Raw genomic sequence first — 57,489 nt, 5'->3', positions numbered from 1 at the left:
CGAGCTCCTTGGGATCACCGAGGGTGCGCAGGTGCGGGAAGATCCCGTCCTCCCAGCCGGTCAGGAAGACCACCGGGAACTCCAGGCCCTTCGCCGTGTGCAGGGTCATCATCGTGACCACGCCGGAGTCGTCGTCGGGAATGGAGTCCGCGTCCGCGACGAGCGCGACCCGCTCCAGGAACGCGGCCAGCGAGCCGGGCTCCGGGACACCGTCGGGGGTGTCGTCGTAGGTGTCCGTCTCACCCTCGGGTGCCGCACCGTCGGGTGCCGCGCCCTCGGGTGCCGTGCCGGACCCGATCGCGGCCCCTCCGTCCGACGCGAGGTCGGCGACCGCGGCGTCCCCCGCGAACTCCCGCGCCACCGTGACGAGCTCGGCGAGGTTGTCCATCCGGGTGCCGTCCTGGGGGTCCTCCGAGGCCTGCAGCTCCTCCAGGTAACCGGTCCGCGCATAGACCGCCTCGAGCACCTCGGCGGTGTCGTCGCCGCGGTCGACGAGCTCGCGCAGCTCGTCGAGCATGCGCACGAACCCGGCGATGTTCTTCTGCGAGCGGGTCGCCAGCGCGGGGAGCCGCTGCGGCTCCTCGGCGGCGGTGCGCAGCGCGCGGGCGAACGAGGTGCGCTCGCGCTCGGCGTACTCGGCGACGACCGCCTCGGCCCGGTCCCCGATGCCGCGCTTGGGCACGTTGAGGATCCGGCGCAGGCTGACCGTGTCCTCCGGGTTGGACAGCACCCGCAGGTAGGCCAGCGCGTCGCGGATCTCGCGGCGCTCGTAGAACCGCACCCCGCCGACGACCTTGTAGGGCAGCCCGACCCGCAGGAACACGTCCTCGAAGACACGGGACTGGTTGTTGGTCCGGTAGAAGACCGCGATGTCGGAGTTGCGGTACTCGCCGGTGTCGACGAGGCGGTCGATCTCGCGGGCGACGAACGACGCCTCGTCGTGCTCGTTGTCCGCGACGTAGCCGACGACACGCTCGCCGTCGCCCGAGTCCGACCACAGCCGCTTGTCCCGGCGCTCGGGGTTGCGGGCGATCACCGCGTTCGCCGCGGACAGGATCGTCTGGGTCGAGCGGTAGTTCTGCTCCAGCAGGATGGTCCGCGCGTCCGGGAAGTCCTGCTCGAACTCGATGATGTTGCGGATGTTCGCGCCGCGGAAGGCGTAGATCGACTGGTCCGAGTCGCCGACGACGCACAGCTCGCCCGGGCGCCCGTTCGCGGTGGCCGGTGCGACGAGCTGGCGGACCAGCTCGTACTGCGCGTGGTTGGTGTCCTGGTACTCGTCGACCATCACGTGCCGGAACCGGCGCCGGTAGTACTCGGCGACGGCGGGCAGCCGGTCCAGCAGCGAGACCGTCTCCATGATCAGGTCGTCGAAGTCGAAGGCGTTCGCCTGGCGCAGCCGGGACTGGTAGACGCCGTAGACCTCGGCGATGCGCCGCTCGTGGTCGGTGGCGGCCCGGTCGGCGGCCTCGTCCGGCGAGACCAGCTCGTTCTTCAGGTTGGAGATCTGGGCGGCCAGCGCCCGCGGCGCGAACTTCTTCGGGTCCAGCTCCAGATCGCGCCCGACGATGCCGACCAGGCGACGTGTGTCGTCGGCGTCGTAGACGGAGAAGGCACTGCGCACACCCAGGTGCTTGGCCTCACGCCGCAGGATCCGCACGCACATGGAGTGGAAGGTGGACACCCACATCGGCCCGGAGCGGCGCCCGACGAGGGCGTCGACGCGCTCCTTCATCTCGGCCGCGGCCTTGTTGGTGAAGGTGATCGCCATGACCTCGCCCGGGTGCACCCCGCGCTCGGCGAGCAGCCAGCCGACCCGGTGGGTGAGCACCCGGGTCTTGCCCGACCCCGCGCCGGCGACGATGAGCAGCGGCGAACCCGCATGGGTCACGGCCTCCCGCTGGCGGTCGTTGAGGCCTTCCAGCAGGCGGCGGCCCTGGGCCGTCGTCGGCTCGGCAGCGGCGGCGGGGCCCGTCCCGGGGAGTTCGAACAGCGCACTCATCGTGTCGAACACGGTACGCCGGGGGTCCGACACGGCCCGCTCCGGCGTCGCCGGTCCCCAGGAAGCACGGCGCCCCGGTGCGCCGGGTGGTCTACACTCGCCACGTGGCACACGACGGGCGATTTCGCTACGGGTACCGGACCCCGGTTCCCGCTGCGCCGCCCGTCTGAGCCCAGACGCCACCCGCACGCCCCGGAGTCCGACGGACCCGGGGCGTTCGTACGTCCTCGGTCCCGACGGCCCGTGACCGAGACGAGGAGACCATGACCGTGACCGACCCCGCAGCCCCGCAGCCCCGCAGCCCCGCAGCCCCGCAGCCCCGCAGCCCCGCTCCGGCACGAGCACCGAGGTGCGCACCGGAGCCGACCCCGAGATCGAGCAGCTGCGCCGGGAGATCGACCGGCTCGACGCCGAGATCCTCGACGCGATCCTGCGCCGCACCGAGGTCTCGAAGCGCATCGGCGCCGCCCGCATGGCCGCGGGCGGACCGCGGATCGTCTACAGCCGCGAGATGGCGGTGCTCGACCGGTTCGCCGACCTCGGACCCGAGGGGCGCGAGCTGGCGATGATGCTCCTGCGGCTGGGCCGTGGACGCCTCGGCGGCCGCTGACCTCCTGGTGCGACACCCGGTCGCGTCCCGCGACCGGGTAGAGGTGACGACCGTTCGGCGATTCACGCACAGTGCACAGCGCGACACCCCGGCGAGCGCCCCACCTGGGGTTCAGGTCAGGTCACCCTTGCGCAGGGGTTGCCTTGCGCGGCAACGAGCAAGCCGAGCGGTCGGATACGGCCGATGAACGGGAACCACCCGAAAGGGTTACCTGCGACGAGCGGAGGGTGATCACTTGGGGATCAAGGGCTCTTTCCGGTACATCTTCCCAGGTCGAAATGACCCGAAGGAGGACGTGCGGCCGTGACCGACACACCTGCCGGAGCCCCGCTCCCCGGCGCCACCGGGCCCCGCGACGTGGTGAGCGTCGCCGAGCTACTGGCGCGCCACTCGCGCGCTTCCCACGCCTCTTCCGACGGAGCGGGCCCGCTCACCGGGCCCGTCCTGTCCGTCGGCGACCTGCTGCGCCGCGAAGGGCGTCCCCCGGTGGCCGAGGATGCCTCCGCCGACGCCGCCTCGGCCGGTGACATCGCCGCCGCGGGCGCCCCGGGCGGCTGGCCGGACATCGACCTCCCGCAGCCCCGCTCCGCGGCCGTCGCCGACGGCTGGACCGGCCGTCAGGTGTCCGGGCGCCGGCGCGCCGGTGTGGTCGCCGGAGCGCTGCTCGCCGCGGGCTCCGTGCTCGGGGCCGCCCTCTACAACGGCGTCGGCACCGAGAACTCCGACGCACGCGCCGCCGCCGACGGCCTGTTCCCCGGCTTCGGCCTGCCCACCGCGGGCACCCCGGACACGCTGCCCGCCCAGTACCTCCCGGCGAACGTGGCGCTGAGCTCGCCGCTGCCGGACGCGCCCGCCCCCGGTGCCACCGACTGGATGGCCGTCGCCTTCGGCCCGCAGCGGCCGGTGCAGGCGGTCGCGGCAGGCCGTACCCCGGGCACCGCCGCCGGGCCCGCCGCCGCGGTCCCCGCCCCCCGCACACCCTCGACCGGCAACCCGGGCACCGGGTCCCCGTCGTCGCCGACGGTCCCGGGGCCGCGCGGTGCCGGCGGCACGGGCTCGCCGCTCGCGCCGATCGTCGCGCCGATCAACAACCCCGACCGGGCAACCGCGGGCAACCTGCTCGAGCCCGTGACGGGCACCCCGCCGTCGCGCGGCGGGACCAGCACCGGCCCGCTCCAGGACGTCACCGAGAACGTCCGCCCGGTCGGCAACGCCGTCGGCGGCGTCGTCGCCCCGGTGGCGCAGGCCGCGGCACCGGTCGGCAGGGCCGTCGGCGGTGCCGTGTCCCCGGTCACCGAGGCCGTCCGCCCGGTGACGGACGCGGTCAAGCCGGTCACCCGGCCCCTCACCGACACCCTCGAACCGGTGACGACGCCGGTGCTCGGCGCGCTGTCGCCGATCACCGAACCCGTGCTCGACAGCACCAAGCCGCTCACCGGGCCGGTCCTGAAGGCCGCCGAGCCGGTCACCGGGCTCCTCGACACCTCGGCCAAGAAGCCCGACACCGGTTCCTCGTCCGACGAGGCCACCCAGCCGCTGCAGGCCGTCACGAAGCCCGTGGGGCAGGTGGTCAGCACGGTGACCGAGCCGGTCGGCGGGGTGCTCGGCGGTGTCACGAAGGGCGCCGGCGGGCTGCTGGGCGGCTGACGCGCTCCCACCACGACGACGGCCCCGGCCCCCGCACACGCGGAGGCCGGGGCTCTTTCCGGCTCGCTCCGGTCGCTGCGCGACCTACACGAGCCTCCTGTCGGTGCCGATGCTCCTTCCGGCTCGCTCCGGTCGCTGCGCGACCTACACGAGCCTCCTGTCGGAAGCCCAGCGGGACAGCTCGTGCCGGTTCGACGTCTGGGTCTTGCGCAGCACGCTCGACACGTGGGTCTCCACCGTCTTCACCGAGATGAACAGCTCCTTCGCGATCTCCTTGTAGGCGTAGCCGCGGGCCAGCAGCCGCAGCACGTCCCGCTCCCGCTTGGTCAGCTGGTCGACCTCCGGGTCCACCGGCGGTGCCGCGCCCGGCCGGTCGGAGAACGCGTCCAGCACGAACCCGGCCAGACGTGGCGAGAACACCGCGTCGCCGGCCCGCACGCGCCGCACCGCGTCGGCGAGGTCCCGGCCCGAGATCGTCTTGGTGACGTAGCCACGGGCGCCGGACCGGATCACCGAGATCACGTCCTCGGCGGCGTCGGACACCGACAGCGCCAGGAACACCGACCCGGTGCCCGCCGCACGCGCCCGACGCAGGATCTCCGCGCCCCCGCCGCCGGGCATGTGCACGTCGAGCAGCACCACGTCCGGCGCGAGGTGCCCGACGCCGGCCACCGCCTCGTCGACGGAGCCCGCCTCGCCGACCACCTCCAGCACCGGACTGCGCCCGTCGCCGCGGTCCAGCTCGGCGCGCACGCCGGAGCGGAACAACGCGTGGTCGTCGACCAGGTAGACCCGGATACCGGTGTCGTCCGGACCGGCCGGGGTGTCCTGCACGTCGTCGGCGGTGGTCATGCCGTCTCCTTCTCCCTCAGCGGCATCGACAGCCGCACCTCCGTGCCCTCGCCGGCCCCGGTGCGGATCCGGACCGTACCGCCGTGGCGGCGCATCCGGGCGTGCACCGAGTCCGCGAGGCCGTGCCGGTCGTCGGGGACCGCGTCCGGATCGAAACCGGTGCCGCGGTCGCGCACGAACACCTCCGCGGCGCCCGGGCCCTCGGCCGAGGCGGGCTCGACCTCCACGTAGACGTCGACCTCGGACGTCCCCGAGTGCTTCGCCGCGTTCACCATCGCCTCACGCGCCGCCAGCACCAGGGCACGCAGGTCGTCGTCGAGCTCGGCGTCGCCGACCAGCACCGGGCCGACGGTCACCGCGTAGGTGTCCTCGACCTCACCCGCGACGCGCGTGATCGCCACCGACAGCAGCGTCTCCGCAGCGTCCGGGCTGCCGCTGCCGCCGCGGGCACGCCCACCGGGCCCGTAGAGCCAGGCGCGCAGCTCCCGTTCCTGGCCACGGGCCAGCCGCTGCACCTCGCGCGGGTCGCCGGACTGCCGCTGGATCAGCGCCAGGGTCTGCAGCACCGAGTCGTGCAGGTGCGCGGCGATCTCGGCGCGCTCGGCGGCGACCGCGCGAGCCCGCCGCTCCTCACCGAGGTCGCGCACCAGCCGCACCCACCAGGGGACGGTGAGGACCGCGACGCCCAGCAGTGTCGCCAGCGCCGCGAGGATCCCGAACCGCACCTGGCCCAGGTCCAGGTTGCCGAGCAGGAACACCGCCAGCCCGGTCAGGACCAGCGCGGCGCCGAGCAGGGTGCGGGCCAGCGCCGCACGGCCGGCTCCGACACGGCTGCGGGCGTCGCGCGCCCACTGCCGTCGCTGTGCCTCGTCGGCCTCCCGCCACACGACGGCCGCGCCGACCGTCGCCAGTCCCAGCGGGCCGGCGATCCAGCCGAGCACCGCCGAGCCCGAGGTCACCGCGACCAGCGACAACCCCAGACTCAGAGTCAGCAACCCGGCGGCCTGCAGCCGTTCGGACCGGGTCAGGGTCCGCTCGACGACGTCGGTCTCCTGCCGCAGGAACACCCACAGCAGGCCGTAGGCCAGCACGCCCGCCCAGCCCAGCAGGCTCAGGGCGACGAAGGCCGCCCGGATCCACCGGACGTCGACGCCGAGGTGGTCGGCCACCCCGCCCGCGACGCCGCCGACCATCCGCCCGGAGCGGCGCCGGGCCAGTGGGACGCGCGCTCCGGGGCTCGGCGGCACCGGGCCGCCCGGCCGCGGGGACGCGGGCTGCGCGGGCGCCGCGCCATCGGAGACCGGCACCGTGGCCGCATTCGCCGAGGACCGTGCATCCGCAGAGGGCTCCACAGAGGGCCGTGCGTCCGCCGACGACGCTGCGGCGCCGGTCGAGGGATCCGAGCTGTTCACGACACCATCGTCACACGACCCCCGCCGGATCCCCTCCGGATCTCAGACCGGGGTCGTCTCGGGGTTCTCCCCGAGACGCCGGGGCCCGCCCGGACGGCAGACTCGACGCCATGAACGAGACGCAGCTGCCCTGGAGCGGCCGACCACCGTCGGCGGCAACGACGGCCCGGAACACCCTGCGCGACATGTGGGACTCCCGCCCCCTGCGTCCGCGCGACGACCGCAAGCTCGCCGGGGTCTCCGCCGCGATCGCGCGCCGCTACGAGATCGACCCGACGCTGGTCCGGGTGGGGTTCGTCGTCGCGGCGATCGTCGGCCCCGGAATCCCGCTCTACCTGGCGGGCTGCGCGGTCCTGCCGGACGCCGGGCCGCCCGGCAGCCCCGTCCCGCCGCGCAACGGACCGTCCTCCGCGCTGTCGGTGACGCTGCTGGTCATGGCCGCGCTGCTGGCCGTCCCGCTGGTGCTGTCCAGCGACCGGGTGATCCCCGCCCTCGTCACCGTCGCGCTGCTCGTCGCGCTGCACGTGACCCGGGGGAACCGGCCCGGGGCCCGGGAGGCCGCCGCGTCGCCGACGCCCGTGGTGCCGTGGGTCGCGGACCCGCACGCCCCCACCGTGGCGCAGGCCGCGCCACCGGCCTGGGATCCGCTCGGCGTTGCGCCGTTCGCCTGGGATCTGCCCGAACCGGGCCCGGAGCCGGGTCCGCCGCCGGCCCCCCGGTCGTCGCTGACGCCGATCACGCTGGCCGTGTCGCTGGTCGTCGCCGGGATGGTCGGCGGGCTCGCCCTGGCCGCACCGGGGGCGGTGCCGGCCTCGGCCGTCCCGGGGGCCGCGCTCGCCGTCGTCGGGATCGGGCTGGTCGTCGGTGCGCTGCGACGCGCCGGACGCTGGCTGGTGCCCTTCGCGGTGCTGCTCGCGCTCGTCACCGCGGCCACCATCCCGCTCAACGACGCCGTCGGCCCCGACGGATGGGCCGTGCGCGGTGGCATCGGGGAGACCGTCGAGGCCCCGACGACCGCGGCCGCGCTCGCCCCGGAGTACCGGCGGGGCACCGGCGCCGTCGAACTCGACCTGACCCGCCTCGACCTCACCGCGACGCCCGGCGCGACCGGACCCGTCCGCACCCGGGCCGAGGTCGGCGCGGGTGCGGTGCAGGTCCGGGTCCCGCGTGACGCCGACCTGCGCGTCCGCAGCTCGGTGGGCACCGGCGACCTGACCGTCGACGGACAGACGCGCACCGGGCAGAACGTGGACCTGACCGTGAACGACCCCGGCCCGGACGGACCCGGTGGCCGGGTGCTGGAGCTCGACCTGCGGGCCGAGCTGGGAACCGTGGAGGTCACCCGTGGATAGCTCGCTCGTCCGTCGCGCCGACCCGTTCGCCCTCGTCGCCGGGATCCTGTCGCTGCTGGTGGCCGTGTGCGGGGTCCTCGGGACCGCCCCCTGGGAGGTCGTCGACCTGCGCTGGATGCTCGCCGGGACCGCGGTTGTGGCGGGGATCGCATTCCTGATGGCGAGCGTGCGTAACTCCCGGGCCACATCGGACGACTAAAGGGTCACCACGGGAGCCGGCGGGCTGGGGAGCGCCGCCGGACCCGCCGCCGCCCGCGTGGCAGCGGCGTCCGACGGGGGTCGGACACCGCACAGGCCCGGGCTGGCCGGGGCGGGGCCGAGACATCGGCCCCGCCCCTGTTACGTCGGGCCCCGGCTCACTCCCACTCGATGGTGCCCGGGGGCTTGCTCGTCACGTCGACGACCACCCGGTTGACCTCGGACACCTCGTTGGTGATCCGGGTCGAGATCCGCTCGACGACGTCGTAGGGCAGCCGGGTCCAGTCCGCGGTCATCGCGTCCTCGCTGGACACCGGACGCAGGACGATCGGGTGGCCGTACGTGCGGCCGTCGCCCTGCACGCCGACGCTGCGGACGTCGGCCAGCAGCACCACCGGGCACTGCCAGATCTCGCGGTCCAGCCCGGCGGCGGTCAGCTCCTCGCGGGCGATCGCATCCGCGGCGCGCAGGGTCTCCAGCCGGTCGCGGGTGACCTCGCCGATGATGCGGATGCCCAGGCCGGGGCCGGGGAACGGCTGGCGTCCGACGATGACCTCGGGCAGCCCCAGCTCGGCGCCGACCATCCGGACCTCGTCCTTGAACAGCGCGCGCAGCGGCTCGATGAGCTCGAACTCGATGTCGTCGGGCAGTCCGCCGACGTTGTGGTGGCTCTTGATGACCGCGGTGCCGTCGCCGCCGCCGGACTCCACGACGTCCGGGTAGAGCGTCCCCTGCACCAGGAACCCGACGTGGTGGTCGGCGACGACCTCCGCCGTGGCCGCCTCGAAGACCCGGATGAACTCCCGGCCGATGATCTTGCGCTTCTGCTCGGGCTCGGTGACCCCGGCGAGCGCGTCGAGGAACCGGTCGGCGGCGGCGGCGACGTGCAGCGTCGCGCCGGTGGCAGCCACGAAGTCCTTCTCGACCTGCTCGCGCTCGCCGGACCGCATGAGCCCGTGGTCGACGAACACGCAGGTCAGCCGGTCACCGATGGCGCGCTGGACGAGCGCGGCGGCGACCGCGGAGTCGACCCCGCCGGACAGCCCGCAGATCGCGCGACCGTCGCCGACCTGGGCGCGGATCGCCTCCACGGTGTCGTCGATGATCGACGCCGTCGTCCAGGACGGGCGGATGCCCGCGACGTCGTGCAGGAACCGGCGGAGCACCTCCTGGCCGTGCGGGGAGTGGCCCACCTCCGGGTGGTACTGCACGCCGGCGAGGCGCCGCTCGGTGTCCTCGAACGCGGCGACCGCGACCCGGTCGGTGGAGGCGGTGACGGTGAAGCCCGCCGGCGCCGCGGTCACCGAGTCACCGTGGCTCATCCACACCGGGTGTGTGCGCGGCAGGCCGTCGTGCAGCGTGCCGGGGGTGCCGGTGAGCGCGACCTCGGTGCGGCCGTACTCGCGGGTGCCGTCGTGGGCGACCTCGCCGCCCAGCGCGCGGGCCATCGCCTGGAAGCCGTAGCACATGCCGAACACCGGGATGCCCGCCTCGAACAGCGCCGGGTCGACCGCGGGGGCGCCCTCGGCGTACACGCTCGCGGGTCCCCCGGAGAGGATCACCGCGGCGGGCTCGCGGGCCACGATCTCGGCGACGGGCAGGGAGGCGGGCACGATCTCGGAGTAGACGTCCGCCTCGCGCACGCGACGGGCGATGAGCTGCGCGTACTGGGCGCCGTAGTCCACGACGAGGACGGTCGGGGTCTGCACACGACCAGGGTAAACGGGCGACGCAGGTCACCCGCCGTCCGTACCGTCTCGCACCGCCCCGGCACCGTCCCGGCACCGTCTCGTCGATCCTGATGATCCCCGCCCGGCCGCAGGCGTGCGGCGTAACGGCGAGGCCCGGTTGCTCCGATGGGGGGATGACGGCACCGTACGACCTGGAGGCACTCCCCGATGGCCACCACCCCGACCGGCCACACCACCGGCACCGGCGACACCACCGCCGACCCGGCCGTCGACGGCACCACCACGACCGTCGCGCCGCTCGTCCCCGCCCAGCGCTCCGCGCCGGAGCAGGAGACCCGTCCGGCCGCCGCGCCCACCGCGGTCCCCACCCTGGCCCCCGTCGACGAGCCCGTGGCCGCGGAGCCGGCCCGGGAGACCGCGGCACCGGTCGTCCCCCGGGCCCGCGCGTTCCGGGCCCGGGTCCTGCCGGTGTTCCTCTGCGCCGCCGCCACCGGCACCGCGGCGATCGCCGCCGCAGGGCTGATCATGACCCCGCCGGCGACCTCGCCGCTGCCCACCCCGCAGACCGTGACCGCGTCCGGCGCGACGGTGCCGCAGGGCCCGCCGCTGCCGCAGACCGTCGCCGCGTCGCTGGTCGGGTCCGCTGCCGGGACCGGCCTGTGGGCCGGGGACCCGGTCGTCGCGATGACGGCGTGGCGCGACAACGGCGGCCTCACCCACCTCACCGCGATCGGCGACGGCTTCACCCGGGTCGCCGACGCCGCGGCCCGTCAGGACGCGGTGGCGCTCGCCGTCGCCTGCGGACGGCTGCGGACCGCCGTCGACGCCGCGCGGGCCTACGACGCCGTGCCCGACGCCGCCGCGCAGACGTCCTGGGCCGCGCTGCTCGACCACGGCGCCGCCGCCGCCACCGCGGGGACCTCCGGAGCCCTCGCGCTGGACCCGTCCCAGCTGTCGGTGTTCACCACGCAGGCGAACCTGGTGCGCGACGACCTGACCGCCGTCACCGACCGGGTCCGCGCCGTCCTGGCGGGCTGACCCTCACTCCTCGTGCCGCCCGCGCGACCGCAGCGGCGGCGGCTGCACCGGCCCGAGCAGCGCCCGCAGGTCCGCCGCGCTCGCCGCGCGTCGCCCGAGGTCGACCGCCACGGTCGGCGCGATGTCGCGCAGCCGCCCGAGCAGGGCCGGATCGGCCAGGTCGTACCGGCCCCCGGCGGTCCCGGTGACGATCGCGTCCGGGCGCAGCGCCCGCACCGCCTCCGGATCCGGGCTGCGGTCCTCGCCGACCGGGTCGACGCCGTCGAGCGTCCCCGCGCAGCCGACCAGCTGCGCGCCCAGCTCCAGCAGCAGCTCCCCCACCCGGGGATCGGTCGCGACCACCCGCACGACCGGCCCGCGCAGCGGCACCGGGGTCCCGGTCGCGTCGACGAAGGCACGTCCGCCGCCCATGGCGGCTCCGGCGGTGGGGCGGCTCATCGGCGGCTCCTCCTGGGGTGACGACGGCGTCACCGCCGAACCTACCGCGGCGAAACCTGTTCGACCGCCGTCACCGGTGGCGCCTAGCGTGGTCCGCCGTGACCAGCCCGACCGAGACCCGGATCCGCCGCGCCCTCACCAACTGTTCCAAGGGGGAGGCGACGCGGCTGGTCCTGCCCGCGTGGGTCCGCGACCTGGACCCGGACCGGCTCGACGACGTCCGCGGCTGGCGTGACCCGAAGGCCCCCGACCGCGGGGTACTGCTCGTCCCGACCGACGACGGCCCGGCCGGTGTCGTCCTGCGCGCAGCCTCCGGCGGCGCCCGGTCCGCGGCGATGTGCGCGCTGTGCCGGACCACCCACACCGTCGGCGGGGTCGCGCTGTTCGCTGCTCCCCGGCGCGGCGCGAAGGGACGCCAGGGCGACACCGTCGGCACCTACATCTGCGCCGACCTAGCCTGCGCCGAGCACGTCCGCGTGGAGACGGCCACGGCCGCGCTCAAGCCCACCCCCGGCACGACCGTCGACGAGCGACGGGCCGGGCTGCGGGAGCGGGCCGTGGAGTTCGTCGCCGCCGTCACCGGGTGACCGGCCCTCCCATACGCGAACGGGCCGCTCGTACGACAGGTGCGTACGAGCGGCCCGTTCGTGCGACGGGGGATCAGGTCCGCAGGTTCAGCCCGACCCGCTGGAACTCCTTGAGGTCGGAGTAGCCGGTCTTCGCCATCGCCCGGCGCAGCGCGCCGAACAGGTTCGTGGTGCCGTACGGGCTGTCGGTCGGCCCGAACAGCACCTGCTCCAGGGACCGGCCGGACCGGGCGAGCCCGGTCACCTCCGACCGCGGCAGCGACGGGTGCGCCGCCGAGGAGGTCCAGTAGAGCCCGCCGGCCGGGGACTCCGCGGCCTCGGCGAGCTGCTCGCCGAGCATGACCGCGTCGGCGCCGCAGGCCACGGCACGCGCGATGTCACCGGAGGTGCCGATGCCGCCGTCGGCGATCACGTGCACGTACCGGCCGCCGGTCTCGTCGAGGTAGTCACGACGGGCCGCCGCGGCGTCGACGATCGCGGTCGCCATCGGGACGCCGACCCCCAGCACCTCGTCGGTGGTGGTCGAGGTGGCCTGCCCGTACCCGACGATCACACCGGCGGCGCCGGTGCGCATCAGGTGCAGCGCGGTGCGGTAGTCCCCGACCCCGCCGGCGACGACCGGGACGTCCAGGTCGGCGATGAAGTCCTTCAGGTTCAGCGGCTCGCCGTCCGAGACGTGCTCGGCGGAGACGATCGTGCCCTGCACGACGAGGATCTCGACGCCCGCGGCGAGCAGCGCCGGGGTGAGCTCGCGGGCGCGCTGCGGGCTGACCCGCGCCGCCACGGTGTGCGAGCTGTCGCGCAGCGGGCGCAGCGCCTCGGTGATGAGGTCGTGGCGGATGGGGGCCTGGTGCAGCTCCTGCAGCAGGGCGACCGCGGAGTCCGGCTCGTCGCCGGTGGCCGCCGCGACGATGCGCTCCAGCGCGCCCTTCGGGTCGGCGTGCCGGGCCCACAAGCCCTCCGCGTTCAGCACCCCCAGACCGCCGAGCTCGCTGATCCGCACCGCCGAGTCCGGCGACACCACCGCGTCGGTGGGGTGGGTCAGCAGCGGGATGTCGAAGCGGTAGGCGTCGAGCTGCCAGGCCGTCGAGACGGCCTTCGAGCTGCGGGTCCGCCGCGACGGGACGATCTCGATCTGGTCGAGGTCGTAGGCACGACGGGCCTCCCGGCCCATCCCGATCTCCACGAGGTCACGCACGGGCACCACCCTAAGCGGCGCTGCTCAGGATGGTGCTGGGGCCCCCGTGACTACCGGGCGGCGTAGTTCGGGGCCTCGACGGTCATCGTGATGTCGTGCGGGTGGCTCTCCTTGAGACCGGCCGCGGTGATCCGCACCAGGCGCGCCTGCTGCAGGTCCGGGATGGTCTGCGCGCCGACGTAGCCCATGCCCGAGCGCAGCCCGCCGCCGAGCTGGTGCACGACCGAGGACAGCGGCCCGCGGAACGGGATCCGGCCCTCGATGCCCTCGGGGACGAGCTTGTCCTCGCTGAGCACGTCGTCCTGGGCGTAGCGGTCCTTGGAGTACGACCGGCCCGCCGCGCCGGCGCGGCCCTGCATGGCGCCCAACGAGCCCATGCCGCGGTAGGTCTTGAACTGCTTGCCGCCGACGAGCACGACCTCGCCGGGCGACTCCGCGGTGCCGGCCAGCAGCGAGCCCAGCATGACCGTCGACGCGCCGGCCGCGATCGCCTTGGCGACGTCGCCGGAGTACTGGATGCCGCCGTCGCCGATCACCGGGACGACGGCCGGGGCGCAGGCCCGGGTGGCCTCGTAGATCGCGGTGATCTGCGGGGCCCCGACCCCGGCGACGACCCGGGTGGTGCAGATCGAGCCCGGCCCGACGCCGACCTTCACCGCGTCCGCGCCCGCCTCGACGAGCGCCTTGGCGCCGTCGAAGGTGGCGACGTTGCCGCCGACGACGTCGACGTGGTCGCCGACCTCGGCGCGCAGCTTCGCGACGGTCTCCAGCACCCGACGGGAGTGACCGTGGGCGGTGTCGACCATCAGGACGTCCACACCGGCCTCGACGAGCTGCATCGAGCGGGCGTAGGCGTCGTCGCCGACCCCGACCGCGGCGGCGACGACGAGCCGCCCGTCCGGGTCCTTGGTCGCCAGCGGGTACTGCTCGGTCTTGTTGAAGTCCTTGATCGTGATGAGGCCGCGCAGCATGTCGTCGCCGTCGACGATCGGCAGCTTCTCCAGCTTGTGCCGGCGCAGCAGGCCCAGTGCCGCCTCCGCGGTGACGCCGACCTTGGCCGTCACCAGGGGCGCGCGGGTCATGACCTCCGACACGGGCCGGTCGGTGTCGACCTCGTAGCGCATGTCGCGGTTGGTGATGATGCCGACCAGGCGGCCGGTCTCGTCGGTCACCGGCACACCCGAGATCCGGAACTTGGCGCACAGCGCGTCGACGTCGGCCAGGGTCGCGTCCGGGCTGCAGGTCACCGGATCGGTGACCATGCCGGCCTCGGACCGCTTCACCACCTCGACCTGCGCCGCCTGCGCGTCCGGGGAGAGGTTGCGGTGCAACACCCCGAGACCACCGGCGCGGGCCATCGCGATCGCCATCCGGGACTCGGTGACCGTGTCCATCGGGGACGACACCAACGGCACCTGGACCCGCACCCGGCGGGTCACCTGGCTCGACGTGTCGGCCGAGCTGGGGATCACGTCCGACTCGGCGGGCAGCAGCAGCACGTCGTCGAAGGTCAGCCCGAGCATCGCGAACTTGTCCGGCAGGCCGCCCATCTCGCTCGTCATCTCTCCGGGGCTCCTCTTGCGGTCGAAGCAGTGTTGTCGAGGCGGTGCGGTCGACGCTGACGGCGGGCTCCCGCCGCAGGCCGCCATCGTACGTCCACCACCCCGGGGTGGGCCGGGCCCCGACCCCCCGCACCGGTACCGTGTACACCGTGTCACCAGAGGCGCTGCCACCGGACCCATTCGCCGGAGACCCGGATGATCCTGCGCTGTCGATGCAGGCCTACGACGACCGTGGTGACGGCGCGTGGCCGGGTTCCGGTGACCCGGAGGTACCCCCGTTGAACGAGACCGACCGCGGCGAGATCCTCGCCGACCTGGCAGACCTGGCCGTCTACCAGGCACTGCTGGCGGGCCGCGGCGTCCGCGGGATCGTCGTCGACTGCGCGGACTGCGGCGAGCAGCACTTCCACGAGTGGAACCTGCTGCGCGCGAGCCTGCAGCAGCTCCTCGACGAGGGCCGGATGCGGCCGCACGAGCCGGCCTACGACCCGGACCCGGCGCACTACGTCACGTGGGAGTACTGCCGCGGGTACGCCGACGCGACCCTCGCCGACTGAGCCCGGCGCGCCCCCCACCAGCACGAAGGGCCCCGGAGGAGATCCTCCGGGGCCCTTCGCCGTGCTCGGTGCCGTTCCGCGTCGGTTCGGCGTCAGTTCGGCCTGCGGCTCACCGCGCCGGTCGTCGTCGACGACGGCGGGGTGGTGTCGTCCGCCGGGTCGCTCTGCCCCTCCCCGGCCGCGGTGGGCCGGGTCGTGGGCGAGGTCGTCGGAGTCGTCGGGTCCGCCTGGCCCTCCGTCGTCGGCGAGGTCTCCGACGACGACGGCGCCGGGGTGGGTGCCGTCTCCCCCGGCCCGCCCAGCACCGACGGGTCGGTGGTGCCCTCCGGCGAGGTCGGACCACCCGGGGTGGTCGTCCCCTCCGACGGCGGCGGCGACGGCGTCGGAGTGTCCTCGTCGCCCTCGGTGACCGGAGGCGGCGGGGCAGGGGTCCCGTCGCGCAACGGCGACCGCGGGTCGGTCGGTGTGCCCGGCGGGGTCTCGGCGACCTTCTGGCTCAGGAAGCGGTTCTGCTGCTCGAAGTCGTCGCGCACGTCCGGTGCGGTGCGGTCGACCAGCGGGCCGAGCGCGGCGAGCTCCTGCTGCGCACCGACGGTGTCCCCGGCGGCGAGCTTGGCGTTGACCCGCTCGATGCCCTCGCGCAGCGTGGCCGCCGCCTGCACCTGCTCGGCGCGCTCGCTGTAGAGCACCCGGGAGACCCCCCACAGGGCGTCGCCCGGCTGGGCCTCGTGCGCGCTGATCGACACGACGGCCAGCGCACAGGCCGCGACCGCCGCAGCGGCGACGAGCGGGCGCAGGAAGGAGACCTTCCGCGACGGCTTCGCCGGCTGCAGGATCTGCACGGCCTCGTCGGTGTCGACGAGCTGCGGGATCGGGTCCCGGTCGACCCCGTCCTTCCACGACGAGAGCATCGCGGCCAGGTGGTCGTCGACGTCGTAGCCGCGCCGGCCGGGCCCGGACACGCCGAGCCCGGAGGACAGGGCGTTGATCAGCTCGTCGTCGGCCTGGAGCTCGACGAGGTCGACCGGGCCCTCGTCCTCGATGTCGTCGAAGGCATCCCAGTCGTCGCCGCGGGCGGCGCGCCGCCGCACGACCGGCTGCGGGACGGTGTGCGCGTCGAACGGCAGCGGGTGACCCCGGTGACCGATCGGGTGGGAGTGGCCGTTGGTGCGGGGCGGGCGGGGCTCGCCGAAACGGCCACGCGTCACCGGCGCGGGCGGACGCTCCCAGCCCTCACCGGGTGGGGGGAAGCCCGGACCGTGCGGACCCTGGTCACGCATCCCGGACCACCTGCTCACTCATCATCTTCCTCAGCCGGGCCAGCGCCCGGTGCTGGGCGACGCGGACGGCACCCGGAGTGGAGCCGACAGCCGCCGCGGTCTCCTCCGCGGACAGTCCCACGACCACGCGCAACACGATGATCTCCCGATGCTTCTCCGGAAGGATCTCCAGGAGCTTGGACATCTCCTGCGACAGTTCCACCTGCAGGGCCCGGGACTCGGGGCCGTCGGAGGACTCCATGCGGTCCGGCACGTCGGCCATCGGTTCGGAGCGGTTCCGGGACGCAGCCCGGTGCGCGTCGATGACCTTGTGGGACGCGATGCCGTAGACGAAGGCGAGGAACGGGCGCCCTTGCACCCGGTACCCCGGCAACGCCGTGAGCACGGCCACGCAGACCTCCTGGGCGACGTCGTCCGCCGAGACGGACCCTCGGTCGGTCCCGAGTCGGGCGCGGCAGTAGCGCACGACGAGGGGCCGAATCATGGCGAGAACGCGCTCGACCGCGGACCGGTCGCCGGCCATGGCGGCTTCAATCCACTCGTCGGGAACGTCTCTTGATTCACTCATCGTGGGGAACCGCCCAGGCGTTACGAGCATCCAGCAGCGTCATCCGATCGTGGAAGCAACCCGCGTTCGCGCAGGTGAGATCGGCTCGGATCCACCGTATCCGAGCGGGACTCGCCGACGGGAGTCGCTCCATGCCAGATCAGACGATCGTGCACAGTTCCGGGTTGCGCGGGGCCCCTCCGCAACACGTCCACGGGGCAACCACGGTCGGCAAGCGGTTCGTCACCCACCGCAGGATGCGGTCACCGGACGCAGTGAAGATCGTCCGCACCCGATCACCGGCGGTGGACCGCCGGGCGCGGGTCGCATCCGGTTCGGCGCGGGATCCGGACGGTCGTCGTCGAGGTCGCGGGACTGCGGTGACGCGTGTGGCCCCAGGGACGCGGGGGACACCGGGTGACAGTTCCCGGCGTCCCGTCGACCGCTCGCCGAACGGGGGCCGATCGGAGGCCGCCGTTACGACGTCCGGCGGGTCCGTCGTCGACCTCGGCCGGGGCCGCCCGCGTGCCAGGCGGGGACCGTCACGCGCCGGCGTGGGCCGGGTCAGGTGCCGGCGGGCGTCCCGGTCGTGCGCCCCGGCGGGGTCCGGTCGCGGGGAGCACGACCGGCGTCCCGTCGGCGGGGCGGCGGACCGGCCGGAGCCGGTCGGTGCGGACGACCCGGGCGCGATGTCCCGGGTGCGGGCCGCGAGGTCGGCAGCGGCCCGTGTGCGTGGGGCCCGGACACGGGGGGCCGGGGCGTGGAGCCGGACCGCGGGGGTCGGTCCGGCTCACGATGCCCACCCGCGCGCGGGTGGGGTGGAGCGGCCGGTTCGGGGTCGGTCGCTCGGCGGTGCGGGGTCGTGCCGTTCCGGGTGGGGACCCGGTCAGGACACCAGGCCGCGGCGGAAGCCGTGGGCCACGGCCTGCGCGCGGTCACGGACGCCGAGCTTGCGGAACAGCCGGCGTGCGTGGGTCTTCACGGTGTCCTCGGACAGGTAGAGCTCGCGGCCGATCTGACCGTTGCTCTTGCCCTGGCTCATCCCGCGCAGCACCTGGAGCTCGCGCTCGGTGAGCTGGACCCCCGGGTCGGTGGGGACGCGCGGGGTCGGCACCGAGGTGCTGGCCAGGGTGTGTGCCAGCGCGGCGACCAGCTCGGGACGCGAAGCGTCCCAGCGCAGGTAACCGCGCGCCCCACCGGCGATGGCGGCGGCGATGCTGCCGGCGTCGTCCGGGGCTCCGAAGACGATGACGTTGGCCTGCGGGTGGGCGGCCACCAGCCGGCGGGTGGCCTCCACCCCGGTGGGCACAGCACGCTGCGTCCCGACCAGGACGACGTCGACGGACTGGCGGGCGTAGCGGGCGAGGAGTTCGTCCCCGTGGGCGACGCAGTCGATGCGTTGGACCCCCGGGACCGCGGACATGACGCGAGTCAGTCCCTCGCGGACGCTGCGACGATCGTCGCAGATGAGTACCGTCGTCACGACGATTCCTTCCTGCAGCTTCCTGCAGCCGGGTGATTCTTCACCCTCCGAATCGGCGGGTGACACTCTCACCTTGACACGGTCGGGGCGATTTTGTGCCCTCCGTTCGGCGCGCTGATCCACGTGCCTCAGCGTCATGTGGGTGAAGCATCGCCGAATGGAGTAGTCCATACGGTACATCGTCCGGGCCGGAGTTCGGGCACTACTCCCGCAGCAGGTCCCGACCGCTACGGTCACTTCGCGTATAGAGGACGCTCACCGTGTGCAACACCGCATGTCGGCGACCCTCCGCATCCGCTCGGCGACTGCGCGTATCGACTGGTGACGCTCCGGCGTGTCGCGCTGCGGCGACCGGTCCGGAACCGGCGTCCGGCGTCGCCCGATCGGCCCCCTCCCGCCCGCGGTGCGGCCCGACGGGTACGGCATCCGGGCCATCCCCGGCCGGCTCCGATGCCCCGTCCGGCCCTGGCCCGGCGAGGTCGGCCCGGGCGAGCAGCGCGGGGCGGTGCAGCGGGAGCAGCCCGTGTGCGAGCGCGTCCGCGGCCACCGCGTCCAGCGCCGCGACGACGCCCGCCCGGTCCCGCCCCGCCACCCCGGCGGCCACCGCCCGGACCAGACGGCTCTTGAGCACGTGCCGTGCGGACCCGAGCGCCAGCGCCCCGGCCAGTGCCTCCTCGGCGGCGCCGAGCGCCGCGGCCGGGTCCCCCGCGACCAGCGCGGTCTCCGCCCGCACCCATCCGTACCGGACCCGGGTGCGGTGACCCCGCGGGCCGCACCACGGTCCGGCCCGGCGCAGCAGCGCGGCGGCGGTCGCGACGTCGAGACGGCCGAGCGCGTCGGCGGCGAGACCGGTCAGCGCGTCGGCGACGGCCGCGGCGCGGTCGAGGCCCCACGGCCCGGGGTCGCGCGGAACCCCCGCGTCCGGCAGCACCAGTCGCAGCGCGGCGCCGTCGAGCGCGGCCGCGGCGCGGTGCCCGCCGAGCTGCCGCAGGTGGGAGGCCCGGGTGACGGTCGCGTGTGCCCGCAGCACCACTCCGGCCGCCGGGTCACGGCGCACCCCGTCGAGCAGCGCGGCCGCGGCCGCGTAGTGCCCGGAGCCGCCCCGGGCGACCGCGGCCGCCCACCGCAGCTCCGGTGCCCCGTCCGGGCGCGCCGCCCAGGCCACCTCCCGGTCCGTCGCCGCCCCGGTGAGCAGGGCCCGGATCCCGGCCGTCGGCGCTCGGCCTGCACCACCCTGTCGGACGTGCACCATCGTTCACCTCGAATCAGGTTTGCGGCCGCCGTGGCCAGGGAATCTGAGCGTCGTCAGGTTCGATAGCGAAGGCAGGTGACGAACATGGCGGACATCCGGAGGCTTCCCGGCCCGGTCGCCGACATCTACGACTGGCAGATGGAGGGAGCCTGCCGGGGGATGGACAGCGCGTTCTTCTTCCATCCCGAGGGTGAGCGCGGTCCCGCCAGGGCCCGTCGTGAGACCCGAGCGAAGCAGGTCTGCTCCGAGTGCCCCGTGGTGCAGCAGTGCCGCGAGCACGCACTCAAGGTGCACGAGCCCTACGGCATCTGGGGCGGCCTGTCGGAGTCCGAGCGGGACGCGATCATCCGCGGTCCGCGCCGCACGCTCAAGGTCGCCGCCGAGGCGACCGTCCAGCCGGTGGACGTTCCCGTCCACACCGCCTGAGAGCCCCGACCGACGGGGGCTCCCATCTCCCGACGGACGGCACATCCACTTCCTGCCCCGCAACGCACGACGGCGGGCGACCCTCGGGTCGCCCGCCGTCGTCGTGCTCGGGGTGGAACTGAGCCAGGGCTCAGTGACCGTGACCGTGCCCGTGGCCACCGGCCGGGGCCGGGTCGGCCTCCTCCGGCTTGTCCACCACGGCGCTCTCGGTGGTCAGCACCATGCGCGCGATGGACGCGGCGTTCTCCACGGCCGACCGGGTCACCTTGACCGGGTCGATGACGCCGTCGGCGAGCAGGTCCCCGAAGGTGCGGGACGCCGAGTTGTACCCGGTCCCCCAGCCGCCCTCGGCCACCTTCGACACCACGATCGCGCCCTCGTCGCCACCGTTCTCGGCGATCCAGAACAGCGGGGCCGACAGGGCCTTGCGGACGATCGCGACACCGGTCGCGGCGTCCCCGGTCAGGCCCAGGCCGCCGTCGAGCTCGGCCGCGGCGTGCACCAGCGCCGAACCGCCGCCGGGCACGATGCCCTCCTCGACCGCCGCACGGGTCGCCGCGACGGCGTCCTCGATGCGGTGCTTGCGCTCCTTGAGCGCGGTCTCGGTGGCGGCACCGGCCTTGATGACCGCGACGCCGCCGGAGAGCTTGGCCAGGCGCTCCTGGAGCTTCTCCTTGTCCCAGTCGGAGTCGGACTCCTCGATCTCGCGCTTGAGCTGCGCGACACGGCCCTCGACGTCGGCCTTGGCGCCGGCGCCCTCGACGATCGTGGTGGCGTCCTTGGTGACGACGACGCGGCGGGCGCGGCCCAGCAGCTCGAGCCCGGCCTCGTTCAGCTTCAGGCCGACCTCGGGGTTGATGACCTGACCGCCGGTGGCGACCGCGAGGTCGTCCATGAACGCCTTGCGGCGGTCACCGAAGAACGGCGACTTGACCGCGGCGACCTTGACGGTCTTGCGGATCGAGTTGACGACCAGCGTGGACAGGGCCTCGCCCTCGACGTCCTCGGCGATGATCAGCAGCGGCTTGCCCTCGCCGAGCACCTTCTCCAGCAGCGGGAGCAGGTCCTGGATGGAGCTGATCTTGTCGCGGTGCAGCAGGATGTACGGGTCGTCGAGCGCCGCCTCCATGGACTCGGAGTCGGTGACGAAGTACGGCGACAGGTAGCCCTTGTCGAACTGCAGGCCCTCGGTGATCTCCAGCTCGGTGGAGAGCGTGGAGCCCTCCTCGACGGTGATCACGCCGTCCTTGCCGACGGTGTTGATCGCCTGGGCGATCAGGTCGCCGATCTCCTGCTCGCGCGAGGCGATGGCGCCGACCTGCGCGATGTGGCTCTTGGCGTCGACCGGGGTGGCCTTGGACAGCAGCACCTCGGAGACCTTCGCCGACGCGGCGGCGATGCCCTGGCCGAGGGCGAACGGCGCGGCACCGGCGGCCACGTTGCGCAGGCCCTCCTTCACCAGGGCCTGGGCCAGCACGGTGGCGGTGGTGGTGCCGTCACCGGCGACGTCGTTGGTCTTGGTCGCGACGGTCTTCGCCAGCTGGGCGCCGAGGTTCTCGAACGGGTCCTCGAGGTCGACCTCACGGGCGATGGTCACGCCGTCGTTGGTGACGGTCGGACCGCCGAACTTCTTGTCGATGACGACGTGGCGGCCACGCGGGCCGAGCGTCACCTTGACGGCATCGGCGAGCTGGTTCACGCCACGCTCGAGCGCGCGACGGGTGTCCTCGTCGAAGCTGATCTGCTTCGCCATGTCTTGTTCTCGCTACCTCTCGGAGTTTCGCTCTGGTTCTCGGGGGAGAAACGCGACCGCCCCGGTGCGGACCACCGTGGGGTGGACCACCCGGGGCGGTACGTCAGGCGATGGCTCGCGTCAGTTGACGACGGCCAGCACGTCGCGCGCGGAGAGGATCAGGTACTCCTCGCCGTTGTACTTGACCTCGGTGCCGCCGTACTTCGAGTAGATGACGACGTCGCCGACGGCCACGTCGAGCGGGACGCGGTTGCCGTTGTCGTCCACCCGGCCCGGGCCGACGGCCAGGACCTTGCCCTCCTGGGGCTTCTCCTTGGCGGTGTCCGGGATGACGATGCCGGAGGCGGTGGTGGTCTCCGCCTCGCTGGCCTGGACGACGAGCTTGTCCTCGAGCGGCTTGATGTTCGCCACGACGATGACCTCCCCTTCCTGGGGTGAATCCGGTGTCACGGGTTCTCTAGCGGTGTCAGCAGCGCGCACGTGACGACTCCCGCCCCGCCGTCGCGGGTGTCGGGGCGGAGGTCGTCCGCCGCGCGCATTGGCACTCTATCCATGAGAGTGCCAGAAACCGAGCGGGGGCTCAACCGCACCGTTCGGGAGTGTCCGGAGTTCCCGGTCGTCGCCCGTTGTTCACCTCCTCGTCGCCGGGCCGCCGGGTGTCACTCGATCGGGAACGTTGCACTGCACATCGTGGTCACCTCCCGCCGTTCGCTGCTGCGCGCCGGACTCACCGCCGCCGCCGTCACCGCCGCCGCACCCCTGCTGCCCGGCGCCGCCGCCGCGGCGCCCGGGCCGGCCCCGGCCCGGCCGCCCGGCGACCCGTTCGGCCTCGGCGTCGCCTCCGGGGAACCCGACGCGACCTCGGTCGTGCTGTGGACCCGGCTCGCCACCGATCCCCTCGCCGACGACGGCCTGGGCGGTGTCGGGAACCGCGCCACCGACGTCGAGTGGGAGATCGCCGACGACGAGCGCTTCACCCGCGTCGTGCGTCGCGGCCGGGTCCGCACCGGACCGGAGGCGGGCCACAGCGTGCACGTCGAGGTGCCGGGTCTGCGACCGGGCCGCGACTACCACTACCGCTTCCGCGTGGGCCGCACCGTCTCCGACGCGGGCCGCACGCGCACCGCGCCCCCGCCCGCCTCGATGACGCCGGTGCACATGGCCTTCACCTCCTGCTCCCAGTTCGAGCACGGCTGGTTCACCGCGTACCGGCGGATGGCCGAGGAGCGCCCGGACGTCCTGCTGCACCTGGGCGACTACATCTACGAGTACCCGGCGAAGTACTACGTCGCGCCCGGCGGGAACGTGCGCGACCACGCCGGCCCGGAGACGACGACGCTGGCCGGCTACCGGCAGCGCCTGGCCCAGTACCACGCCGACGCCGACCTGCAGGCCGCGCACGCGGCCGCGCCCTGGCTGGTCGTGTTCGACGACCACGAGGTCGAGAACAACTGGGCCGGCGACGTCCGGGAGCTGCCGATCGACCCGCCCGGCGACTTCACCGCCCGCAAGGCCGCCGCGTTCCGCGCGTACTGGGAGAACATGCCGCTGCGCGCCGCCCAGCGCCCCCGCGGCGCGGCCATGCGGCTGTACCGGCGCGTCGGCTACGGCGGGCTGGTCACCTTCCACATGCTCGACACCCGTCAGTACCGCGGCGACCAGCCCTGCGGTGACGAGTTCCGCAGCGACTGCGCGGAGCGGACCGACCCCGCCCGCTCGCTGCCCGGCTCGGCGCAGGAGCGCTGGATCGCCGACGGCTTCGCCCGCTCCCGCGCCCGCTGGGACGTGCTCGGCCAGCAGGTGTTCTTCTCCCAGGTCGACTACACCCCGGGCGCCGGGCGCGGCTTCAACCCGGACGCGTGGGACGGCTACCCCGGCTCGCGTGACCGCGTCGTCGACTCCTGGGTCGCGGCCACGCAACGCGGCCGGGCCCGCAACCTCGTGGTGCTCACCGGTGACGTGCACGCGCACTGGGGCGCCGACGTCAAGAGCCGCTTCGACGACCCCGCCTCGCCGGTGGTCGGCACCGAGCTGGTGTCCAGCTCGATCACCTCGGGCGGTGACGGCTCGGAGAAGCAGAACGGTTCCGACACCGTCCTCGCCGAGAACCCGCACATCCGGTTCCACAACAACCGCCGCGGCTACGTCAGCACCCGGTTCACCGCGGACCGGATGGAGGCCGAGTTCAAGGTGGTGCCGTTCGTGAAGCAGCCGGGCGCCCCGGTGCAGACGCGCGGACGGTTCGTGACCGAGGACCGGCGGCCCGGCCTGCGGCCCGTCTGAGGAGTAGGTTCGGCGACGTGGCTGACCTGGTTCTCGGCGCGAACGTGTTCGGCTGGACGGCGGACAGGGAGACCTCCTTCGCCGTCCTCGACGCCTTCGTCGCCGCCGGCGGACGGATGATCGACACCGCGGACTCCTACATGTGGCGCGCACCGGGGAACTCCGGCGGCGAGTCCGAGACGATCCTCGGCGAGTGGATGGCGGCACGCGGCAACCGCGACGCACTGCACCTCGCGACGAAGGTCGGCGCGCTGCCCGGCCGCGAGGGTCTGTCGGCGGAGAACATCGCGGCGGCGGCGCGGGACTCGCTGCGCCGCCTGGGCACCGACCGGATCGACCTGTACTACGCCCACCGCGACGACGAGGCGACCGCGCAGGAGGAGACCCTCGACGCGTTCGACGCACTGGTCCGCGAGGGGCTGGTCCGCGAGACCGGTGCGTCGAACTTCAGCCCGGAGCGGCTGCGGTCGGCGCTGGAGATCTCCGCGCGCGACGGGCTGACCGCGTTCAGCGCCATCCAGCCGCACTACAACCTCATGGAGCGCGACGACTTCGAGGCGGGCCTGGCCCCGCTCGCCGAGTCGGAGAAGCTGGCCGTCCACCCCTACTTCGGGCTGGCCAAGGGCTTTCTCACCGGCAAGTACCGGCCGGACTCCCCCGCACCGGAGGGCCCGCGGGCCGAGGGCGCGGCGGCGTACCTGGACTCCCGCGGCCGCGCCGTGCTGGCCGGGCTCGACGAGATCTCCGCCGGCTACGGTGTGCCGGTCCCGGCGATCGCGCTGACCTGGCTGGCCGCACAGCCCGCGGTGACCGCACCGATCGCGAGCGCGCGGAATCCCGAGCAGCTGGAGCAGCTGCTGCCGATGCTCACCCTGGAGCTGACCGACGACGAGCTGCGCCTGCTGTCCTACCTGTCCGCGACGTCCTGAGCGGGCGTGCGCACGCGGTCACGGCGCATCGTGTAGGCGTCGGCCATCGACGGCCGGTAGTAGCGCTTGCGCACCCCGACGACGGTGAACCCGGCGCTCTCGTAGAGGGCCCGGGCCGGCTCGTTGTCGGTGCGAACCTCCAGGAACACCGTGGCCGCCAGCTCGTCGGCGACGGCGAGGAGCCCGTTCAGCAGGGCGCGGCCGATCCCGTGGCCCTGCCAGGCCGGATCGACGCCGATGGTGTGCACCTCCGCCTCGGCCATCGGCGGCCCGGCGACGACGGCGAGCCCGGCGTAGCCGACCAGCTCGTCCCCGGCCCGGGCGGCGAGGTAGAGCTGCCCGGAGGTCACGGCGTCGCGGAAGGCCTGCGCGCTCCACGGGTCGTCCCCCGGGAACAGGATCTGCTCCAGCTCCGCGCAGCGCCGGGCATCGGACCGGTACAGCGGGCCCAGCGCGACGGTGGCGTTCATGCGGTGACGCGCTTGCGCCCGGTCGGTTCGACGGCGTCCGGGCGGCGCAGGTAGAGGGGCTCGACGGGTGCGGGGGTCCGGCCGGCGAGGAGGTCCGCCGCGGCGACGCCGACCAGCCCCTCGACGGTCGGGGCGCCGGGGCCGCCGATGTCGCGGCCGAGCCGATCGGCGAACGCCGGATCCCCGATCACGGTGCCGATCGCCAGCTCGTCCAGGCGCGCGGCCAGCGCCTCCGGGGCCTCGACCGCGGGACCGGACAGCCGGCGCACCGACCGGGCGTCGGCCGGGTCGGAGGCGTCGTAGGCGGCCCAGTACACCTCCCGGCGACGGGCGTCGGTCACCACCAACAGGTTCCCGCCGGTGTGCACCCACGACGCGATCGCGTCGTGGGTGGCCACGCCGTGCACGGGCACGTCGAGGGCGTGGCCGAGCGCGGCGGCCGAGGCGATCCCGACCCGCAGCCCGGTGAAGGGGCCCGGTCCGGCGCCGACGACCAGCGCCTCGACCTCGGTGAGCGCACGGCCCGCCTCGGCGCACAGCGCCCGGACCGCGGGCATCAGCAGCTCGCCGTGCCGGCGGCCGTCGTGCGCGCGGGCGGCGACGGTCACCGGCGCGCCGTCGGAGCGGAGGTCGACGAGACCGGCGGTGACGACGGTCGTCGCGGTGTCGAGGGCCAGTACCAGCACGCCCGCGAGCCTACGGACGCGCGGTACGGCGCAGCGTCGCGACCCGGGTGTCGTCGTCGCGGCGCTCCAGGGCGATCGTCACCGCGGACCCGGCGAGCCGCTCCGCGACCCCGACACCCCACTCGACGGCGACGACCGCGCGGTCCAGCTCGGTGTCGAGGTCGAGGTCGTCCAGCTCGGCCGCCACGTCCACGTCCCCGTCGGGGCCGCCCAGCCGGTAGGCGTCGACGTGCACCAGCGCCGGGCCGTCGCCAGCGGACGGGTGCTCACGGGCGATCACGAACGTCGGCGAGGCCACCGTGCCGGTCACCCCGAGCCCGCGGGCCAGGCCGCGGACCAGGGCGGTCTTGCCCGCACCGAGCGGACCGGCCAGGAGCACCACGTCACCGGCGACCAGCTCGCGGCCGACCGTCTCGCCGAAGGACTCGGTGTCGGCGACGGTCGGCAGCTCCGCGACGACGGCGTCCGCGCCGGCAGCGGGGATCACGGCCGGTCCTTCTTCCGGGACCGCCCGGCCCCGGCCGGGATGCGGCTGCCCCGGCGGACCCGGCCCGCGCTGCGCAGCAGTCCCTGCAGCCCACCGCCGCCCGCCGCGGCCTGGTCGTCCTCGGTCGCGTCGGTGACCTGCGGCGGCCGCTTGGCCCGCAGTCCGCCGCCCGCGGTTCGCTCGGTGGTGCGGGCGATCAGCCCGTCCAGCTCGGCGTCGACGACCTCGGGCTGCTCCAGCATCGGCATGTGCCCGACCCCGGGCAGCCGCACCAGCCGTGCGGTCGGGATCGCCTCGGCGATGACCTCGCTGTGCCGCCACGGGATGATCCGGTCGCCGTCGCCCGCCAGGACGAGCACCTCGCAGCCGGACAGGCCGGGCAGCGCCGCGAGCCGGTCGTGGGTGCCGAGGGTGTCGACGAAGTCGGTGAGCGCGCCGACGGCGTTCGAGTCGATCATCGTGTCGACGAGGTCGACCATCCGCGGGTCGACCTGGCGGTCGCCGTAGGCAAAGCGCTTGGTGAACATCCAGATGATGTCGCCCAGCGCGCGCCGGCCCGTCTCCACCAGGCCGGGCTGCCACGCGGCGAGCCCACCGAGCGTCCGGATGATCGGGTTGCGCCGGGACAGGAACGTGCCCGGCAGCCCCGAGGACGCCATCTCCCCCGCCGAGGTCGACACCAGCGCCACCCCGGCGACGCGCTCGTGGAACAGCTCCGGGTGCTGCTCGGCCAGCGCCATCACGGTCATGCCGCCCATCGAGTGCGACACCAGCACCCGTGGCCCCTCGGGGGCCAGCGAGCGGATCACGGCGTCGAGGTCGCGGCCGAGCTGGTCGATCGTGCAGGAGTCCGCGGGCGCCCGCTCGGAGCGACCGTGGCTGCGCTGGTCGTAGAGCACCATCCGCACCGACGGGCCGGTCAGCCCGGCCAGGTGCGGCCGCTGCTCCTGCCAGGTGCGCCGGTCGAGGGCGAACCCGTGCACGAGCACGACGGTCAGTGCGGGCTCCGAGCCGTCGGCCGGCGCGACCACCTCGCAGGCGATGCGGATGCCGTCGTCGGCCATCACCGACATCTCCTCGCCGACGGTGCCCGGCGGCGTCTCGGCGTGCGCGGACATCTCGGTGGCCAGGCTGCGGCGGGTGGCGGCGATCTTGCGTCGCTGCGCGGCGACGCCGACCCCGGCCGCGGCGCCCGCCGCGCCGACCACACCGCCCGCGATCCCGGCGACGGTCCATCCCCTGCGGCTCATGCGACTCCCCCGCGCCCGTCGGTCACCGTGCGGCGGACCCGCCCCCGGACGCCCGTGACGATCTCGTAGTGGATGGTGCCCAGCTCGTCGGCCCACTCGCGGGCGGTCGGGCCGCCGTCGGTGCCGGTGCCGAACAGCTCGACCGGGTCGCCGATCGCGACCGGCAGCGCCCCCGGCGGGCCGCAGTCGACGACGAACTGGTCCATGCAGACCCGCCCGGCGACCGGCCGGACGGTGCCGCCGATGCGCACGCGCATCCGACCGCCGTCGTTGAGGCGGCGCGGGACGCCGTCGGCGTAGCCCAACGGCACCAGCGCCAGCGTGCGGGACTCGCGGGCGACCCACTCGTGGCCGTAGGACACGCCCTCACCCGGCTCGACGGTCTTGGTGAGCGCGACCCGGCCGCGCAGCGTCATCGCCGGGCGCAGCGGGCTGTCGGCGGGGTCGGCGATCGGGTCGAGGCCGTAGACGGCGATCCCCGGCCGGACGACGTCGAGGTGCAGGTCGGGGCGGGTCATCAGGCCGGCGGAGTTGCACAGGTGCAGCTGCGGTGCGAACCCGCGGTCCCGCGCGAGCGCGGCGGCGGCGTGCAGCCGCGCGGCCTGGCTGTCGACGGCGGGCTGGCCCGGCTCGTCGGCGGCGGCGAGGTGCGACCAGACGGCCGCGACCTCGCAGGCGCCGTCGGCGACACCGTCCACCACGGCGTCGAGCAGGGCGGGCCACTCGCCGGGCGGGCAGCCGTTGCGCGAGAGCCCGGTGTCGGCCTTGAGGTGCAGCCGGACCTTGCGGCCCGCGGCGCGGGCGCCGGCCAGCACCGCGGCGAGGTGCTCACGGCCGGACACCGACAGCTCCACCCCGGCGGCGACGGCGGCGGCGAAGTTCTCGTCGGGCAGATGCAGCCACGACAGCAGCGGCGCGTCGACGCCCTCGGCACGCAGCGCGAGCGCCTCGTCCAGGGTGGCGACGCCGAGCCGGGTCGCCCCCGCCGAGAGCGCCGCCCGGGCGACGGCGGCAGCGCCGTGGCCGTAGCCGTCGGCCTTGACCACGACCATCGTCTCGGCGCCCGAGGCGAGACCGGACAGGTACCGGGTGTTGTGCCGGACGGCGTCGAGGTCGACCACCGCCTCGGCCGCCGGCGCGCCGGGGACGCGACCGTGGCCGGGCCCGTACGTGCGTCCGGGTCCCGGGCCGGGAGCGTGGTCGGTCGTGGGTGACACGGCCCCGATCATCGCATCCCGGCCCGACGGGGCCCGGTCCTGCGCCCGGCTCAGTCGTTCCCGGCCTCCATCGCGGCCCGGTCGAGGGACTCCTCTGCCTGCTCGGCGTCCGGGTCCGACGGCGTCGCGGTGATCTCCGCCGCACGCCCGGCCTCGACCTCGCCGACGAAGGTGCCGAACTCGCCGCCGAGCATCCCGGTGGCCGAGTACTGCTCCAGCTTGGCGCGGGAGTCGGCCAGGTCCAGGTTGCGCAGCGTGAGCTGGCCGATGCGGTCGCCCGGGGTGAACGGGGCGTCCTCGACCCGCTCCATCGACAACCGGTCCTCGGCGTAGGCCAGGGCGGGGCCGCGGGTGTCGAGCACCGACCAGTCGTTGCCGCGGCGCAGCCGCAGGGTGACCGAGCCGGTGACCGCGTTGCCGACCCAGCGGGTCAGGGACTCGCGCAGCATCAGCGACTGCGGCTCCAGCCAGCGGCCCTCGTAGAGCAGCCGGCCCAGGCGACGCCCCTGCTCCTCGTAGGCCGACAGCGAGTCGTGGTTGTGGATCGCGGAGACCAGGCGCTCGTAGGTGACGAACAGCAGCGCCATCGCCGGGGCCTCGTAGATGCCCCGGCTCTTGGCCTCGATGATCCGGTTCTCGATCTGGTCGGTCATGCCCAGGCCGTGCCGGCCACCGATCCGGTTGGCCTCGGCGACCAGCGCGACCGGGTCGTCGTAGCGGACACCGTTGATCGCGACCGGGCGACCGGACTCCCACTCGACGGTGACGTCCTCGGTCTCGACCGTGACGGCCGGGTCCCAGAACCGCACGCCCATGATCGGCTCGACGATCTCGATCGAGGTGTCGAGGTGCTCCAGCTTCTTGGCCTCGTGGGTGGCGCCCCAGATGTTGGCGTCGGTCGAGTACGCCTTCTCCGCGGAGTCCCGGTAGGGCAGCTCGCGCTCGCCCAGCCAGGCGCTCATCTCCGCGCGGCCACCGAGCTGGTCGACGAACGCCTCGTCCAGCCACGGCTTGTAGATCCGCAGGGCCGGGTTGGCGAGCAGGCCGTAGCGGTAGAACCGCTCGATGTCGTTGCCCTTGAAGGTCGAGCCGTCGCCCCAGATGGAGACGCCGTCGTCGGCCATGGCGCGGACCAGCAGCGTGCCGGTGACGGCGCGGCCGATCGGGGTGGTGTTGAAGTAGGGCATCCCGCCGGCGCGGATGTGGAAGGCACCACAGGCGATCGCGGCGATGCCCTCGTCGACCAGCGCGCGGCGGCAGTCGACGACGCGGGCGGCCTCGGCGCCGTACTCCAGCGCGCGCTCGCGGACGGCGACGAGGTCGGGCTCGTCGGGCTGTCCGAGGTCGGCGGTGTAGGCGTAGGGGACCGCGCCGTTCTCGCGCATCCAGGCGACCGCGACGGAGGTGTCGAGGCCACCGGAGAAGGCGATGCCGACGCGCTCGCCGACGGGGAGGCTGGTCAGGATCTTCGGCACGCGCGGAACGCTAACAACCCGCTCCCGGCGCAGGTCCGCCGGTGTGCCGCTTCAGTACGGGGCTGCGGCTGCCCGCACCGCCCGCAGCGCGACCGGGATCGCCGCCTGCATCGCCGACGCCGGAGCCGGGACCGGCGGCAGGCCGTGCTCGCGGGCGGCCGCCGTCGCGGCGCGGGCGTGCACCAGCGTCGCGCAGCCCGCCGCCCACCACGGGTCGAGCCCGGCGGCGAGCAACGCGCCGATCATGCCGGTGAGCACGTCGCCGGAGCCCGCGGTCGCGGCCCAGGAGTCCGCGGCGGGGTCGACGAGCACCCGTCCATCCGGTGCGGCGACGACGGTCGCGTTCCCCTTCAGCAGCACCGTCACCCCGAGGTCGGCGGCGGCGCGGCGGGCGGCGCCGATCCGGTCGGCCCCGACCTCGCCCGCGATCCGGGCGAACTCCCCCGCGTGCGGGGTGAGCACGACGGGCTCGCCGTGGATCCGGTCCCGCAGGTGCGCGTGCTGTGCGAGCAGGGTGATCGCGTCGGCGTCGAGGCAGAGCGGCACCTCCCGGCCGAGTGCCTCCTCCAGCACGGCCAGGCCCTGTCCGCCGGTGCCCAGCCCCGGCCCGACCGCCCAGGCCTGGGTGCGTCCGGCGTCGGTGATGTCCCCGGTGGCGACGATCTCCGGCCAGTGCCTGCGGACCTCGTCGGCGGCGGACCCGGCGAAGCGCACCATCCCAGAGGTGGCCAGGGCCGCGGCGCCCGCGGCGAGGACGGCGGCGCCGGGGTAGGTGGCCGAGCCGGCGGCGATCCCGACGACGCCCTGGCTGTACTTGTCGTCGTCGGGGCCGGGCACCGGCCAGCGGGCGCCGACGTCGCCGTCGGACAGCACCCACGCGTGCGGCTCGGTGCCCTCCAGGTACGGCCCGAGCCCGAAGTCCACCAGCCGCACCGGCCCGCACAGCGGGGCGGCGAGGGCGTGCACCGGCTTGCGGGTGCCGAAGGTGACCGTCAGCGCGGCACGGACGTGCGGCCCGTCGGTCGCCCCAGTGTCGCAGTCGACCCCCGAGGGCAGGTCGCAAGCCACGATCGGCACACCGGCCCCGTCGGCGGCGGCGACCAGCTCCGGGGCCGGGTCGCGCAGCGCACCGCGCCCGGAGATCCCGACGATCCCGTCGACGACGACGTCCGCCACCGCGATCAGCGCCCGTGCCGTGTCGAGGGCACCGGCCGCAGCGGGGCCGGGATCGGAGACCGGCGGTGCGTGCAGGGCCAGCACCCGCCCGCGCGCGGCACGCAGCGCGGCGAGCCCGGCCGGGTGCGCGCGGTCCGGCGCCAGCAGCACCGCGGTGACGTGCGCGCCCCGGCGGCGCAGCTCGGCGCCGGCCCACAGCGCGTCGCCGCCGTTGTCGCCCGCCCCGACCAGCAGCACCACCCGGCGCCCGTAGGTCGCGCCGAGGAACGCGCGCACGTGGTGCGCGAGCCCCGCCGCGGCCCGGCGCATCAGCACCCCGTCGCCGACGGTGCGCATCATGGCCGCCTCGGCCGCCCGTACCTGGTCCGCGGTGTGGAGCCCGTGCATGGCCGCGAGGCTAACCCCGGGCGGCCGGGTTCGGCGGTCGTGGAGCGGAGCGCCCGCTCACTCGACGGTGACCGACTTCGCCAGGTTGCGGGGCTTGTCGACGTCGTAGCCGCGGGCGCGGGCGATCTCGGCCGCGATCACCTGCAGCGGGATCGTCGCGACCAGCGGCTGCAGCAGCGTCGGCACCGCGGGGAGCTCGAAGAGGTGGTCGGCGAACGGGCGCACCGTCTCGTCGCCGGTCTCGGCCAGGACGACGGTGCGCGCCCCACGCGCCTTGATCTCCTGGATATTGGACAGCAGCTTGGAGTGCAGCACCGCGCGCCCCTTCGGCGACGGCATCACCACGACGACCGGCAGCCCGTCCTCGATCAGCGCGATCGGACCGTGCTTGAGCTCGCCGGCGGCGAACGCCTCGGCGTGCATGTAGGCGAGCTCCTTGAGCTTGAGCGCGCCCTCCAGCGCCACCGGGTAGCCGACGTGCCGCCCCAGGAACAGCACCGCCTTCGACGGCGCCAGCTCCTGCCCGAGCGCACGGGCCTCGCCGAGGGACTCCAGCACCTGGGCGACGGCCGCCGGGATGGCCTCCAGCTCCTCGAACTCGCGGACCACCTCGTCCGGGTACTTGGTGCCGCGCGCCTGCGCCAGGGCCAGGCCGACCAGGTAGTTCGCCGCGACCTGGGCGGTGAACGTCTTCGTCGCGGCGACGCCGATCTCCGGGCCCGCGTGGGTGTAGATCACCGCGTCGGACTCGCGCGGGATCTGTGCCCCGTTGGTGTTGCAGATGGCCAGCACCCTGGCCTTCTGCTCCTTGGCGTGGCGCAGCGCCTCCAGGGTGTCCGCGGTCTCGCCGGACTGGGAGATCGCGACGACCAGCGTCGAGCGGTCCAGCACCGGGTCGCGGTAGCGGAACTCGCTGGCCAGCTCGATCTCGACCGGGATCCGGGTCCAGTGCTCGATCGCGTACTTCGCGAGCAGACCGGAGTGGTAGGCGGTGCCACAGGCGACGACGAAGACCTTGTCGACGTCGCGCAGCTCCTGGTCGGTGAGCCGCTGCTCGTCGAGCACGATGCGCCCGTCGACCAGGTGGCCGCGCAGGGTGTCGGCGATCGCGGTCGGCTGCTCCTCGATCTCCTTGAGCATGAAGTAGTCGTGACCGCCCTTCTCGGCGGCCGCGAGGTCCCAGGTCACCTCGAACGGGTTGACCGCCACGGGCTCCCCGACGAAGTCGGTGACCTCGTAGCCGTCCCGGGTGATCGTGACGACCTGGTCCTGGCCGAGCTCGACCGCGGATCGGGTGAACTCGATGAACGCCGCGACGTCGGAGGCCAGGAACGTCTCGCCGTCGCCGATGCCGAGCACCAGCGGGGAGTTGCGGCGGGCGGTGACGATCCGGTCCGGCTCGTCGGCGTGGGTCACGACGAGGGTGAACGCACCCTCCAACCGCCGCGCGACGGCGCGCACCGAGGCCGGGAGGTCCCCGGCGGTGTCACCGTGGGCGTAGGCGAGCGCGACCAGGTGCGCGGCGGTCTCGGTGTCAGTGTCGGACTCCGCCCAGATGTCCTGTGCCTCCAGCTCGGCCCGCAGCTCCAGGAAGTTCTCGATGATGCCGTTGTGGACGACCGCGAGGCGGCCGTCGCTGCTGCGGTGCGGGTGGGCGTTGCGGTCGGTGGGCGGGCCGTGGGTCGCCCACCGCGTGTGCCCGATGCCCGAGGTCCCGGTGAACCGGTCCCGTCCGATCTCGTCGAGGCGTGCCTCCAGGTTGGCCAGGGCGCCCGCCTTGCGCTCGATCAGCAGCTCACCGCCGTCCGGCAGCGCGACGCCGGCGGAGTCGTAACCGCGGTACTCCAGTCGTCGCAGGCCGCCGAGGACGACGCCGAGTGCGGACCGATGACCGACGTAACCGACGATGCCACACATGAGGCTGAGCGTATCGACGCCCGGTTGCCGATCTTCGGGCGACGGGTGCGACCGGCGCCACGCCGGACGCCCGTACGAGGCGGGCACGCGGTCACCTGCACCGGTACGGTGCCGTCCGTGGCCCGGACCAGCGTGACCCGCCCCCCGTCGACGAAGGGGGCCAAGGACGCCCTCGGTGTGCTGTCGCGTCCGGGGCCGAACCCGGTGAAGTACGGCGACCTGGGGCTGATCGGCCTGCCGGGCATCGTCTACACCCCCGCTGAGGGCTACCAGCTGCCCGCCGTGGTCGTCGGGCACGCGTGGCTGCAGCCCGCGCACCGCTACCACGAGCTGCTGCGACACCTCGCGACCTGGGGTTTCGTCGCCGCCGCGCCGAACACCCAGCGCGGCCCGGTCCCGAGCATCGCCCAGTTCGCCTCGGACCTGAACACCGTCCTGGACGTGTGCGTCGGTGTCCGTCTCGGCGACGGCCACGTCAGCGTCGACGCCCGCAAGACCGCCCTGGTCGGGCACGGCACCGGGGGCGGCGCGGCCGTCCTCGCCGCGGCCCGGCGCGAGCGCCTCGGCGCGCTGGTGACCCTCGCCGCGTCGGAGGTGCAGCCGTCCGCGATCGAGGCGGCCGCCACGGTGACCGTCCCGACGCTGCACCTCGCCGCCGCGGTCGACTCGCTCGCCCCGATGGAGGGACACGCGCAACGGATCGCCGCAGCAGGGCACGAGGCCGGCACCGACGTGACGCTGCGCGAGATCGAGAAGGCCGGGCACCTCGGGTTCTGCGAGGGCAGGCACTGGACGAGCTTCCTGCTGCAGAACCGCCCGCAGCACCGGACCCGGAAGATCACCCGGGCACTGGTGACCGCGTTCCTCATGCAGGAGCTGCAGAACGAGAAGCGCGTGTCCTCCCTGACCTCGGGGAACGTGCCCGGGGCCCCGCTGGTGGACCTCACCCCGCAGCCCGACGACGAGCAGGACCAGCAGCCGTCCGGGCTCCTCGGCATCGGCGGCTGACCTCTCCGGGCCCCGCGCCCGCACAGATCCGCCGCCCGCGCGGTGATCCGCCGCCCGCGCGCGTCCGGACGCGCGCGGGGCGCGGATCAGCGCGCGGACACGTCCCGACGGCGGCTCAGGGCGCCAGCCAGACCTTCCGGTCGGCGGTGGCGACGGCGTCGAACGCGGCGGCGGCCCGGTCCGGCGCGAACGGCTCGGGCTCCATGAGCCCCACCAGGGCGTCGGCGACGGCGGGCAGGTCCGCGAGCGCACCGGCGAAGTCGCCGGGGTGGTCGTAGATCAGCGACCCGGTGACGGTCACCTGCCGCTGCACCAGGTCGTGGGTGTTCACCGGTGACTCGCCGTCGTGCTGCCCGATGAGCAGCAACGTCCCGGCCCGGTCGACCGCGGCGACGGCCGTCGGCCAGGCGGCGGGGGCGCCGGAGGTCTCGAACACCGTCCCGAACACCTCGCCGGGGACGAGCTCCTCGGCGTCGAGATCCACCGCACGCCGCCGGCGCCCGTCGTGCGGCTCGGCGACGACCGGGACGTGCCCGGCCGCGAGCAGGGTCAGGCACAGCAGGGTGCCCTGGCTGCCCGCCCCGACGACCAGGCAGCGCGATCCCGGTTCCGGTGCGGCCCGGCGGAGCGCGGCCCGGGTCACCACCCACGGCTCCACGCAGGCGACGACCCGTTCGGCCGTCGCCGGGTCGAGCCCGGCCGGCAGGGCGTGGGCGTACCCGGCCGGGACGGCGACGAGTCCGGCGAGCAGGCCCGGCGCGTTCACCCCGAGGCTGCGCCGGTCCGGGCAGGCCGACGTGCGGCCCGCGACGCAGAACCGGCAGCGTCCGCAGGCGAGGTTCGGCTCGACCACGACGACCTCGCCGACCCGGCCCGGGTCGACGCCCGCGCCGACGGCGACCACCCGTCCGCCGCCCTCGTGCCCGACCGTCCACGGCAGCTCCGGGACCGGCCGGGCGCCGCTGCGGACGGCCAGGTCGGTGCCGCACAGCCCGACCGCCGTGACCCGCACGAGGACCTCGCCCGGCCCGGGCTCCGGCGCCGCGACCGGAACGACGTCGAGACGGCCGGGAGCGGTGTCGCGGCCACCGGAGCCGGTGTCGGTGCGGCCGGAGCCGGTACCGGTGCGACCCGAGCCGGTACCGGTGCGACCGGTGTCGACGCGGCCGGTGTCGGTGCGGGCGAGGCCGGTGAGCCGCACGGCCACGGTGGTGGCGGGGGCGGCGGAGGTGGTCGACATGAGGGTCTCCCGGGTCGTCGGGTGCGGTCAGGAACGCGAGGCCACCGGGGTGGCCGGTGCCTCCTCGCTCTCGGCGTGCGGTGCGTAGCTCATGAAGGACGCGACGAGCAGCGAGATCAGGCAGCCGCCGCAGAGGTAGGCCGCGACCAGGTACCAGCTGCCGCCGCCGACCGCGACCAGCGCCGTCGCGATGAACGGGGTGAACCCGCCGCCGACCACGCTGGCGAGCTGGTAGCCCAGGCCCGCGCCGCTGTTGCGGTGCCGGGCACCGAACATCTCGGTGAACAGCGGCTGCTGCACGCTGACGATCGCGTCGTGGCCGATGTTGACCAGCAGCACGGCGCACAGCACCAGCAGCACCGCCGAGCCCTGCTCCATCGCGACGAAGAACGGCACCGACGCGAGCACCGCGACGACGGCGCCGACCAGGTAGACGGGACGGCGGCCGTAGCGGTCGGACAGCCAGCCGAACAGCGGGATGGTGATGATCCCGAGCCCGCCGACGAGCAGCCCGACGCCGAGCATGAAGCCGCGGGTGAAGCCGTACTGCTCGGTGGCGTAGGCCAGCGCGAACGTCACGACGATGTACATGGTCAGCAGCTCGGCCAGACGCAGCGCGACGATCTTGACGAAGGCGCCGGGGTGGCGGCGCAGGGCCTCCAGCACCGGCAGCTTCTGCTTCTCGACGGGCTCGGCGGCCTGCGCGGCGGCAGCCTTCTTGAACGTCTCGGACTCGTCGACGCCGGACCGGATCCACAGCCCGACCAGCGTCAGCAGCAGGCCGAAGAAGAACGGGATGCGCCATCCCCAGGTCTCGAACGCGGTCTCGCTCATGACCGCGACCAGGATCGCGACGAAGCCGTTCACCATCAGCAGCGCGACCGAGTAGCCGACCTGCACACCACTGGAGTACAGCGCCTTCCACCGCTTCGGGGCGTGCTCGACGGCGAGCAGCGCGGCGCTGGCCCACTCCCCGCCGACGGCGAGGCCCTGCACACAGCGCAGCGCGACGAGCAGGACCGGGGCCAGGTAGCCGACCTGGTCGAAGGTCGGCAGCAGGCCGATCGCCGCCGTCGTCATGCCCATGATCGCGATCGTCCAGACCAGGGTGCGCTTGCGGCCGATCCGGTCGCCGAGGTGGCCGAACACGATCCCGCCGAGCGGGCGGAACAGGAACCCGATGCCGAAGGTCGCGAACGCGGCCAACGCGCCGGCGGTGGGGCTCTCGCTCGGGAAGAACAGCGGGCCGAAGACGAGTGCGGCGACGACCCCGTAGAGGAGGAAGTCGTACCACTCGACGACGGCGCCGACGAACGAGCCGGCAGCGGCACGCCGTGCTCCGGCCGGTGCGCCCGGCGGCTGGGCTGATGACACCTGTGTCATGACCTTCTCCTGTACGCGTCCTTGCGTTGTTCGCTATGCGCACACTCGTGTGCTGTGCGCACAACCGTACGGCGCGCCGAGCACTGGTCGCAAGACCGGGGCGCTTCCGGCCCGCCGGTAGGGTCGGGCGTCCGACGGGAGAGGGGTCCGATGACGGCGGAGCCGGCCGGCCAGGAACGCCACTTCGTGCGGGCGGTGGAGCGGGCGTTCCGGGTGGTCCGCGCGTTCGGGCCGGACACGCCGTCGATGACGCTGAGCGAGGTCGCGTCCCGCACCGAGCTGGACCGGGCGACGGCCCGGCGGCTGCTGCTGACGCTCGTCGACCTCGGCTACGCGCGCCGCTCCGGGCGGGACCGCTTCGAGCTGACGCCACGGGTGCTGGAGCTCGGCTACGCCTACCTGTCCGGACTGTCGCTGGTCGACGTCGCGCTGCCACACCTGCAGGCGATGTCCTACGAGCTGCGGGAGACCGCGTCGCTCACCGAGCTCGACGGGCCGGACGTCGTGTACCTGGCCCTGGCGCAGAGCTCCCGGTTGAGCGGGCTGCGCATCACCGTCGGCACCCGGTACGAGGCGTGGGCGACGTCGATGGGCCGGGTGTTGCTGGCAGGCCTGCCCGACGACGAGCTCGACGCGCACCTGGCGTCGGTGACGGTGCAGCGGCGCACCGACCACACGGTGCGCGACGTGGCGGCCCTGCGCGAGGCGGTCGTCGCCGCGCGGGAGCAGGGCTGGGCGCTGGTGGAACAGGAGCTCGAGGACGGCCTGCGGGGGATCGCCGCGCCGGTGCGGAACCGGTCGGGGCGGGTGATCGCCGCGGTCAACGTGTCCACCCACGTCGGCGTGGCCTCGAGGGAGGAGCTGACCGGGCGGCACCTGCCGCGCCTGCTGGAGGCCGCCGCGGGGATCGAGGCTGACCTGGTGGCCTCGGACCTCTGAGGGCCGTTCCGCCTGCTCAGCGCTCGTGCGGGCCGGCGAGCGAGGGGGCCACGGGACCGCGGCGGTCGGTGACGCGCGTCCCGGTGAGACCGGGCAGCCGCATGCCGGGGACGGCGTCCTCCGCCCGGGTCGCGTCGCGCGCGGCCTCGTCGGCCAGCCGGCCCACCTCGCGCCCGACGAGGTCGAGCCGGGCCGTCACCGCCTCCCCGGCCGGGTCGTCCCACGCGGCGGCGACGGCGGCGCGGATCCCGGCGAGCAGACCGGCGGTGTCGTCGAGCCGGTCCACCAGCGCCCGCAGGGCAGTGGCCTGGTCCGCGGCGCCGGCGTCCGGACCGCCGGTCAGCACGGTCCCGCCCCGCCGGGGCCGGGCCCGTGCCGGAGGTCGGGAGCGTCCCGGAACGCGGCGGCCGCGGCGGTGTCCGCCACCCGGGCGGTGGCCGCGGCGCGCCGGGCCGCGTCGGCCAGCGACGCCAGCTCGTCCGCGACCCGCCGCAGCCGGACCGCGCGGTCCCCGTCACCGGGGCCGGTCACGGGGGCCTCGGTCAGCCCGGCAGCCAGGTCCGCCAGCCCGCGGGCCGCGCGGTCCAGCGCATCGGGGTCCCGCCGCACGTCCGGTCGCATCGCCCCAGCATGGCGACGGGCCCGCGCCGGCGGGCCCGGACGCGCGGATCCGGTTCGCCATCGCGAACCGGTGTCGCGGCAGGCCACCCGGACGACGTCGGGGCCGCCACCCGGTGTGGGTGACGGCCCCGATCGGCGTGCGTCGGTCAGCGCGCGGCGGCGACGATCCCGGCCAGCCGACCCGCGACGGCGTCGGCCTCGTCCTCGCTGGGCGCCTCGACCATCACGCGGACGAGCTGCTCGGTGCCCGACGGGCGCAGCAGCACCCGGCCGGTGTCGCCCAGCTCCGCCTCGGCCTTCGCGACGGCCTCGGCCACGTCCGCCGACGCGGCGACCGCGTCCTTGTCCGCGACGGGCACGTTGCGCAGCACCTGCGGCAGCACCGTGACCACCGAGGCCAGCTCGGCCAGAGGGGTGCCGGTCTGTGCGACCCGCGACATCAGCCGCAGGGCGGTGAGCAGACCGTCGCCGGTGGTGGCGTGGCCCGGCAGCACCACGTGCCCGGACTGCTCGCCGCCGAGGGTGAACCCGCCCTCGCGCAGCCGTTCCAGCACGTAGCGGTCGCCGACCTTGGTGGTGTCCAGGGTGATCCCGGCCTCGCGCATGGCGATGTGCAGGCCCAGGTTGCTCATCACCGTGGCGACGAGCGTGTCGTGCGCGAGCTCGCCGGCGTCGCGCATGGCGAGTGCCAGCACCGCCATGATCCGGTCACCGTCGACGACCGCACCGGTCGCGTCGACGGCCAGGCAGCGGTCGGCGTCACCGTCGTGGGCGATGCCGAGGTCGGCGCCGTGCTCGAGGACCGCGGACCGCAGCAGGTCCAGGTGGGTGGACCCGACGCCGTCGTTGATGTTGAGACCGTCCGGCTCGGCGTGCAGCGCGATCACGTCGGCGCCCGCCTGCCGGTAGGCCTCCGGCGCGGCCAGCGCCGCGGCGCCGTGCGCGCAGTCGACGACCACGCGCAGCCCGGACAACGAGCCCGGCGCGGCGGAGAGCAGGTGCGCGACGTAGACGTCGGTGGCATCCGGCGCGTCCCAGACCCGGCCGATGCCGTCACCGGTCGGTCGGGCGCCGAGACCCTCGGCGAACTGCTGCTCGATCGCGTCCTCGACGTCGTCGGGCAGCTTGTGGCCACCCGCGGCGAAGAGCTTGATGCCGTTGTCGGGCATCGGGTTGTGCGACGCGGAGATCATCACGCCGAGGTCGGCGCCGGTCTCGGCGACCAGGTGCGCGACGCCCGGGGTCGGCAGCACACCGACCCGGATCGCGTCCGCACCGGCCGAGGTGAGCCCGGCGACGACCGCGGCCTCGAGCATCTCGCCGCTCGCGCGGGGATCGCGTCCGACGACCGCGAGGGGCCGGCGGCCGGAGCCGTTCGAGAGCGTGCGGGCGGCCGAGGCACAGACGCCAACGGCGAACTCCGGAGTGAGGAGTTCGCCGTTGGCCAGGCCCCGGACGCCGTCGGTTCCGAAGAGACGAGGCATCCGGTGTGCGATCAGCGCTTGGAGTACTGGGGCGCCTTACGGGCCTTCTTGAGGCCGTACTTCTTGCGCTCGACGGCGCGGGCGTCACGGGTCAGCCAGCCGGCCTTCTTCAGCGGCGGGCGGTCCTCGGAGTCCAGCTCGACCAGCGCACGGGCGATCGCCAGACGCAGAGCGCCGGCCTGACCCGCGGTGCCGCCACCCTTGAGGTTGGCGAAGATGTCGAAGCGCTCGGTCTTCTCGACGAGGACCAGCGGCTCCTTCACGATCTGCTGGTGCAGCTTGTTCGGGAAGTACACCTCGAGCGGCTTGCCGTTCAGGGTGAACCCGCCGGTGCCCGGCAGCAGCCGGACGCGGACGACGGCCTCCTTGCGGCGGCCGACGGTCTGGACCGGGCGGTCGCCCAGCACGGGGGCCTCGGCGGCGAACTCGTCGGCGTCGAAGTCGGCGGCGTCACCGATGGTGTAGTCGACGTCGGCGACCTCGGTCTCGGTGGCCTCGGTCTCGGTCGCCTCGGCGGCCGCACCCTCGGTCTCGACCGCGTCGACGACCTCGTCGGGTCCGTTCTCGGGGCTGGTCACGGGCTGTCCCTCTTCGTTGCTCGGGGTGGTCACTGGCTGACCTGCTTGATCTCGAACGGCTGCGGCTTCTGGGCCTCGTGCGGGTGCGCCGGGCCGGCGTAGACCTTCAGCTTCTTGGCCATGGCGCGGCCGAGGCGGTTCTTCGGCAGCATGCCCTTGATCGCCTTCTCGACGAGGCGGTCGGGCTGGCTGTCGATCATCTCGCCGACGGAGCGCTGGCGGAGGCCACCCGGGAAGCCGGAGTGGCGGTAGACGAACTTGTCGGCCCGCTTGTTGCCGGACACCGAGATCTTCTCCGCGTTCACGATGACCACGAAGTCGCCGTTGTCGACGTGCGGGGCGTAGGTCGGCTTGTGCTTCCCGCGCAGCAGCGTGGCAGCGTGGGTGGCGAGCCGACCGAGGCGCACGTCCTCGGCGTCGATCACGTGCCAGGCGTGCTGGATGTCGCCGGGCTTGGGGCTGTACGTGGGCACGGATCTACCTCGTCGTCGTTCTCGGCTGGTGGGCCGTCCGCACGGGTTCCGGCCCACTCTCTAGTCTCTGGTTCCTCAGCGTGCTGCTGGTGGACGCCGGAGGGACGCTCGATCCCGCCGCTGTCGCCGGAGGACGGCGCCCGCGGGTCTCCACCGCTGCACAACGAGAGCCAAGCGTACCCGCCGGTTCCGGGGGCGGACGCAAGGGGGTCGTCCGGGCCCCCGGACCCGGGGGGTCAGGCGAACCGGGCCCGGTTCGCCTGCTCGGTGTCGCGGTAGTTCTGACCGGCCTGACCGACCAGCTTCCCGATGGTGCCCAGGGTGGTGGTCAGCTCGGCCGCCGAGGTGTCCCACTTCTGCTGCGACGCCTGGTAGGTGGTGGCCGCGTCGCCGGTCCAGGCCCCGACCATCGGCGCCAGGTAGCGCCGCAGGTCCTCGAGCTGGGAGTTGATGCGCGCGGTCGTCGCGACGGTGTCGGCCGACGCCCGCTCGAGCGCGCTGAAGGTGACCTTGATCTCGGATCCCACGGTGTAGCTCCCCCTCACCCGAGCACCGACGTGATGGCGGTGCGATTCTGGTCCTCCTGCTGCTGGTACGTCGTCGCCGTGCCGCCGAGCTGCTCACCGATCGCGCCCAGCGCCTCGTTCAGCCGCCGTGCCTCGGTGTCCCACTTGGCCATCAGCTGGGCGAACGCCGTCGCCGCGCTGCCGGACCACTGGCCCTGCAGCGGCCCCAGCTGGCTGCGCAGGCGGGCGAGCTCGCCGTTGACGGCGTCGCTCACCGCCCGCACCTGGCCCGCCGCGCGCACCATCTCCTCGGTCGTCGTACCGAACCCGTCGGCCATGGACCCCACCTCGTCCCCGTCCCGTCGCCCGGCCGGTCGGGTGTCCGGCGACCGGGCCCGGGGACGCGGTGTCCCCGGCCCGCGCACAGTGGCAGGGCGGCCGGGCCGCCGTGGCCGAACGGCGCGGACCGTTCGCGACCGGGAACGCCGCCCGGGTCACCGCACCCGGTGCAGCGAGGCGACGACCTCGACGCAGGCGGGTGCGACGGGGGCGGCGGCGGGCCTGCGGCACCCGGCGACGAGCTGGTCGGAGCCGTCGAACACGACGTGCCAGTCGACGACGGTCCCGTCGCCGGGGTCCTCGCTCCACCGCAGGACCGGCCGCCCGCCGACCGTCGCGGTCGCCGGGCCCTCCCCGCCGACCAGTGCGGCGAGTTCGCGACGGGCACGGTCGGGCTCGCGTCCGGCGTCGTAGCCGAGCGGGCTGCGCTCCAGCACGAGCAGGTCGGCACCGTCCGGGCCGCCGACCGGGGTGAGCAGCGCCCGTCGACGCTGCGGGTCGCCGCCGGTGTGCTCCCAGCCGGTGGGCAGGGTGGCGGCGTAGCCGTACTGGACGACCGTCGCCCCGGCCGGTGGCACCGGGCGCGGGCCCGCCAGGAGCAGCCCGGCGCCGAGCAGGACCGCGCCCAGCACCCCGGCGACGACGATCGCCGCCCGGGCCCGGTCCGGGTCGTCCGCGGGCGGGGCGGCGGGGCCGGGCGCCCCGGCCGGTCCCGGCTCCGCCGGGCCCGCTCCCGCACCGGGGTCACCGGGCCACGGGGCGGCGCGGCCGGCGCCCGGGCCGGGACCGGGGTCGCCACCGGGGGCCGGACCGAGCTGCGTGCCCGGCCCGAGGTCCGGCTCGGTGCCCGGCCCTGAGCCCGGCCAGGTGTCCGGCCCGGTGTCGGTGGACACACCGGCCCCGAGCACCGCCGCCCCGACCACCGCAGCCGCCTCCGGACCCCAGGGCTCGCCGCCGGCGGGGCGCAGCCCGGCAACACGCACCGGGCAGGGCAGAACCGGGCACGGCAGAACCGGGCGGGGCGGCCGGGCGCCGGCACGATCCGCGGGCCGCGCCGGGTCCCGGCCGTCCGCGCACCCGGCCGCCCCGGGACCCGGCCCACGGTCGTCCCCACGACGCTCGGGGCGGGGACCGGACCCGGCGCGCCGGTCCGGGGTGTACATCGCAAGGAGCGGGCCGGGCGTCCCCGCGGCCACGACCAGCTCCGCACCGGTCGCCCGCACGAGCGCCGCGAGACCCGCGGGGTCAGCGAGGTCGGCGAGGTCGGCGAGGTCGGTGCCCGGCTCCGCCACCGGCTCCGGCACCCCGTCGCGCACGAGGGTCACGCCGTCGTCGTGGACGACCAGGACCGGCCCGTCCGGCAGCTCCGGTTCGGCCGCGAGGACCGCGACCGCGGCCGGGACCACCAGCACCCGCGGACCTCCGGGGAAGGCACCACCCGCCGTCGTCCCGACCCGGACGACGACGCCGGGCGGGTCGTCGCCGAAGAAGTCCGCGACGGCCGTCGCCGGGGGTGTGCCGGGTGGGGCCGCGGCGACCAGGCGCAGCCCGCCGGCGTCGGCGGCGGCGAGCAGCACCGCGTCGCGGCGGTCGTGCACGGCGACCGCGACGCCGCTCACCCCGGCTCGGTCCAGGCCAGCTGCACCCGGCGTGCCCCGGCCCGCCGGTCGACGAGCACGGCCCGTCCGGGCGGCATCGGGCCGGGGCGGACCTTCTCCAGCAGCGCACCTTCGTCGGGGCTGCCGGAGCCGACCAGGCCGGGGGCGCCGAGCTCCCGCAGCCGCCCGAGGACCGGGTCGAACAGCGCCCGCCCGGCGCCGCCGGTGCGCCGCGCGAGGACGACGTGCAGCCCGACGTCGCGGGCCTGCGGCAGGTACTCGGCGAGCGCGAGCAGCGGGTGCGTCCCGGTCGACCCGGCCGCGGGGACGACGAGGTCGTAGTCGTCGACGAGCAGCCACACGTCCGGTCCGCTCCACCAGGACCGTTCCCACAGCTGGGCCGGGGTGACGTCCGGACCGGGCAGCCGCCGTCCGAGGGAGCCCGCGATCTCGGCGCAGGCGTCGGTGGTGGCCTGCGCGGTCGAGGTGTGCGCGAGCAGGTGGCTCTGCGGGATCCCGCCGAGCAGCGTCCGCCGGTGGTCGACGACGACGATCCGCGCCCGGTCGGGCGTCCACCGCGCGGCGATGCCGTGGGCGAGGGTCCGCAGCAGCGTCGTCTTGCCGCCGCCGGAGTCGGCGAAGCAGAGCAGGTGGGGCTCGTCCGGGTCGAGCTCGACGGTGGCGAGCCGGTCCTCGTCGACGCCGAGCGCGGGCCCGCGGCCCGGTCCGGGCGGGAGCTCGGCGACCTCGATCCGGGCGGGCAGCAGCCGCACCGGGCCGACCGACGGGCCGTCCCAGGCGTCGTCGATCGCCCGGGCGGGATCGACGCCGGGGACCAGGCAGGGCGCGGCGAGGACGGTGGCCTCGCCGTCGGCGGACAGGCCGTGCCCGGGCAGCGCCGCCACGGCGGCGGCACGACGCCGGTCCACCTCGGAGTCCGACGGGTCGCCCAGCCGCAGCTCGACGCGGCTGCCGAGCTGGTCCTTGAGCGCCGGCCGGATCTCGGCCCAGCGGGCCGCGGACAGCGCGAGGTGCACGCCGTAGGCGAGCCCGCGGGCGGCGAGCGCGGTCAGCTTCTCGTCCAGGTCCTCGAACCCGGCGCGCAGCGCCGCGTAGCCGTCGACGACTAACAGCAGGTCGGTGGCGGGCACCTCTACGAAGCCGCCCGCGGCGCGCCGGGCGCGGAACTCCTCGATCCCGGCGACATCGTGCGCGGCGAACAGCTGCTCGCGCTCGTCGACGGCGGCGACGGTCTCGGCCACCACCCGGCGCACCAGATCGGTGCCGCGGCGGTCGGCGACGGTCCCGACGTGCGGCAGCCCGGCCAGCGGGGCCAGGATCCCGCCGCCCAGGTCGAGCACGTGCACACCCAGCTCGGCCGGGGTGTGGGTGAGCGCGAGCGCGGTGACGACGGTGCGCAGCGCGGTCGACTTCCCCGACCGCGGCCCCCCGACGACGGCGAGGTGCCCGGCCGCGCCGGACAGGTCCAGCACCAGCGGGTCGCGCCGCTGGGCGTAGGGCCGGTCGACCAGACCGATCGGCGCGGCGAGCCGCCCCACCGGCCCCGGCGCGCACAGCCCCCGCCCGGTCCGGACCAGCGGGTCGCCCAGCACCATCGGCAGCGGCGGCGGCTCCGCGAGCGGCGGCAGCCACACCCGGTGCGCGCGCGGGCCGGGCCCGGACACCGCCTCGGCGATGCGGTCGAGAACGGTGCCGGTGGGTGCCGGCTCGGGGTCCGGTGCCGGGAGCTGCGCCGAGGCGGGCAGCGCCACCGGGCCCGCGCGGAACGGCAGCGCGACCCGCAGTGCCCCGGGGGCCCGTCGGCGCGCGGGGCGCGGGGTGTCCGGGCCGGAGACGTAGGCGGCCCGGAAGCGCACGAGCTCGTCGGTGCCCGCGGACAGGTACGCGGCGCCGGGCGTCGGCGGGAGCAGGTGCGCGTCGGGCACGCCCAGCACCGCGCGGGACTCCGCGGCGGAGAACGTGCGCAGCGCGATCCGGTAGGACAGGTGCGACTCCAGGCCGCGCAGCCGGCCTTCCTCCAGGCGCTGCGAGGCCAGCAGCAGGTGGATCCCGAGGGAACGGCCGAGCCGGCCGATCGTCACCATCAGGTCGATCATCTCCGGCCGCTGGGCGAGCAGCTCGGAGAACTCGTCGACGACGACCAGCAGCGACGGCAGCGGGTCCAGCGGCGCCCCGTCCCGGCGCAGCGCGTCGTGCTCGGCCAGCGACGACAGGTTCCCCGCGGCGCGCAGCACCTCCTGGCGGCGGGTGATCTCCCCGGCGAGCGCGTCGGCCATCCGGTCGACCAGGGTCAGCTCCTCGGCCAGGTTGGTGATCACCGCGGAGGTGTGCGGCAGCCCGGCGAGCCCGAGGAACGTCGCGCCACCCTTGAAGTCGACGAGCACCAGGTTGAGCTCCTCGGCGGTGTGCGTCGCGACCAGCCCGAGGACCAGCGTGCGCAGCAGCTCGCTCTTGCCGGAGCCGGTCGCGCCGATGCACAGCCCGTGCGGCCCCGCACCGCCCTGTGCGGACTCCTTGAGGTCGAGCAGCACCGGTCGGCCGCCGCCGTCGGTGCCCAGCGGGACCCGCAGCCGCTCCGCGGGTCCCCGTCGCGACCGCAGCACCGCGACGCCGCCGGAGTCCGTCGTGGACAGACCGAGCAGCGACGGCAGCCCGGCTGCAGAGCTGTCCACACCGGACGTGACGGCGTCGGCGGTGCCGTCCGGGCGGTAGCGTGCGAGCCGCCGCGCCAGTGCCAGCGCCTCGGCGACGACGAGCCCGTCGGGGACACCGACCTCCCGGCCGCCCGGCCCGCCCCGGCGCAGCGTGCGCACGCCGTCGGGCCCGGTGCCGGCGGCCAGGCGCAGCACCGACGCCGCAGGTCTGCGCCCGCCCGCAGGGCCCAGCCGCAGCACCGTCACGCCGGGCAGCCCGGCCCAGGCACCGGGGGTGTCGGCCGCCCCGTCCAGCACGACGAGCAGGTGCTGCTGGGCCGCGGACGGTTCGTCGACCCACCAGCGCCGCACCCGGTCCGGGTCGTCGGTGATCATCCGGACCGGACCGACGGCGTCGGAGCGCCGCGGGTGCGCCACGTGCGGCAGCCACTTCGCCCACTCCCAGCGCGCGGCCGCACCCCCCGGTGCGACGACGGCGAGCCGCGCGTCGTCGGGGCCGTGCCAGGTGACGTACTGGGCGACCAGCGCCCTGGCGAGGTCGAGCACCGGTGCGGCGTCCGGGTCAGGCTCGAGCCAGATCGTCGCCGACGCGCGGGTGTCGACGGCCACCGGGAGATCGTCCACCGTGGACCAACGGCGCAGGAACCGGCGCAGCGCCAGCGCGGACAGCGGTTCGAGTGTCTCCATCGGACCGGTGTGCGGCGCGGTGAGCCGGGTGGCGAGCCGCTGGGTGCCGCGCCCGGCGCGCAGGCGGCCGAAGTCGTCGTCGCCGGGGCGGCGCTCCCACAGCCGGTCCGCGGCGAGCACGTCCGGCCAGGCCGCCGGGTCGGGGTGCACGGTCTCCAGCGCGTGCCGCTGCTCGGCGGCGATCGCGCGGGCCCGCCCGCCCAGGACGTCGAGGTAGCGCAGGTAGTCGCGGCGGTCCTCGTCCATCGTCGCGGTGCGTGCTCCGGCGCCGCGGCCACCGCCGGCCAGCATGCCCAGCGCGGACAACGCGAACATCCCGCCGAACAGCCACGTGCTCGTGTCCCCGCGCCCCAGCACGACGAACAGCAGCGCCCCGCCGACCATCGCCAGCGGCAGCAGGCGTTGCACGAGACCGCCGGGGACCGGGCGCTCCGGCTCGGGCGGCGGTTCGAGCACCAGCTCGCCGCCGGGCAGCTCGGGCACCGAGCGCCGCGGACGTCGCATCCCGACGGTTCCCGCCATCGCCTGCCTCCCGTTCACGGTTCTCCCGAACGCCCACGGCGGCACCGGGGCCGTCGGATACTCGCAGCCGCCCCGGGCCCGCCGGGGCCGTTCGGAGAGATCCGTCAGGGAGCCGCTCGTGACCTCCGTCCTGCCCGTACCGGCCGCGACCGACCCCGGCGACGCGACGTCCGCCGCCACGTCCGGGCCCGTACCCGGCCGTTGGACCCGGGTCGGGGTGCACACCCCGCGCGGACGCCTCGACGTGGCGCTGCCTGCCGACGTCGCCGTCGCCGAGCTGGTCCCGATGGTGCGTGAGCTGCTGGGCCGCGCCACCGCGGACACCCCGCAGGCGTGGCGGTTCACCGGCCCCGCGGGCGGACCGCTGCCCGCCGCCGCCACCCTCGACGAGCTCGGCGTCCGCGAGGGCGAGCTGCTGCACCTGGGCCCGCCGCGCCCGGCGCCGGCGCCGCCCGTCCTCGACGACGCCGCCGAGACCGTCGCCGGTGCGGTGCGCGAGGCGGCCGACGCCGCCGGGACGGCGCGCTGGTCCGGCACCGCCGCGGCCGTCCTGGCGACGGCCGCCGCGGGCGCCGTGCTGTCCACGGTGGACGGACCGTGGCGGCCGTGGGCGTGCGCGCTCGCCGCCGCGGGCGCCGCCGGTGCGCTGGTGGTCGCCCACCGCGGCCGCCACGACGACCGGCTCACGACCGCCGCCGCACTCTGCGCGGTCCCCGCCGCGGCGACGGCCGGGCTCACCGCGCTGCCCGGACCGGCCGGGGCGGGGGCGCTGCTGCTCGCCGCCGCCGGGGCCGGACTGGCCGCCGCCGCGGGCCAGGCGATCGCCCGGGCGGTGTCCCCGGTCCTGCTCGCGGTGGCCCTGGCCGCGTCCGGGACCGCCGTGGCGGCGCTGGCCCGGCTGCTGCTGGAGGCGCCGGTGACGGCTGTCGCCGCCGGTCTCGCGGCCCCGGCGCTGGCCGCCGGACCGCTGCTGCCCCGGCTGGCGCTGCGCCTGGCCGGGATCCCGGCCCCGGCGGTCCCGACCGATGCCGACTCCGTCGCGGGCGCCGAGCAGGTGCTGCCCGGCGCGGAGCTGACCGCCCGGGCCGGGCTCGCCCGCGGGCTGCACACCGGGACGCTGGCCGGCACCGCGGTCGTCGCCACCGGGGCGGGCGCCGTCGCCGCGACGGGGGGCTGGACCGGTGGCCTGTTGCTGGTGGTGACGGCGGCGGTGCTGCTCCTGCGGGCCCGTGCGCTCGTCGAGCCAGCGCCGGCCCGCATCCTGACCGGGTCCGCGGTGGTCGCGGTCGCCACCGCCGCCGTCCCGGCAGCGCTCGCGCTGGACCCCGCGCCGCGGCTCGCCGTGGCGGCCGGGCTGCTGCTCGCCGTCGGTGTGGGGGCCGCGGCGGCGCGGGCGACGCCGTCGCCGCCGGCCCGCCGGGCGCTCGACGTGTGCGAGCTCGTCCTCACCGCCGCCGCTGTGCCCGCCGCGCTGGCCGCGATGGGCCTGTTCTCCCTGGTCCGCACCCTGTGACCGGACCGGACCGGCACCCCGCTGCCGCCCCACCGACGGCGGCACCGATGCGCCGAGCGGTGCCGCTGCTGACGGTGCCGCTGCTGACGGTGCCGCTGCTGGCCGCATCGGTCCTCGCACTGCCCACCCCGCCCCCGTCGCCCGGTCCCGTCGCCCCCGCCATGTCCTGCGCCGTCCACACCCCCTGTGGGGTCGTCACACCCCGCGCAGCAGGTGTGGGAGCAGGCGAAGGGGTGTGGACGCGGCCGGCCGTCGCGGCCGCCGAGCCCGGGCCGCCGGGACCGGCCGACGGGTTGCGGCAGACCCGCGCCTGCACCCCGCCCGGCGACGACGGCCCGGGCGCCGCCCGCGGTGCGGTCCCGCAGCCGCCACCGGGGCTCGCGACCGGCGCGGGGCAGCTCGTCGCCGTCGTCGACACCGGGGTCGCGCCGCTGCCCCGGCTGGCCGGACGGCTCGTCGGCGGCGGGGACTACCTCACCGGCGGCGACGGTCTCACCGACTGCGACGGCCACGGCTCCGACGTCGCACTGCTCCTCGCCGGGGCCGCCGACCCCGTCACCGGGCTCGGCGCGGGCATGGCGCCCGGCGCACGGATCCTGTCGCTGCGCCAGTCCTCGGGGCGGTTCGCCGTGCGCGGCACCGACGGCGCCGAGCGGCCCGCCGGCGAGATCCGCACCCTGGCGGCGATCGACCGGGCCGTCGCGCTCGGTGCGAGCGTCGTCAACGTGTCCGAGGTGGTGTGCGTGCCGTCCGCGCAGGTCGACTCCGCGGGGGGCGCACTGCGCGAGGCCGTCGACGGCGCCGAGCGGGCCGGGGTGCTGGTCGTCGCCGCCGCCGGGAACATCGACGAGACAGGCACCTGCACCGGCGACCCGGACCTGCGGCCGCTGCCCGCGTCCTACGACTCGGTCCTCGCCGTCGGGGCGGTCGACGGCGACGACGTCCCCGGCGACTTCTCCGTGCCCGGTCCCTGGGTGGACCTCGCCGCCCCGGGCCAGGACCTGCCCCGCCCGTCCGGACCGGACGGCGCGGTGGTCCGCGGGACGTCGTACTCGGCACCGCTGGTCGCGGGGACCGCGGCGCTGCTGCGCGAGCGGTTCCCGATGCTCACCCCACGCCAGGTCGCCGACCGGTTGCGTGCCACGGCCCGCCCCACCGCGGGCGACGGCCGCACCGGCCACGGAGTGCTCGACCCCGGGGCCGCGCTGACCGCCGAGCCGCTGCTCCTGACCCCGGACGGTCCCGCCGGTCCCGGCGACCGCACCGGCCCACCCGGGGCAGGCCGGGCACCGCTGCCGCTCGCGACGACCCCGCCGCCGGACCTGCCGGCAGTGGCCGGGGTCGGGGCGGTCGCGGCGGTCGGCGGGGCGCTCGTCGCGGCGCTGGCGGGGCTGCGGCGCCGGCCCCGGCGCCCCTGAACCTCCGGGCCTGGGCTTCCGCCTCCGTGCGCGGCGGACCCCGTGTGGAGCCGATCCGTGCGCGGCGGCGCACGGTCAGCCCGGCAGGTCCGCGACCTCCCTCGCCGCCGCGACGCTCAGCACGCCCGCCCGCGGCAGCAGCCGCACCATCTCCGCCGGGGCGTCCCCCGCCACCCCGATCCCCAGCGCCCGCCCGGTCTCGGCGTCCGCGACGCCGTGCACCGCGCCGGAGGTGGCGAGCAGCAGGCGCGTCCCGCCGTCGCCGTCGCCGGTGTCGGCAGGCCCGGTCCGCAGCGGCCCCGGGCCGGTCCCCGGCAGCACCACGGTGTCGAGGGCGGGCCCGGCGTCGTCGGCACCGGCCAGGCGTACCCGGACCGCCCCGGGCGCGACCGGCTCCTCGGTCCCCGCGACGAGTGCGCGCCGCCCCTCGCGCCAGGTCCCGCACAGCACCGGCGGCACCTCGGTCACGGCGGTCACCTCGGCTCCGGCGGCGGGCCAGGCCTCGGCACCGGGGACCCGGGTCTGCGGGACGTCGTCGACCAGGCCGGGCGGCAGCGTCGCCGGCTCGGCCTGCCCGGTCCGGGAGCGGACGGCGTCGGCGAGGGTGACCGGGATCCGGGCGAGCCCGCCGTCGATCACCAGGAAGTACGTCGACCCGGCGCCGAGCGACTGGCTGCGCACGACCTCCCCGCTCCGTCCCAGCCCCGCGACGGGAGTCGGCTCCGGCGTGGGCACCCGCAGCGGCGCGCCCTCCGGGATCGCGGAGAGCAGGCCGTCGCCGACCCGGCGGACGGGCGCGCCGAGCAGGCCGAGGCCGTCGAGGGCGTTCCGGTCGGCCGGGTCGAGCCGGTGCCGGGCGCCGTCGTGGACGAGGTAGGTGGCGCTGCCCTCGGCGGTCAGCAGGACGACCGGTTCCGGAGCGGCCGGCGCGGGGCCGAGCGACCCCGCCAGCACCGTCGTGGTGCCGGCGCCGGCGCCCTCACCGCGGGTGTCGCAGACCGCCCACGCGGGCGGGACCGGGACCCCGTCGAGCGGGACCCCGACGGTGCCGGGCACCGCGGCGGGTGCGGTGCGCGGCGCCGCGGCCAGCGCGTCGTCGGGCACCGGGACGGGCACGGCAGTGGCGCCGTCGTCGCGTCCGTGCGCGGCCAGGACCAGCCGCCCGGCGACCGGGTCGGGCACCGGCACGAGCAGCTCGGACCGGTCGGGGGCACGGACCACGGCGTAGAGCACACCGCTGCGCTCCCCCTGCACCAGCGCCCGGGAACGCCAGTCGGTGGCCGGGTCGACCCGGGCCAGCAACGCCGCCACCCCGAGCGCGAGCAGCCCGACCAGCACCCCGGCGAACACCGCCCGATGCTGGGACCGGATCTGTTCGTGCCGCGGCACCGGGTCCGCGCGCACCAGGGCGGCCTCCATCCGGCGCACACCGAAGCGGTGGGCGTCGACCTGGTCGCGGGTCGCCGGAGCGCGCTGCACGCGCGCGGGGGCGGGATCGGTGCGCACCGCACGAACGGTAGGACGGCCGCGGCCCGACCGGACCCGATCCGCGGACGCTGCGTAGAAGTACGCCACCTGACCGCTGCGCGCGGCCCGGGCCGGTGCTGCGACCGTGGAGCCGGGTCAGGCCTCGCGGACGGGACGGCGCAGCTGCTCGGCCAGGGCGCCGTCCTCGCCGAAGAGGGTGTCGCGCCAGCGCTGCTCCAGCGCGCGGGTGTCGTGCCGGTCGGGGTGGAAGCGCGGGTGCCCGAAGACGGGCATCCGGCCCAGCACGCGGCGCAGGAACTGGCCGCGGCCGAACAGCAGGCGGTAGCCCTCGCGCAGGTCCCGCGGCCGCCGCCAGACGCCCTGCTGCACGAGCAGGTACACCCACCCGAACACGAGGTGGCGACGACCAGCGGTGCGGCCCGGCCGCGCTCGGGGCCGTCGGTGCCGATGAGCTCGTAGACGTCCCAGGTCACGGACTTGTGCTCGAGCTCCTCGAGCGCATGCCAGTGCCACAGCTCGCGGATGTCGGCGTGCACCCGCTCGGCGAACTCGTCGCTGCCGAGGATGTCCTCTGCCATCACCGCGGTGAAGTGCTCCATCAGCGCGGTGCAGGCGAGCTGCTGACGCGGGGAGGTGCGGTCGAGGACCTTCAGGGCGAGCGCGACCGCCGCCTCCGGCACGTGCACCGGGAAGCCGCGGGAGCGAAACGCCTCGTTGAGCCGGTCGTGCTCGCGGCTGTGGATGACCTCCTGCGCGGTGAACCCGGCGACCCGGGCGCGCAGCTCCGGCTCGGTCACCCGGTCCCGGAAGTGGATCACCGAGCGGACGAAGAAGTCCTCCCCCGGCGGGAAGATCGCCGAGAGCATCGCGAGGAACAGCGTCGCGGTCGCGTTGTCGGCGTAGGCCCAGCGGGCCATCTGCTCGGGCAGCCGGAAGTCCAGGTGGCGTGGCGGGATGCCGACGTCGCCGCCGGTCAGCCTGCGCGGACGCGCGCCGGTTCCGTCATTGGTCGCCGTCTCGGTCACGTCGGTCCTCCGGTCGTCGTCGACGAGCGGGCCGCATCTGATACAGAAAGTATCCCGTACATTGCGTACCCCTTACCGGCCGATCATGGGTGGCGCCGGGCGCGGTGTCAACCAGGAGCGGGATGATGGCCGGGTGAACGGATCCGTGACCCCCGGCGACGGCCGCGCCCGCCGCTGGGCCGGGCAGCGGGCGGCCCGGCGGGCCGAGGTCGTCGAGGCCGCGATGGCCGCGATCGCCGAGCACGGACCGGAGGCCACGACCGAGCAGATCGCCGGTCGGGCCGGGGTCCCCCGGCCCGCGCTGTACCGGCACTTCGACGGCCTGGAGGACCTGCAGGGCGCGATCGCCGAGGCCGCGCTGGGCCTCTACTCCGAGGCGCTCGCACCGGTGTGGAGCCCGCGCGGGACCCCGCGGGAGATGCTCGTCGCCGCCATCGCGGCGCACGTGCGGTGGCTGGCCGCGCACACCGAGCTCTACCGCTACGTGCTGCGCGCCGCCGGGGTCACGACGGCCGTCACCGACATCCGGCACCGCATCGCCGACCGGATGACCGGCCTGCTGACCGGGGGCTACCCCGGGCTGCCCGCGACCGTCGCGGCACCGCTGGCCGCCGGCGCGGTCGGGCTCGTCGACGCGGCGACCGAGCGCTGGCTCTCCTCGGCGGACCCGCTGCCGCTCGACGAGCTCGCCGAGCACCTCGCCCGGTGGGTGTGGTCGGTGCTCGACGCGGCGCTGCGCGAGGTCGCGATCGAGCTCGACCCGGACGTCCCGCTCACGGCGGGCTGAGCGCTACTCCGCGACGCCGATGTCCTCGTTCCACAGGTCGGGTCGCTCGGCGACGAACGCGGTCATCATGTCCACGCAACGCGCGTCGTCGAGCACCTGCACGCGCACCCCGTGCTCGGCCAGCCAGTCGTGGCCGCCGTGGAAGGTCCGGGCCTCCCCCACGAGCACCGCGCCGATCCCGAACTGCCGGATCAGCCCCGAGCAGTACCAGCAGGGCGAGAGCGTGGTGACCATCGTCGTGGACCGGTAGTCGCGACGGCGGCCCGCGTCGCGGAACGCCGCGGTCTCGCCGTGCACCGTCGGGTCGCCGTCCTGCACGCGACGGTTGTGGCCGCGTCCGAGCACCTCCCCGTCCGGTCCGACGAGTGCGGCGCCGATCGGGATGCCGCCCGAGGCGAGCCCGGCCCGGGCCTGTTCCACCGCGACGTCCAGCCAGCTCGGATCCATGCGCGCGAACCTATACCGAGATCGCGTCGAGGCGTTCGCGCAGGAACGGCGCGGACACCACCGGCTCCAGCGCCGTCCGCCCGAGCGGCGGTGCCAGCGGCGTGACGACGGCGTCGTGGTCCAGCTCGAAGAAGAACACCAGCGACACCAGGTCCTCGGTCGGGGCGTGGGTCTGCGGCGGCAGCACCCGGTGCCGCCCGGCCAGCCAGCGGTGCCCGGTCCAGTGCGCCAGCAGGTCGCCGACGTTCACCGTCAGCGCACCCGGGGTGTACGGCGCGTCGGTCCAGCCGTGCCCCTCGACGTCGACCTGCAGCCCGCCCGCCCCGGGCTCCCGGTCGAGCAGGGTGACGGTGCCGAAGTCGGTGTGCGGGCCGATCCGGAACTGACCGGGCAGCGGTGTCCCGGTCTCGGTCATCGGCGGGTAGCGGTTGATGTTGAACGTCCACGTCGGGTGGGTCGCGAGGTCGCGCAGCGTCGACGGCTCCTGCCCGAGGGCTCCCGCACACAGCTCCAGCAGCGCACCCGCGACGCGGGTCATCGCCGTGCAGTAGGCGGTCACCGCCTCCCGCAGCGCCGGGACCTGCGCCGGCCAGACGTTCGGCGGGAACCACACCGCGTCGACGTCCGGGTCACCGGTCGGCGCGAAGGGGCCCACCGCGAAGGACTCCTTGAGGTCGGGCGGGGAGTCACCGCCCTCGACGCGGTCGTTGGCCTCGACACCGGGAGGCAGCCATCCCCGCCCGCCGACGCCGACCGCGTAGCCGTGCTTGACCTGCTCGGGCAGCGCGAAGAACTCGCGCGCCGCGGCCCGGACCGCCTGCGCCGCGGCGTCCGGCACGCCGTGCCCGACGACCTGGAGGAACCCGGCCCGTTGCAACGCCATGTCCACCGCGGCGGGGTCCGGCGCGGCCAGGTCCACGGTCGGGATGAGCTCGGTCACCGCGTCCCTCCGTGCGTCGCGACGGCGGTGCGGCGCACCAGGAGCGCGTAGAGCCCGGCCGAGAGCACCAGCCCGACCAGGAAGGTCACGTCGCCGATCCCGGGCAGCAATCGCGGCACCAGCCCGGTGAACAGCTCCTGGTTGGCGAACAGCAGCACCGACACGACGACGCCGACGCCGAGCGCGATCGGGCCCGCGTGGTTGCGGTACGTGCGGTCGTAGAGCAGATCGGGGTCGGTCGGGCGCAGCCACTGGTCGGTGAGCACCACGCCGAGCCACGGCCCGACCCAGTACACGACGACCAGCAGGAACGCCTCGTACCCGGCCGCGGCGTCGCCGAGTGCGACCAGCGCGATCACGAACCCGACCGCCCCGAACGCCAGCGCGACGACGGCCCGCGCCCGCGCCAGCGGCACGTCGATGCCGAGGGCGAGGAACGCCATCGCCCCCGAGTAGACGTTGAGGACGTTCGCCGCGACCGCCCCGACCGCGATGGCGACCAGGGTCAGCACGGCCAGCCAGCCGGGCAGCAGGCCGGTGTAGTTCGCGACCGGGTTGTCCGAGTCGAGCCCGGCCGCGGTCGCCGCCCCGACCGACGCCGCGCCGACGGACATGAACACCGTGGTGGACAGGAACAGGCCGCCGCCCGCGGCGAGACCGGTGGCCCGCGCCGACACCGAGCGGGGCAGGTAGCGGGAGTAGTCGGCGGCATACGGGCTCCAGCCCGCCGAGTACCCGACGACGGCGCCGACGGTCAGCAGGAACCCGCCGACCCCGCCCACCCCGTCCGGCGACGCGGCCGCCCCCGGGTCCGACCCGAGGAGCACCAGCACCGCCCCGACCCCGAGCACGAGGGCGAGCAGCGGGAACGCGAGCCGCTCGAAGGCCTGCACCAGGTTGTGCCCGAAGAACGCGACGGCGACCTGGACGACGACCACCGCCACCAGCCACGCGACCGTCCCGCCGCCGGTGATCGCCGACAGCGCGAACGCGGCGCTGACGCTGTTCACCGCGAACCAGCCGAAGCCCGAGGTGATCGTCATCAGGGCGGCGGGCAGCGCGTTGCCACGGTGGCCGAAGGCGAGCCGCCCCAGCACCATCTGCGGCACGCCGGCGGCCGGTCCGCGGGCGGACAGGATCCCGTGGGCGATCGCGGCGAGCAGGTTCCCGACGACGATCGCCGCGATCGCCGCCGGCACCGTCTGCCCGAACGCCGTCACCGACAGCACGCCGACGAAGATCGTCGCGAACTCCAGGTTCGGCGAGGTCCACGTCCAGAACAGCTGGCGCGGCCTGCCGTGCCGCTCGGAGTCCGGTACGGGCTCGGTCGAGCCCGGTTCGACGGCGACGATGCGGTCGCCGTACCCGCGGTCCGCGGCCACGCCGACGGTGTTCTCGGTGGTCATCGGGTCACTCTGACTCCCGGGACACCCGAGACGGAACCTCGGTAACCGACTGTTGACACGGGTTGGGCCGTCCGGTCGGTAATCCTGCGGATTCCGCCGGCGGGCCCGGTCCGCCACGATCGTCGGCATGCGGACGAACCTGAACGTGGCCCTGCAGGCCGGCGCCCTCCTGGTGTCAACGGCGGGTTGGGAGTAACCCCGTAACGACGGATTGGGACTGACCCCCTTGTCGGGTGTTCAGTCGTTGCTG

At 75.4% G+C, this 57,489-nt stretch carries 52 protein-coding genes and 1 pseudogene (1 of these 53 only partly in view); 15 read left to right on the top strand and 38 right to left on the bottom strand.

The genetic code is table 11. The features are described from left to right. A protein-coding gene (locus tag FVA95_RS08995; protein WP_149663793.1) for a UvrD-helicase domain-containing protein crosses the window boundary here: on the bottom strand, positions 1-2,002 show its 5' portion. Its footprint begins 449 nt before the window's first position; the window shows 2,002 of its 2,451 coding nt (coding positions 1-2,002); its start codon is at positions 2,000-2,002; its stop codon lies beyond the left edge, outside the window. Between the two features lie 349 nt (positions 2,003-2,351). Between FVA95_RS08995 and FVA95_RS08990 the strand changes: the two genes are divergently transcribed. Together FVA95_RS08990 and FVA95_RS08985 are read left to right on the top strand one after the other, a co-directional pair. Then, positions 2,352-2,612 (top strand): chorismate mutase, encoded by a 261-nt coding sequence (locus tag FVA95_RS08990; protein WP_149663792.1) that lies wholly within the window; start codon positions 2,352-2,354, stop codon positions 2,610-2,612. Between the two features lie 303 nt (positions 2,613-2,915). Next, a complete protein-coding gene (locus tag FVA95_RS08985) occupies positions 2,916-4,259 on the top strand; it encodes a hypothetical protein (protein WP_149663791.1) in 1,344 nt (447 codons plus the stop codon). A gap of 144 nt (positions 4,260-4,403) precedes the next feature. Here FVA95_RS08985 and FVA95_RS08980 read toward each other — a convergent pair whose 3' ends face one another. Continuing rightward, positions 4,404-5,111: a response regulator transcription factor gene (locus tag FVA95_RS08980; protein WP_149663790.1), complete on the bottom strand. Its 708-nt coding sequence runs from the start codon at positions 5,109-5,111 to the stop codon at positions 4,404-4,406. Then, on the bottom strand, positions 5,108-6,418 hold the full coding sequence (locus FVA95_RS08975; protein ID WP_149663789.1) for an ATP-binding protein: 1,311 nt from the start codon (positions 6,416-6,418) through the stop codon (positions 5,108-5,110). The genes FVA95_RS08980 and FVA95_RS08975 overlap by 4 nt, the downstream gene beginning before the upstream one ends. Positions 6,419-6,633: 215 nt before the next feature. Here FVA95_RS08975 and FVA95_RS08970 point away from each other — a divergent pair, with 215 nt between their 5' ends. Together FVA95_RS08970 and FVA95_RS08965 are read left to right on the top strand one after the other, a co-directional pair. Next, positions 6,634-7,875, top strand: a complete 1,242-nt coding sequence (locus tag FVA95_RS08970; RefSeq protein WP_149663788.1) for a PspC domain-containing protein — start codon at positions 6,634-6,636, stop codon at positions 7,873-7,875. Continuing rightward, positions 7,868-8,074 (top strand): hypothetical protein, encoded by a 207-nt coding sequence (locus tag FVA95_RS08965; RefSeq protein ID WP_149663787.1) that lies wholly within the window; start codon positions 7,868-7,870, stop codon positions 8,072-8,074. Before FVA95_RS08970 ends, FVA95_RS08965 begins: the two co-directional genes overlap by 8 nt. 157 nt (positions 8,075-8,231) lie before the next feature. Here FVA95_RS08965 and guaA read toward each other — a convergent pair whose 3' ends face one another. Then, a complete protein-coding gene (gene guaA / locus FVA95_RS08960; protein WP_149663786.1) occupies positions 8,232-9,782 on the bottom strand; it encodes a glutamine-hydrolyzing GMP synthase in 1,551 nt (516 codons plus the stop codon). A 189-nt stretch (positions 9,783-9,971) separates the two neighbouring features. Between guaA and FVA95_RS08955 the strand changes: the two genes are divergently transcribed. Then, on the top strand, positions 9,972-10,802 hold the full coding sequence (locus tag FVA95_RS08955; protein WP_149663785.1) for a hypothetical protein: 831 nt from the start codon (positions 9,972-9,974) through the stop codon (positions 10,800-10,802). Between the two features lie 3 nt (positions 10,803-10,805). On the opposite strand, the gene FVA95_RS08950 is transcribed toward FVA95_RS08955, so the two are convergent. Next, positions 10,806-11,240, bottom strand: a complete 435-nt coding sequence (locus tag FVA95_RS08950) for a hypothetical protein (protein WP_149663784.1) — start codon at positions 11,238-11,240, stop codon at positions 10,806-10,808. A 98-nt stretch (positions 11,241-11,338) separates the two neighbouring features. Here FVA95_RS08950 and FVA95_RS08945 point away from each other — a divergent pair, with 98 nt between their 5' ends. Continuing rightward, positions 11,339-11,827, top strand: coding sequence for an FBP domain-containing protein (locus FVA95_RS08945; RefSeq protein ID WP_075333883.1), 489 nt, complete (start codon positions 11,339-11,341; stop codon positions 11,825-11,827). A 73-nt stretch (positions 11,828-11,900) separates the two neighbouring features. On the opposite strand, the gene FVA95_RS08940 is transcribed toward FVA95_RS08945, so the two are convergent. Further along, positions 11,901-13,025 carry a GuaB3 family IMP dehydrogenase-related protein gene (locus FVA95_RS08940; RefSeq protein WP_149663783.1) on the bottom strand — a complete coding sequence of 375 codons (1,125 nt, stop codon included), beginning with the start codon at positions 13,023-13,025 and terminating at the stop codon, positions 11,901-11,903. A gap of 50 nt (positions 13,026-13,075) precedes the next feature. Continuing rightward, on the bottom strand, positions 13,076-14,587 hold the full coding sequence (gene guaB / locus FVA95_RS08935) for an IMP dehydrogenase (RefSeq protein ID WP_149663782.1): 1,512 nt from the start codon (positions 14,585-14,587) through the stop codon (positions 13,076-13,078). A 149-nt stretch (positions 14,588-14,736) separates the two neighbouring features. On the opposite strand from guaB, the gene FVA95_RS08930 reads away from it, so the two are divergent. Further along, positions 14,737-15,144 (top strand): DUF5319 domain-containing protein, encoded by a 408-nt coding sequence (locus FVA95_RS08930; RefSeq protein ID WP_043276535.1) that lies wholly within the window; start codon positions 14,737-14,739, stop codon positions 15,142-15,144. A gap of 92 nt (positions 15,145-15,236) precedes the next feature. On the opposite strand, the gene FVA95_RS08925 is transcribed toward FVA95_RS08930, so the two are convergent. The 4 genes from FVA95_RS08925 to FVA95_RS08910 all read right to left on the bottom strand — a co-directional run bounded on the left by FVA95_RS08925 (position 15,237) and on the right by FVA95_RS08910 (position 19,706). Then, a complete protein-coding gene (locus FVA95_RS08925) occupies positions 15,237-16,442 on the bottom strand; it encodes an anti-sigma-D factor RsdA (protein ID WP_149663781.1) in 1,206 nt (401 codons plus the stop codon). Next, a complete protein-coding gene (locus FVA95_RS08920; RefSeq protein ID WP_060714331.1) occupies positions 16,417-16,992 on the bottom strand; it encodes a sigma-70 family RNA polymerase sigma factor in 576 nt (191 codons plus the stop codon). Before FVA95_RS08920 ends, FVA95_RS08925 begins: the two co-directional genes overlap by 26 nt. An 865-nt stretch (positions 16,993-17,857) precedes the next feature. After that, a complete protein-coding gene (locus FVA95_RS08915) occupies positions 17,858-18,454 on the bottom strand; it encodes a response regulator transcription factor (RefSeq protein WP_010225624.1) in 597 nt (198 codons plus the stop codon). 202 nt (positions 18,455-18,656) lie between these two features. Then, positions 18,657-19,706, bottom strand: a complete 1,050-nt coding sequence (locus FVA95_RS08910) for a hypothetical protein (protein ID WP_149663780.1) — start codon at positions 19,704-19,706, stop codon at positions 18,657-18,659. An 84-nt stretch (positions 19,707-19,790) separates the two neighbouring features. On the opposite strand from FVA95_RS08910, the gene FVA95_RS08905 reads away from it, so the two are divergent. Beyond that, entirely contained in the window at positions 19,791-20,132 is a 342-nt protein-coding gene (locus tag FVA95_RS08905) for a WhiB family transcriptional regulator (RefSeq protein ID WP_149663779.1), read from the top strand. Positions 20,133-20,262: 130 nt separating this feature from the next. On the opposite strand, the gene groL is transcribed toward FVA95_RS08905, so the two are convergent. Together groL and groES are read right to left on the bottom strand one after the other, a co-directional pair. After that, complete coding sequence (gene groL / locus FVA95_RS08900; RefSeq protein ID WP_020623961.1) at positions 20,263-21,885, bottom strand: chaperonin GroEL; 1,623 nt, start codon at positions 21,883-21,885, stop codon at positions 20,263-20,265. Between the two features lie 120 nt (positions 21,886-22,005). Continuing rightward, the gene (gene groES, locus FVA95_RS08895; protein WP_020623960.1) at positions 22,006-22,296 is read right to left on the bottom strand and encodes a co-chaperone GroES; all 291 of its coding nucleotides are present in this window, start codon (positions 22,294-22,296) and stop codon (positions 22,006-22,008) included. A gap of 279 nt (positions 22,297-22,575) precedes the next feature. Here groES and FVA95_RS08890 point away from each other — a divergent pair, with 279 nt between their 5' ends. Next, positions 22,576-24,168, top strand: coding sequence for an alkaline phosphatase (locus FVA95_RS08890; protein ID WP_240051369.1), 1,593 nt, complete (start codon positions 22,576-22,578; stop codon positions 24,166-24,168). Positions 24,169-24,185: 17 nt separating this feature from the next. After that, entirely contained in the window at positions 24,186-25,097 is a 912-nt protein-coding gene (locus FVA95_RS08885; protein ID WP_149663777.1) for an aldo/keto reductase, read from the top strand. Here the strand turns inward: FVA95_RS08885 and rimI are convergent. The 8 genes from rimI to glmS form a co-directional block, all read right to left on the bottom strand. After that, complete coding sequence (gene rimI / locus FVA95_RS08880) at positions 25,076-25,567, bottom strand: ribosomal protein S18-alanine N-acetyltransferase (RefSeq protein WP_149663776.1); 492 nt, start codon at positions 25,565-25,567, stop codon at positions 25,076-25,078. The two genes, FVA95_RS08885 and rimI, sit on opposite strands and share 22 nt — an antisense overlap. Continuing rightward, positions 25,564-26,253, bottom strand: a complete 690-nt coding sequence (gene tsaB / locus FVA95_RS08875) for a tRNA (adenosine(37)-N6)-threonylcarbamoyltransferase complex dimerization subunit type 1 TsaB (RefSeq protein WP_149663775.1) — start codon at positions 26,251-26,253, stop codon at positions 25,564-25,566. The genes rimI and tsaB overlap by 4 nt, the downstream gene beginning before the upstream one ends. Positions 26,254-26,263: 10 nt before the next feature. Then, positions 26,264-26,740: a tRNA (adenosine(37)-N6)-threonylcarbamoyltransferase complex ATPase subunit type 1 TsaE gene (gene tsaE, locus FVA95_RS08870; RefSeq protein WP_149663774.1), complete on the bottom strand. Its 477-nt coding sequence runs from the start codon at positions 26,738-26,740 to the stop codon at positions 26,264-26,266. After that, the gene (locus FVA95_RS08865; RefSeq protein WP_149663773.1) at positions 26,737-27,990 is read right to left on the bottom strand and encodes an alpha/beta fold hydrolase; all 1,254 of its coding nucleotides are present in this window, start codon (positions 27,988-27,990) and stop codon (positions 26,737-26,739) included. Before FVA95_RS08865 ends, tsaE begins: the two co-directional genes overlap by 4 nt. Next, positions 27,987-29,111: an alanine racemase gene (gene alr / locus FVA95_RS08860; protein ID WP_240051373.1), complete on the bottom strand. Its 1,125-nt coding sequence runs from the start codon at positions 29,109-29,111 to the stop codon at positions 27,987-27,989. The genes FVA95_RS08865 and alr overlap by 4 nt, the downstream gene beginning before the upstream one ends. A gap of 146 nt (positions 29,112-29,257) precedes the next feature. Further along, on the bottom strand, positions 29,258-30,682 hold the full coding sequence (gene argG / locus FVA95_RS08855) for an argininosuccinate synthase (RefSeq protein WP_075310186.1): 1,425 nt from the start codon (positions 30,680-30,682) through the stop codon (positions 29,258-29,260). Positions 30,683-30,733: 51 nt separating this feature from the next. Continuing rightward, positions 30,734-32,245 carry an NAD(P)H-hydrate dehydratase gene (locus tag FVA95_RS08850; RefSeq protein WP_149663771.1) on the bottom strand — a complete coding sequence of 504 codons (1,512 nt, stop codon included), beginning with the start codon at positions 32,243-32,245 and terminating at the stop codon, positions 30,734-30,736. Positions 32,246-32,302: 57 nt separating this feature from the next. After that, positions 32,303-34,162, bottom strand: a complete 1,860-nt coding sequence (gene glmS, locus FVA95_RS08845; protein ID WP_149663770.1) for a glutamine--fructose-6-phosphate transaminase (isomerizing) — start codon at positions 34,160-34,162, stop codon at positions 32,303-32,305. A 117-nt stretch (positions 34,163-34,279) separates the two neighbouring features. Here glmS and FVA95_RS08840 point away from each other — a divergent pair, with 117 nt between their 5' ends. Beyond that, entirely contained in the window at positions 34,280-35,170 is an 891-nt protein-coding gene (locus tag FVA95_RS08840; protein ID WP_240051368.1) for a dienelactone hydrolase family protein, read from the top strand. A gap of 115 nt (positions 35,171-35,285) precedes the next feature. Here FVA95_RS08840 and FVA95_RS08835 read toward each other — a convergent pair whose 3' ends face one another. After that, a complete protein-coding gene (locus FVA95_RS08835) occupies positions 35,286-36,410 on the bottom strand; it encodes a zinc-binding dehydrogenase (protein ID WP_149663768.1) in 1,125 nt (374 codons plus the stop codon). A gap of 27 nt (positions 36,411-36,437) precedes the next feature. Then, entirely contained in the window at positions 36,438-37,793 is a 1,356-nt protein-coding gene (gene shiA, locus FVA95_RS08830; RefSeq protein WP_020624596.1) for a shikimate transporter, read from the bottom strand. Positions 37,794-37,943: 150 nt separating this feature from the next. On the opposite strand from shiA, the gene FVA95_RS08825 reads away from it, so the two are divergent. Then, a complete protein-coding gene (locus FVA95_RS08825) occupies positions 37,944-38,732 on the top strand; it encodes an IclR family transcriptional regulator C-terminal domain-containing protein (RefSeq protein WP_149663767.1) in 789 nt (262 codons plus the stop codon). Positions 38,733-38,748: 16 nt separating this feature from the next. On the opposite strand, the gene FVA95_RS08820 is transcribed toward FVA95_RS08825, so the two are convergent. From FVA95_RS08820 to eccCa, 9 genes are all read right to left on the bottom strand, one after another. Next, positions 38,749-39,078: a hypothetical protein gene (locus tag FVA95_RS08820; protein WP_149663766.1), complete on the bottom strand. Its 330-nt coding sequence runs from the start codon at positions 39,076-39,078 to the stop codon at positions 38,749-38,751. Then, positions 39,072-39,353: a hypothetical protein gene (locus FVA95_RS08815; protein ID WP_149663765.1), complete on the bottom strand. Its 282-nt coding sequence runs from the start codon at positions 39,351-39,353 to the stop codon at positions 39,072-39,074. The genes FVA95_RS08820 and FVA95_RS08815 overlap by 7 nt, the downstream gene beginning before the upstream one ends. Before the next feature lie 146 nt (positions 39,354-39,499). Next, positions 39,500-40,837, bottom strand: coding sequence for a phosphoglucosamine mutase (glmM, locus tag FVA95_RS08810; RefSeq protein ID WP_149663764.1), 1,338 nt, complete (start codon positions 40,835-40,837; stop codon positions 39,500-39,502). 11 nt (positions 40,838-40,848) lie between these two features. Beyond that, positions 40,849-41,448 (bottom strand): 30S ribosomal protein S9, encoded by a 600-nt coding sequence (gene rpsI / locus FVA95_RS08805; protein ID WP_369804852.1) that lies wholly within the window; start codon positions 41,446-41,448, stop codon positions 40,849-40,851. Beyond that, positions 41,445-41,888, bottom strand: a complete 444-nt coding sequence (gene rplM / locus FVA95_RS08800; RefSeq protein WP_020622762.1) for a 50S ribosomal protein L13 — start codon at positions 41,886-41,888, stop codon at positions 41,445-41,447. Before rplM ends, rpsI begins: the two co-directional genes overlap by 4 nt. A 236-nt stretch (positions 41,889-42,124) precedes the next feature. Further along, the gene (locus FVA95_RS08795) at positions 42,125-42,415 is read right to left on the bottom strand and encodes a WXG100 family type VII secretion target (protein WP_043277023.1); all 291 of its coding nucleotides are present in this window, start codon (positions 42,413-42,415) and stop codon (positions 42,125-42,127) included. A 14-nt stretch (positions 42,416-42,429) separates the two neighbouring features. Beyond that, on the bottom strand, positions 42,430-42,732 hold the full coding sequence (locus tag FVA95_RS08790) for a WXG100 family type VII secretion target (protein ID WP_075310172.1): 303 nt from the start codon (positions 42,730-42,732) through the stop codon (positions 42,430-42,432). 156 nt (positions 42,733-42,888) lie between these two features. Further along, positions 42,889-44,352 (bottom strand): type VII secretion-associated protein, encoded by a 1,464-nt coding sequence (locus FVA95_RS33675; protein WP_149663763.1) that lies wholly within the window; start codon positions 44,350-44,352, stop codon positions 42,889-42,891. Continuing rightward, a complete protein-coding gene (gene eccCa, locus FVA95_RS08780; RefSeq protein ID WP_149663762.1) occupies positions 44,349-48,215 on the bottom strand; it encodes a type VII secretion protein EccCa in 3,867 nt (1,288 codons plus the stop codon). Before eccCa ends, FVA95_RS33675 begins: the two co-directional genes overlap by 4 nt. 118 nt (positions 48,216-48,333) lie before the next feature. Between eccCa and eccD the strand changes: the two genes are divergently transcribed. Beyond that, complete coding sequence (gene eccD / locus FVA95_RS08775; protein ID WP_161992238.1) at positions 48,334-49,728, top strand: type VII secretion integral membrane protein EccD; 1,395 nt, start codon at positions 48,334-48,336, stop codon at positions 49,726-49,728. Next, a complete protein-coding gene (locus FVA95_RS08770) occupies positions 49,725-51,146 on the top strand; it encodes a S8 family serine peptidase (protein ID WP_149663760.1) in 1,422 nt (473 codons plus the stop codon). Before eccD ends, FVA95_RS08770 begins: the two co-directional genes overlap by 4 nt. A 75-nt stretch (positions 51,147-51,221) precedes the next feature. On the opposite strand, the gene eccB is transcribed toward FVA95_RS08770, so the two are convergent. The 3 genes and pseudogenes from eccB to FVA95_RS33855 all read right to left on the bottom strand — a co-directional run. Beyond that, complete coding sequence (eccB, locus tag FVA95_RS08765; RefSeq protein WP_161992237.1) at positions 51,222-52,652, bottom strand: type VII secretion protein EccB; 1,431 nt, start codon at positions 52,650-52,652, stop codon at positions 51,222-51,224. Between the two features lie 117 nt (positions 52,653-52,769). Further along, positions 52,770-53,027, bottom strand: a complete 258-nt coding sequence (locus FVA95_RS08760; protein WP_149663758.1) for a metal-dependent hydrolase — start codon at positions 53,025-53,027, stop codon at positions 52,770-52,772. A gap of 62 nt (positions 53,028-53,089) precedes the next feature. Beyond that, positions 53,090-53,551, bottom strand: a pseudogene (locus FVA95_RS33855) (metal-dependent hydrolase); the annotation flags it as partial. 241 nt (positions 53,552-53,792) lie between these two features. Here FVA95_RS33855 and FVA95_RS08750 point away from each other — a divergent pair. After that, complete coding sequence (locus tag FVA95_RS08750; RefSeq protein ID WP_240051366.1) at positions 53,793-54,446, top strand: TetR/AcrR family transcriptional regulator; 654 nt, start codon at positions 53,793-53,795, stop codon at positions 54,444-54,446. Between the two features lie 3 nt (positions 54,447-54,449). On the opposite strand, the gene FVA95_RS08745 is transcribed toward FVA95_RS08750, so the two are convergent. From FVA95_RS08745 to FVA95_RS08735, 3 genes are read right to left on the bottom strand one after another with little or no spacing between them, the layout of a single operon-like run. Next, on the bottom strand, positions 54,450-54,893 hold the full coding sequence (locus tag FVA95_RS08745) for a nucleoside deaminase (RefSeq protein ID WP_060710562.1): 444 nt from the start codon (positions 54,891-54,893) through the stop codon (positions 54,450-54,452). A gap of 10 nt (positions 54,894-54,903) precedes the next feature. Next, a complete protein-coding gene (locus FVA95_RS08740; protein WP_240051365.1) occupies positions 54,904-55,833 on the bottom strand; it encodes an isopenicillin N synthase family oxygenase in 930 nt (309 codons plus the stop codon). Beyond that, complete coding sequence (locus tag FVA95_RS08735; protein ID WP_149663757.1) at positions 55,830-57,239, bottom strand: cytosine permease; 1,410 nt, start codon at positions 57,237-57,239, stop codon at positions 55,830-55,832. The genes FVA95_RS08740 and FVA95_RS08735 overlap by 4 nt, the downstream gene beginning before the upstream one ends. Between the last annotated feature and the right edge of the window lie 250 nt (positions 57,240-57,489).

Origin of the sequence: Pseudonocardia sp. EV170527-09 (genome assembly GCF_008369905.1) — a bacterium.
Lineage (GTDB): Bacteria > Actinomycetota > Actinomycetes > Mycobacteriales > Pseudonocardiaceae > Pseudonocardia.
Note: the sequence above shows the minus strand (reverse complement) of the source record. Positions and strands in the feature narration are given on the sequence as shown.

Bases quoted from the DNA above. Each gene is read 5' to 3' on its own strand.
- FVA95_RS08980 (WP_149663790.1), bottom strand. From the start codon at position 5,111: ATGACCACCGCCGACGACGTGCAGGACACCCCGGCCGGTCCGGACGAC.
- FVA95_RS08970 (WP_149663788.1), top strand. From the start codon at position 6,634: ATGAACGAGACGCAGCTGCCCTGGAGCGGCCGACCACCGTCGGCGGCA.
- FVA95_RS08955 (WP_149663785.1), top strand. From the start codon at position 9,972: ATGGCCACCACCCCGACCGGCCACACCACCGGCACCGGCGACACCACC.
- FVA95_RS08950 (WP_149663784.1), bottom strand. From the start codon at position 11,240: ATGAGCCGCCCCACCGCCGGAGCCGCCATGGGCGGCGGACGTGCCTTC.
- guaB (WP_149663782.1), bottom strand. From the start codon at position 14,587: ATGACGAGCGAGATGGGCGGCCTGCCGGACAAGTTCGCGATGCTCGGG.
- FVA95_RS08920 (WP_060714331.1), bottom strand. From the start codon at position 16,992: ATGAGTGAATCAAGAGACGTTCCCGACGAGTGGATTGAAGCCGCCATG.
- FVA95_RS08910 (WP_149663780.1), bottom strand. From the start codon at position 19,706: ATGGTGCACGTCCGACAGGGTGGTGCAGGCCGAGCGCCGACGGCCGGG.
- FVA95_RS08905 (WP_149663779.1), top strand. From the start codon at position 19,791: ATGGCGGACATCCGGAGGCTTCCCGGCCCGGTCGCCGACATCTACGAC.
- groL (WP_020623961.1), bottom strand. From the start codon at position 21,885: ATGGCGAAGCAGATCAGCTTCGACGAGGACACCCGTCGCGCGCTCGAG.
- rimI (WP_149663776.1), bottom strand. From the start codon at position 25,567: ATGAACGCCACCGTCGCGCTGGGCCCGCTGTACCGGTCCGATGCCCGG.
- FVA95_RS08865 (WP_149663773.1), bottom strand. From the start codon at position 27,990: ATGAGCCGCAGGGGATGGACCGTCGCCGGGATCGCGGGCGGTGTGGTC.
- FVA95_RS08850 (WP_149663771.1), bottom strand. From the start codon at position 32,245: ATGCACGGGCTCCACACCGCGGACCAGGTACGGGCGGCCGAGGCGGCC.
- glmS (WP_149663770.1), bottom strand. From the start codon at position 34,162: ATGTGTGGCATCGTCGGTTACGTCGGTCATCGGTCCGCACTCGGCGTC.
- FVA95_RS08835 (WP_149663768.1), bottom strand. From the start codon at position 36,410: ATGTCGACCACCTCCGCCGCCCCCGCCACCACCGTGGCCGTGCGGCTC.
- shiA (WP_020624596.1), bottom strand. From the start codon at position 37,793: ATGACACAGGTGTCATCAGCCCAGCCGCCGGGCGCACCGGCCGGAGCA.
- FVA95_RS08825 (WP_149663767.1), top strand. From the start codon at position 37,944: ATGACGGCGGAGCCGGCCGGCCAGGAACGCCACTTCGTGCGGGCGGTG.
- FVA95_RS08815 (WP_149663765.1), bottom strand. From the start codon at position 39,353: ATGCGACCGGACGTGCGGCGGGACCCCGATGCGCTGGACCGCGCGGCC.
- glmM (WP_149663764.1), bottom strand. From the start codon at position 40,837: ATGCCTCGTCTCTTCGGAACCGACGGCGTCCGGGGCCTGGCCAACGGC.
- FVA95_RS08790 (WP_075310172.1), bottom strand. From the start codon at position 42,732: ATGGCCGACGGGTTCGGTACGACGACCGAGGAGATGGTGCGCGCGGCG.
- eccCa (WP_149663762.1), bottom strand. From the start codon at position 48,215: ATGGCGGGAACCGTCGGGATGCGACGTCCGCGGCGCTCGGTGCCCGAG.
- FVA95_RS08745 (WP_060710562.1), bottom strand. From the start codon at position 54,893: ATGGATCCGAGCTGGCTGGACGTCGCGGTGGAACAGGCCCGGGCCGGG.
- FVA95_RS08735 (WP_149663757.1), bottom strand. From the start codon at position 57,239: ATGACCACCGAGAACACCGTCGGCGTGGCCGCGGACCGCGGGTACGGC.